Origin of the sequence: Actinomadura flavalba DSM 45200, from assembly GCF_000374305.1 — a bacterium.
In the GTDB taxonomy this organism is placed as follows: domain Bacteria; phylum Actinomycetota; class Actinomycetes; order Streptosporangiales; family Streptosporangiaceae; genus Spirillospora; species Spirillospora flavalba.
The window spans coordinates 1,142,680-1,200,350 of the sequence record NZ_KB894093.1 but is presented as its reverse complement, the minus strand read 5'-3'; the positions used below and the strand labels follow the sequence as shown (position 1 = coordinate 1,200,350).

The following is a 57,671-nucleotide window of genomic DNA, read 5'->3' as shown; positions in this document are numbered from 1 at the left end:
TCGCGGTGGCCGGGCTCGGCGCGCTGGCGTTCACGCTGCTCCAGACCGTGCACGGGATGGGCCCGCTGGAGGCGGCGCTGTGGGCGCTGCCGACGATCGCCGGGACGTTCGCGGGCGCCGGGCTGGCGAGCGCCGTCGGGGAGCGGGTGCGGCCGGCGGTGCCGCTGGCCGGCGGGCTGCTGGTGAGCGCGGCGGGGTTCGTGGTCGTCGCGACGCAGACGGCCGAGCCGTGGATGTTCATCGCGGGCTACACGGTCGTGACGTTCGGCGTCGGCGTGACCGGGACGGCCGCGAACGCCCTCGTCCTCACGGCGGCGCCGCCGGAGCGGGCCGGGACGGCGGCGGGGCTGTCGGAGACGTCCACCGAACTCGGCGCCGCGCTCGGCATCGCCGTCCTCGGCACCCTCGCCACGGAGGTGTACCGGCGGGCCATGGACGCCGTCGCGCCCGGCACTCCGGCGGCCGAGACGGTCGCCGCCGCGCCGCACCTGCCCGAGGCGCGCGCCGCGTTCGTCGACGGCCTGACCGTCGCGGCGTCCACCGCCGCCGTCGCGCTCACGCTGATCGCGCTGCTCCTCGCCCTGTGGGTGGGACGCGGCGCCGTCAGGAAGGCGTGAGGTCGTGGACGGTACCGGCGGCGACGGCCCGAAGCTTGTCCGGGTTGGCGATGTTGTGCAGGGCGACGATGCGGCCTTCGGCGTCCAGGTCGAGGCCGAGGGTGGCGATGACGCGGTCCGGGGCGCGGAAGACGACGCCCGGCGCGCCGTTGATCTCGGTGAGCTCGACGGACATGTCGGACGGCGCGACGCCCTCGTAGCTGCGGGCGGCGATGCCCGCGAACCAGCGCGCCACCTTGCGCGCGCCCGTGATCGGGTGCAGCACCTGGCGGACCTTGCCGCCGCCGTCCGTCCACAGCGTGACGTCGGGGGAGAGCAGGTCCATGAGGGCGTTCACGTCGCCGCCCTGAGCGGCGGCGAGGAACCGTTCGGTGACGGCGCGCTGCCGGGCGCGGTCGGCGGGGAAGCGGGGCCGCCGCGCCCGGACGTGCTCCCGGGCGCGGTGCGCCGCCTGCCGGACGGCGGGCTCGGACCGGTCCACGGCCTGCGCGATCTCGGCGTGCCCGAACCCGAAGACGTCCTTGAGGACGAACACCGCCCGCTCCAGCGGGCTCAGCGTCTCCAGGACGACGAGCAGCGCCGTGGACACCGTGTCGGCGTCGGGGACGTCCTCGCCGGTCAGGACGGGTTCGGGCAGCCACGGCCCGACGTAGGTCTCGCGCTGCCGCCGCGCCGACCGGAGCTGTTCCAGCGCCAGGTTCGCCACGGTCCGGGCGAGATACGCCCGGGGGTCGGTGACCTGCGTCCGTGACGCCGCCGACCAGCGGAGCCACGCGTCCTGCACCGCGTCCTCGGCGTCGGCGGCGCTGCCGAGGATGCGGTAGGCGACGGAGAACAGCAGGGCGCGATGGTGCTCGAACACCTCGCGCCCGGCGTCGGCGCTCATCGGGTGAACCGGCCGCCGTGCGGCCAGAACGCCCCGGACGCGGGCATGACGGTCATGCGGCGGAACGTACCCCACGGCGACGCCGTCACGATCTCCTTGTACCGGACGGCCCGCCGCCCGGTGAGGCAGAGGCGGCGCGGACGCCCGTCCGGCCGGGTGAACTGCACGACGGCGTCGCCGCGCCCGAGGCTCACCGGCAGGTGGTAGTACCCGAACCGGAACGGCCTGGCCCGCCTGCCGCGCAGCGTCCGGACGATCGACACGGCGGCGTGCACACCGGTCGGCATCCCGCTGCCGCAGGTGCCGTGCAGGACGCCGTACGTCTGGCGGATCGCGGCGGCGTCCCCGACGGCGTAGATCTCCGGGTGCGACACCGAGCGCAGCGTTGCGTCCGTGACGATCCGTCCGGAGTCGTCCACGGTGAGCCCGGCCGCCGCCGGGAGCGGCGGGACGCGCGTGCCGCCCGTCCACAGCACGGCCCGCGCGGGCACCGTCTCGCCGCCCGCCAGCGCGACGGCGTCCGGGAGAACCTTCACCACCTCGGCCCCGGCGCGCACCGCGACGCCGAGCCGGTCGAGCGCCGCGCGGACGTGCGCCGCCGCGCGCGGCGCCAGGTCCGCGCCGGGCTCGGTCCGGCCGAGCAGGACGACGTCCAGCCCCGGGTGCCGTTCGGCGATCTCGGTGGCGGCCTCGACGCCGGTCAGCCCGGTGCCGCCGACGACGACGGTGCCGCCGTCCAGGCGGGCGAGCCGGGCGGCGAGCCGCCCGGCCTCCCGGAGGCCGTCGAGCCTGTAGGCGTGCTCGGCCACGCCCGGGACGCCGGTGTCCGCGACGCCGCCGAGCGCGTAGACGAGGGTGTCGTAGGGCAGCGCCCGTTCGTCGTCGATCCGGACGGTCCGCGCCCCGGCGTCGATCCCGGTCACCCACCCGGCGACGAACCGGGCGCCGACCCGGTCGAGCATCTCGGGCACCGCGAACTCGGCCAGCTCCCCGCCCGCCGCGGCCGTGTGCAGCCGCAGCCGCTCGGTGAACCGCTCGGTCGCGTTGACCACCGTCACCTCGACGTCACGCTTACGGGTCCGCGCCGTGAGCTGCACCGCCGCCGACATTCCGGCGTATCCGGCTCCCAGCACCACGATCCGATGGGTCATCTCTCCGCCTTTCCTCGCTCGCCCACCAGATGCGGCGGACCCGCGCGAACGTGACATGCGGCGGAGTGGCGTGCGTCACGCGCGTGCGGCGGCGATGAGGTCGCGGTACCAGGCGTACGACCGCTTCGGGGTGCGCTGCTGCGTCGCGTAGTCGACGTGGACGAGCCCGAACCTTGGGTGGTACCCCTCGGACCACTCGAAGTTGTCCAGCAGCGACCAGGCGAAATAGCCCCGGACGTCCACTCCGTCGGCCATCGCGGCGCGCATCGCGGCGATGTGCGCCTCCAGGAACGCGACGCGCGGCCCGTCGTCGGGCGCGTCCGGGAACGAGCAGCCGTTCTCGGTGACGACGAGCGGCGGCAGCGCGTCCCCGTAGGTGGCGCGGAGGTCGCGCAGCAGGTCACCGAAGGCGTCCGGGACGATCGGCCAGCCGAGGTCGGTGACGGGGAAGTCCGGCATGTCGACCAGGTCGAACGGCAGCGGGGAGTCCGCCGGGGCCGGGCCGATCCGCGTCGGCCGGTAGTAGTTGACGCCGAGGAAGTCCAGCGGCGCGGCGATGACGGGCAGGTCCCCGTCCCGCACGACGCCGTCCGGGAACCCGCCGAGCGGCGTCAGGTCGGGGTAGGCGCCGGTCAGCAGCGGCTCGGTGAACAGCCGGTTCAGCATCAGGTCGAACGTCGCGGTCGCCGCGCGGGCGTCGTCGGACGCGGGCCACGCGGGCGAGTAGTGGTTCGCGATCCCGACCCTGCGGGCGCCCCGGGCGCGCAGCGCGGCCGCGCCGAGGCCGTGCGCGAGGAGCTGGTGGTGCGCGGTCGGCAGTGCGTCCAGCAGCAGCGCGTGCCCGGGGGCGTAGAGGCCGTAGCCGTAGCCGTAGGCCATGACGACGACGGGTTCGTTCAGCGTCATCCACGCGTCCACGCGGTCGGCGAGCCGGTCCGCGACGATGGCGGCGTACTCCGCGAAACGGTGGGCGGTGTCGCGGTTCATCCAGCCGCCCGCGTCCTCCAGCGGCTGCGGCAGGTCCCAGTGGTACAGCGTCGCGGCGGGCGCGATCCCGGCCGCGAGCAGCGCGTCCACGAGCCGGTCGTAGAAGTCGAGCCCCGCCGCGTTCACCGCGCCCGACCCGGACGGCTGCACGCGCGGCCACGCCACCGAGAACCGGTAGGCGTCCACGCCCAGCCCGGCCATCAGCGCGACGTCCTCCGGCCAGCGGTGGTAATGGTCACACGCGACGTCGCCGGTGTGGCCGTCGCGGACGCGGCCGGGGGTGTGCGCGAAGACGTCCCAGGTGGACGGGCCGCGCCCGTCCTCGGTGACGGCGCCCTCGATCTGGTAGGCGGCGGTGGCGACGCCCCACTGGAATCGGTCCATTCCGGCCTCCCGGGAAACGTGAGAAGTATTCGGATGCTACGGGTGGGGCGAACCCGGACGAAAGGGGTTCGCGACGCACCCGCGTCATCGCACGCCGTGACTGGGCGACAATGGACGGGTGACGGACAACCGGACCCCCCTGCGCCGCCGCCCCGCCCAGCGCCGCAGCGCCGAACGCGTCCAGCGGATGCTCGACGCCTGCGCCGGCATCCTCGACGAGGACGGCTTCGACGGCCTGACCACCACCCGCATCGCGCAGCGCGCCGAAGTCGCCATCGGCTCGGTCTACCAGTTCTTCCCCGACAAACGCGCCGTCGCCCAGGCCCTCGCCCTGCGCAACTTCGAGCAGTTCGGCGACCGGGTCGCCGCCCGCCTCGCCGGAGGCGGCTTCGACGACTGGTCCGACTCCGTCGGCGCCATCATCGCCGTCTTCGTCGACATGCACCGCACCGTCCCCGGTTTCCGCGTCCTGCGCTTCGGTGACATCGCGGACGTCAACCTGCTCGACGCCGGGCACGAGAACAACTCCGTCGTCGCCCGCGAACTGCGCGACATGCTCGTCCGCACCTTCGACCTGCGCGACACCCCCGAACTGGCCCGCGCGCTCGGCATCGCCGTCGAGGCGGGCGACGCCGTCCTGAAGATGGCGTTCCGGCGCAGCGCCGACGGCGACCCCGACATCATCGCCGAGGCCGAACGGCTCATCCACGGCTACCTCGCCGGGCACATCGCGGACGGCTGAGCGGTTACCCCCCGTACGCGGGGGTATCCCGCCGATCCCCCCGAGACCGAAGGTGTCACCGTGGACGCTCAGCACCAGTCGCACAGCCGCCTGCTCATCCGGCAGCGCATCCGCCCCATGGTCAACCAGTACGAGGTGCACGCCGAGTCGCCCGGCGGCGGCGAGGGCGAGCTGGTCGCGTTCGCGCAGCAGAAGCGCGTCGCGTTCAAGGAGAAGGTCACCCTCTACGCCGACAAGAAGAAGAAGGAGCCGATCTTCTCCTTCCGAGCGCGTCGCAAGATCGACCTCGGCGCCCGGTACGACGTCACCGCCGAGTCCGGCGAGCCCATCGGGGAGTTCCGCAAGGACTTCCGGCGGTCGCTGCTGTCGTCCACCTGGCACCTCGACCAGCCCGGCCTCGGCGGGCTCACCGGGTCCGAGCGCAGCCGGTTCGTCGCCGGGCTGCGGCGCGTCTGGAACTTCATCCCGTGGGTCGAGGCGCTGCCGTTCGCGTGGCCGTACCACTTCGACTTCCGCTCCGGCGACCAGGTCGTGTTCTCGGTCGTGAAGAAGTTCGGGCTGCGGGACCGCTACGTCGTCGACATCCACGACCCGCGCATCGACCGGCGGCTCGTCATCGCGCAGGCCGTCGCGCTGGACGCGCTCCAGTCGCGCTGACGCGCGGTCAGGCGAACGCGTCCAGGAGCGCGCGGGTGGCGTCGAGGCGGCGGGTGTGGACGCCGCGGTCGATCGGGAACGAGCCCGGCCACGCGTGGCCCGCGCCTTCGACGGTGTGCAGGGTGACGTCGGCGCCGTCGCGGCAGCCGTCGTACCGGGTGGTGACGACCTCGGCGTCGCGCTCCCGGCGCGGCGCGGCGCAGCCCTGGGCGCGCGCCCACGCGCGCGTCGCCGCCGGGACGGACGGCAGTGCGTAGCGTCCGTCGGCGGGCCGCATCCACGCCGGGACGGCGCTCAGCCGCCCGCCGAACGGCGGCCCGCCGCCGTAGGGGATGATCGCGTCGGCCGTGCCGTGCACGACGAGCATCGTGACCGGCGGCGGGTCGGCGCAGGCCCGCGTCATGGTGACGCCGCCGACGGCCGCCACGCCCGCGACGCGTCCGCGCAGCCCGCAGACGAGCGCCGCCGCGAGCCCCGCGCCGTTGGAGAACCCGGCGGCGTAGACGCGGCGGCGGTCGAGGCACAGCCGCTGCTCCAGGTGCGTGAGCAGCCGCCCGACATAGCCGACGTCGGCGCCGCCCTGCCGCATTCCGGGCATCTTCCAGCCCTTCCGCCCGGCCGCCGTCTCCGGTTCCACCACCGCGAACCCCGCGCGCGGCCCCTCCCGCGCCAGCCTGCTGAACAACGACTGCGCCACGGCCGACGAGTTGAGCCCGTGGAAGTCGAAGATCAACGGCACCGGCCGATCGGCCTCGTCCGGCAACGTCAGCAGATACGACCGTCCCTCGAACGCGTGCCGCCCGCTGGTCAGCCCGGCGGGCTCGCACCGCGCCGCGGGCCGCACCGCCGCCCGCTCTCCGCCCTCGCACCCCGCCACGGCCACCAGCACGGCCGCGACCAGCGCCACCCACCCCCGAACCCTCACACGCCGGACATTACCCGCGCGGCCGCCACGGGATGTCCGACGTCGTCGCTAGCGTGGGCGATGCTGGTCAACGACGATCGGGGGAACGAAATGACGGCACCGTCCTTCTCGGGTGGCGTGAACATCGCGATGAAGATCCCCAAGGCGGAGTTCGAGGCGACCGTGGCGTTCTACCGGGACGTGCTCCGCTTCGACGTCGTCCCGGACGAGACGGGCACCCGCGACGTCTCCCGCACCTACCGCGTCCAGTACGGCCCCACGACGCTGTGGCTCGACTGCGTCGACCACTACGCCCGGCCCGACCTGTGGCTCGACCTGCGCACCGACGACCTGGCCCGCGCGACCGCGCACCTGGCGGCGGCGGGCGTCGCCACCTGCGACGAGATCGAGGACCTCGGCGACGCCCCCGCCCACTGGATCAAGAACCCGGCGGGCCTCGTCCACCTCCTCGCCGAACACCCCGCCGAACAGGCCGTCCCCCTCGAACCCCCGGAGGACGCCGCCGCGGCCCCCGCGTGAGCTTCGCGTCCGCCGGGAGGCGGCGCTGCTCACCGGTCGTGTCCGAGCACCTGAACGCCGTCCGCAAGTACGTCGTGTCCCGCACGCTCACCGACCCCGGCTGGGCCAACAGCGAGATCCTGCCGCTGCGCCTCGTCCGCGAACGACGCTTCGCCAACGGCGCGGTCCTCACCGTCTACCGCCCGGCCTGACCCGGCGCGCCGACGTCAGTGATCGCTTGTGGGGGCCCTGGTGCCCGAGCCGCTTTACATGTTACGAAGAGATGTAAAGCGGAGTCTTCCGCGGCGAGGAGGCATGTGCGTGAGTTCCTTCGACCTCTACACCACCCCCGTGCCGGACGAGACCTGGAACGTCCCGATGAGCGGCGCTGCCCGCTTCACCTGGGAGTACGACGGCGGGCGCGACCGGCTGCTGAACCTGTACCAGAAGGGCAAGGACAAGCAGTGGGACGCGCAGAAGCGCATCGACTGGGATCAGGAGGTCGATCCCGTCAACGTCGCCGGGCTGCCCGAGGAGTTCAACCCGCTGCACGGGTCCGACATCTGGGACCGGATGACCCAGAAGGAGCGGGACGAGTTCGGCCGCCACCAGGGATCGTGGCTGTTCAGCCAGTTCCTGCACGGTGAGCAGGGCGCGCTCAACGTCTCGGCCCGGATCGTCCAGTCCGTCCCCGACCTGGACTCCAAGTTCTACGCCGCCACGCAGACGATGGACGAGGCGCGGCACGTCGAGCTGTACACCAAGTTCCTGCACGAGAAGATCGGGATGTACTACCCGATCAACCAGGACCTGGCGAAACTGCTCGCCGAGTCGCTGGAGGACAGCCGCTGGGACCTGCCCTACCTCGGGATGCAGGTGCTCATCGAGGGCCTGGCGCTCGCCGCGTTCGGCGTCTACCGCGACCTGTCCACGAACCCGCTGGTCAAGCAGCTTCTCGCGTACGTCATGCAGGACGAGGCGCGGCACGTGGCGTTCGGCCGGCTGGCGCTCAAGGACTACTACGCCGAGCTGACCGAGAAGGAGCGGGCCGAGCGGGAGGAGTTCGTCGTCGAGGGCTGCTACCTCATGCGCGACCGGTTCAAGGGCCGCGAGGTCATCGAGCGGCTGGAGCTGCCGGTCGAGCGGTGCATGGAGTACGTGGAACAGTCCCCGATGTTCACGCTGTACCAGTCCATGCTGTTCAGCCGGATCGTCCCGTGCGTCCGGGACGTGGGGCTCTGGGGGCCGAAGGTGCAGGCCGCGTACGCCGACATGGGCGTGCTCGACAACGCCAAGGGCGACCTGGAGGCGCTGATGCGGCAGGACGAGGAGATCGCGGAGAAGGTCGACGCGGAGCGGTACGAGCAGGAGGTCACGGTGCGCCGGGGCGAGGTCGAGGAGGCCATCGCGCTCGGCGCCGAGTAGCCCGGCGAAAGGGGCCGTTCCGGACCGGAACGGCCCCTTTTCCGCGCCCGTGATCGGCGCGTGATCAACGATCATGGATTTCCCATCGCGATCTTGAATTCCGTTGACGCACCGGTACTGATCCACTGCACAGCGCCAAAAAACGGGTGACAAACCCCACAAAGAGTGGCCGTTCGGTTGCGTCATCGGCATTCGTCCGTACGGTCAGGTAGCTGTGTGCGGCTCCGTCCAGGCGCCGCGCGCGCCGGACGCCGAGCCGCGACGACGCGGGCGAGCGCCCTTCGGGGGCTTGGAAGAGGCGGACGCCGGCCGGGGTCGTGTCCCCCGGCGGAAGGTCCGCGCGGTGAGCGGGCGAGAAACGCCGCACCGCACATGACAACAACGGTCGCAGAACGACGCGCGCGGTCCTTTCGCGTGCGCCGGGTTCCGCTGCCGGGCGTCCGGGGTCCTGTCCCCGATCAAAGGACTTCCCTGTGGGCAAGCACCGCCCCGCGTCCCGTTCCCGTCTGCTGGTCCTCGCCTCCGGGCTGGCCGTCGCCGTCCTCGCGGCCGGCGCCTGGGCCGTCCTGAACCGGGCGAACAGCACGAACCCCACCCCCGTCGCCGACGTGACGACGACGAACCCGGCCCCGCTCGCCGCCGACCCGCCCCGCGCCACGCCCACCCGGGCGAGCCGCGACGGGCGCCGCACCGATCCGTCGTCCAGCCCGTCGCCCGAGCCGACGCCGACGGAGACGGAGACGGCGAAGCCGTCGCCCAAGCCCACGAAGACCAAGGCGAAGCCCGCCGCGAAGGTCGTGAGCAGCGGGTCCTGCGAGGCGTCCTACTACTGGCAGGGCCAGATGACCGCGAGCGGCGAGCGCTTCGACCCGAGTGACCTGACGGCCGCGCACAAGACGCTGAAGTTCGGCACCAAGGTCCGCGTGACCAACAAGAACAACGGCAAGCGGGTCACCGTCCGCATCAACGACCGCGGCCCGTTCGTCGCCGGACGCTGCCTGGACCTCTCCCGCGCCGCGATGCAGCAGGTCGGCGGCACCGGCTCCGGCGTCATCCCGGTGAGCTACCAGGTGCTCGCGCGCTAACCGCGCTGCGGCGCGACCTCGCGCAACGCCCCGTCCGCCGGGACGGCCCGTGCGGGCGGGGCGGCGGTCGCGGGGCGCGTCACCTCGGCGACACGTTCCCGGAACCAGTCGGTGAGGACGCCGTCCACCCGGACGGCCTCGGTGATCGGCGGACGCGGCTCGGTGCCGGGCTCGGCCGCCAGCGCGTGCCCCATCCGGAACGTGGCGGCCTCGACGGCCGGGGCCCCGGCGCGGGCCAGCGCCTCGCGCAGCTCGGTGATCTCGCCCGGCGGCACGACGCGGTCGCGGGCGCCGCCGATGAGCAGCAGCGGGACGCCGCGCGCCGCGATGTCGTGGGCGCGGGCGCCGAGGTCGAGCCGGTCCGCGAGCGCGCCCGCCCCCTCCGACCAGGCGCGTTCGCGGCCCGACCGGGCCTCCAGCGCCCGCGCCGCGCGGTGCGGCGCGACGACCGGCGCGACCACCGCCGCCGTGCTCACCGGCACCGCGTCCTGCGCGAGCGCGAGCAGCGCCGCCGCCGCGCCCGCCGAGAAGCCCGTCAGCGCGACCGGCCCGTCCGGGAGGCCGAGGTCGCCGCGCAGCGCCGCCAGCGCGGCGGGCAGCCGCTCGACGGCCCCCTCGACGGCGGCGCCGTAGTACTCCATCGCCCCCGACTCCAGGAATGTGCCGCTGCCGAGCCCGTCCGGCGGCAGCCCGTCGGCGGTGGGCAGCTCCAGGTAGACGCGCCAGGTGGGCACGCCCGTCATCGGCGCGGCCATCGCCAGCGCCGCCGCCGACCGGGGCGGATCGAACCCCGGCCACGCGAGCACGAGCCGCGTCGCGCCGGACGCGCGGGCGTCCACGGCGGTCGGCGGCACCGCGACGTAGGCCGTCCCGGCGGCGATACCCCGCACGGGCGCACCGGAGTCCGGACGATCTGCGCTCATGGCCTGGTCAGCTCCTGTCGCGGGGGACGGACGCCCCGGCTCCATCGTGGCAGTGGACGCCGGGCGCGGCGCCCGGAACCGCCGCACCCTGGCAGGCCGGGTGAGGGAGGCATCACTCTTGGTAACACAAGAATCGCGTCGTGGGCAGCCGTACGGCCGGGAAGGTGCGGAAATCACACCGGCCCCGGATGGAACAAAGCGGGCGCGCGCCGCGTCTGAGAAGGCGTGGGCGGTGCGGGGGCACGCCCGCGTGGCCCCTGGGAAGGAGCGCCGGATGAACGGTAAGCGTGGTGCCGCCGCCGCAGGGCAGGCGTGGCAGGTCTACAACGAGACGCTCGAAGAGGGACAGCCCCGGCTCGGTGAGCGGGCGCGGGCCGTGCCCCGGATGGTCAAGTCCGTCCTGAAGGGCGAGTACAAGGGCATGTCGGTCGGGACGCTCGGCCTGCTGCTGCTCGGCATGATCTACATCGTGTGGCCGCTGGACGCGATCCCCGAGGTGATCCCCGTCGCGGGCATCGCCGACGACGCGGGCGTCGCGCTCTGGCTCGTCACGCTGCTCGTCCGCAACGCGGGCGACTTCGTCCGCTGGGAGCGCGGCGGGAGGCCGACGGCCGTCCCCGGCGAGGTCGTCGACTAACCGCGCGGTGACAGTTCCCTGGAGAAACTCGCCGCGATCTCGCGCATGAGCGGGACGGCGGCGCCGACCGCCTCGGCCGTCATCCGCGCGGACGGGCCGGACACCGATAGCGCCGTCAGTGCGGGCGCGTCCGGCAGCGAGACGGCGACGCAGCGGACGCCGACCTCCTGCTCCTCGTCGTCCACCGCGTAGCCGACGTCGCGGATGCGGCCGAGTTCGGCCAGCAGCGCGTCGGCGTCGGTGAACGTGTGCGGCGTGCTCGGCGCCATCCCGGTACGTTCCAGGATCTCCCGGACGCGCGGCTCGGGGAGCTGCGCGAGCAGAGCCTTGCCGACGCCCGTGCAGTGCGGCTTCACCCGGCGGCCGACCTCGGTGAACATCCGCATCGAGTGCCGCGACGGGACCTGCGCGACGTACACCACCTCGTCGCCCTCCAGCACGGCCATGTTCGCCGTCTCGCCCAGCTCGTCCACGAGCCGCGTCAGCGCCGGGCGCGCCCACGAGCCGAGCCGCCGCCCGGCGCCCTCGCCGAGCCGGATCAGCCGGGGCCCGAGCGCGTACCGCTTGGACGGCTCCTGCCGGACGTACCCGAGCGTCACCAGCGTGCGCATCAGCCGGTAGATCGTGGGCATCGGCAGGCCGGACGCCGCCGTCAGCTCCGACAGCGCCATCTCGCCGCCCGCGTCCGCCAGGTGTTCCAGCAGCTCGAACGCGCGTTCCAGCGACCGTACGGCCTCCGCCACCGGTGCCTCCCCTTCGTCTTCGGACGGCCCGATTGTACGGAGATTCGATTTCACTGTGCGAAATGATCGCGCAGGGTTATCACATGCTCGCATCCGGTTATAACGACATGGGCCGGGGATCGCGGAGATCGGGGATGAACGTGACGGGCACGGGCGAAACGACACGACGGCGGCGGTGGGGCGCCGTGCTGCTCGCCGGGGGACTGGCGGTGCCGTCGCTGCTGGCGGGCGACCGGTCGGCGGTCGCCGTCGCGCCGGGCCTGGCCGCCACGATCACGCCCGGCGTCCGCACCGGCGAACTCGTCGAGCACGCCGTCCGCGTCCGCGCCACGGAAGGCGTCGTGCGGGACGCCGCGCTGCGCCTCGCCGTCGCGGACGCCGCCTTCGCCGGGCCCGCCGCAGGCTGCGCGCCGTCCGGCGCGGAACTCCACTGCCCCCTCGGCACCCTCGCGGGCGCGCGCACCGTTCACGTGACCCTGCGCCCGGCGTCCCCCGAGGCCGTCCCGCACCTGACCGCCACCGCGACCGCCCGCGACACCGGCCCCGTCACGGTCGACACCCGCCCGGCCCCGCCCAAGACGGCCCCCACCGTGCCCTCCCTCCCCACCGACGCGACGCCCGTACCGCGTCCGCAGGCCACGATCGCGGCCCCGAAGCCGGACACGACCCCGCACGCGTCCACACCGCGCGACAACGCGTCCCGCCCCCGCGCCGCCGCGACGCAACCGGCCCCGACCCCCCGCCCCAGCGGCCCGAGACCCACCCCGACCAGCACGACGCCCGCACCGACCCCCCGCCCCAGCGGAACGACATCCGCACCGAACCCCCACCCCGGCCGCACGACACCCGCACCGGCCGTCCGCCCCGGCGGAACGAAGCCTGCGCCGAAAACCCGGCCCAGCGGCACGACGCAGCCACCGGCCGCCGGTCCCGGTGGGACGACGCCCGCGCCGAAACCCCGTCCCGGCGGGACGACGCAGCCACCGGCCGCCGGTCCCGGTGGCACGACATCCGCGCCGGTCGTCCGTCCCGGCGGGACGCCCGTGTCGCATCCCCGTGCGGACGAGGCGGCGCCCGCGCCGCAGGAGGGCGTTTCGCGGCCGCGCGCGGCCGGGACGGCGCCCGCGCCGACCCCTCGCCCCAGCGGACCGGCCCCCGCGCCGAGCCCCCGTCCCGGCCGGACGACGCCCGCGCCGCAGCCGGGTGTCGTGCCCGGTACGGGGACGCCGGTGCCCGGCGGGACGGCGCGGCCCGGCACGCGTCCGGCCGCGCGGCCGACCCCGTCGCGCAGGCCCGTGGCGGCGCCCGCCGTGCCGCCGCAGGCGCCGCCGCCTCCGCGCACGCCGGCGCGGCCGCGTCCGGGTGAGCGTCCGCAGCCGCCCGAGCGTCCGCACGGCCCGGCGCCGCTCCCGCGTCCCGAGCCGCCCACGACCCTGTGGGACCGCCCCCCGGCCGAGGCGCTGGCCCCGGCCTACGACCCCCCGGCGAACGACGCCCTCTCCACGGCGCTGCCCGCCCTCCCGTCGGTCACCCCGGCCGACGCGGCGGGCGACGACGAACTCACGCTCATCGCCCCCACCGGCGGGGAGACGGGCGGCGGACGCGACTGGGCCGTCGTCTTCGCCGTCGCCATCGCCGCCGAGGTCGCGCTGCTGTGGCTCGCCGCGTCCCTGAACCTGTGGCGCCGCCGCATCGCCCTGTGGCGCCGCCGCTGACCGGCTGTAGAAGGACGACTAGGATCGGGGTCGCACGCCGGGCGCGGACCGTCGACTTGTCACAACCGTGACAAAGGCCGACCCGGCGAATGTGGTCGATGAGTAATATCGCCCTGCGCTTACCATCGGGTAGCTTCACGCTGCACGATGCCGCCGTTGGCCGGGCGAGCACCCCCTCCGGCGCCCCCGCCGCACATCCCGCCGGCGCTTCGCGACCCCCGCTTGCGTCCGCCGGCCCATCCCCCGGGAGTTACCACACATGGCACTGGGCTCGCTGCTTCCCGAACTCCGGCCCGGCGGTGACGGCCGTATGCCGCTCATCGAGCGCGTCGCCCGCTGGGCGGCGGAGAAGCCGGACGCTCCCGCCTTCACCTACGTCGACTACTCCCTCGACACCAAGGGCGCGCACCTCACGCTCACCTGGGCGCAGGCCGACCGCCGCGCCCGCGCGATGGCCGTCCGGCTCCGCCAGGCGGCCGAGCCCGGCGACCGCGCCGCGCTGCTGCTCCCGCAGACGCTCGAATACATGATGACGATGCTCGGCGCGATGTACTCGCACGTCATCGCGGTGCCGCTGTTCTCGCCCGACCTCCCCGGCCACGCCGATCGGCTCATCGGCGCCTACACCGACGCCGAGCCCGCCGTCGTCGTCACGACGCGCAACGCGCTCTCGCACGTCGAGAAGTTCCTCGCCGACCACGACGTCCCGCAGCCCCGCGAGATCGTCTTCGCCGAGGAGGTGGACGAGTCCCTCGCGGACCAGTGGCGCGACGAGCCCATCGGCTTCGACGACCTCGCCTACCTCCAGTACACGTCGGGGTCCACCCGCCGCCCGGCCGGTGTGGAGATCACGCACGGGAACGTGACGGCGAACGGCGTGCAGCTCTGGTCCGGCTGGGCGCCCGAGCGGCCCAACCCCGAGCTGGTGAGCTGGCTCCCGCTCTTCCACGACATGGGCCTCATCTCGGTGCTGGCGCTGCCGACCGTCAACGGCGACCACGCGATCTACACCGACCCGCTGTCGTTCATCATGAACCCGATGCGCTGGATGCGGCTCATCGCGGAACGCCCCGGCAAGAACGTCTACACGGCCGGGCCGAACTTCGCCTACGAGTACGTCGCGTCGTCCGCCACCCCGGAGAAGATCGCCGACCTCGACCTCAGCGGCCTCACCACCTGCCTGAACGGCGCCGAGCCGATCCGGCCGTCCACGCTGACGTCCTTCGCGGACGCGCTCGCCCCGGCGGGCCTGAACCCCGGCGCGCAGGCTCCCGGCTACGGCCTCGCGGAGGCGACCGTGTTCGTCGCCGCCGCCGCCGAGGACGCCCCGCCGCGCGTCCTGCACGTCGAGCGCGACGCCCTCACCGCCGGTGAGCTGCGCGTCTGCGCCGCCGACGCGGACCGTGCCACCGCGCTCGTCTCGTGCGGCAAGCCGTGCGGCCAGTACGTCGCGATCGTCGACCCGGAGACGCGGCTGGAGCGCCCCGACGGGCGCGTCGGCGAGATCTGGGTGCACGGCCCCAACACGGCCCCCGGCTACTGGCGCAACTCCGAGCGCAGCCAGGACACGTTCGGCGGCGTCCTGGCCGAACCCGGCGACCTGCCCGCCGAGCGCTGGATGAAGACCGGCGACTACGGCGTCGTCCACGACGGCGAGCTTTACGTCACGGGCCGCATCAAGGACCTGATCATCGTGGACGGACGCAACCACTACCCGCAGGACATCGAGGGCACGACGCAGGAGGCGCACGAGGCCGTCCGCCCCGACTTCGTCGCCGCGTTCGCGGTGGACGGCGGCGAGACCGAACGGCTCGTCGTCGTCGCCGAACGGAACCGGCGCGTCCCGCTCGGCCGCCTGGACCTGGACGAGGTCGAGGCCGCCGTGCGCGGCGCCGTCAACGTCGAGCACGAGATGGCCGTGCACGACTTCGTGCTGATCGAGCCGGGCGGGATCTCCCGCACCTCCAGTGGCAAGATCGCTCGTGCGGCGACGCGGCAGCGGTACCTTGACGGCGGGCTCCCGACGACGGCGGCGCGGCTGGCGTCGCGCGGCTAGCGTCGCACCCAACGGCGGCCGGGACACAGGAGGAACATGCTTGCGGGGCTGGGACGGCTCATCCACCGGCGACGGTGGTGGAGCCTGCTGCTGATCCTCCTCCTCACGGCCGGGGCGGGGGCCTGGGGCGTCGGCGTCCTCGCGAAGTTCAAGAACGGCGGCTTCGAGGACCCGAAGGCGTCCTCGACGCTCGTCGCCAAGCTCGGCAACGAGTACTTCGGCAGCACCAACCCCGACCTGCTCGTCCTGTACCGCAGCGACACCCGCACCGTCGACGACCCCACCTACATGCGCGACGTCGTCACGACGGTGGCGCGGCTGCCCAAGGACCGGGTGGCCGAGGTCGCGTCGTACTGGTCGTTCGACGCCAAGACGGCGCCCAAGTTCGCCTCCAAGGACCAGCACGCCACGATCGTCTCGATCAAGGTCGCGGGCGACGACGACAAGGCCAAGGGCGAGAACTATCTCTGGATCAAGGAACGGCTGGCCGCCCCGGACCTGACGACCCAGCTCGGCGGCGCGTTCCCGCTCGGCACCGAGTTCGGTGAACGGGTCGTCACCGACATCGTCCGCGCCGAGCTGATCACGGCGCTGCCGCTGCTCATCCTGCTTCTGCTGCTGTTCGGGGCGCTCGGCGCGTCGCTGCTGCCGCCGTTCATCGCCATCTTCGCGATCGTCGGCGGCTTCGCGCTGCTGCACGCCATCACCTACGTCGCCGACGTCAACTCGATGGCGCTCGAAGTCGTGACGATGATGGGCGTCGGTCTCACGATCGACTATTCGCTCTTCATCATCAGCCGGTTCCGCGAGGAACTGAAACGCGGGCTCGACGAACGCGGGCTGCCACCGGGCAAACCGTGGAAGATCGACCCCACCCGCAAGGGCCGCCGCGAGAAACGCAAGGCGTACCGGCGGATGGCCGACCCGGTGCGGCAGGCCGCGCTGGCCCGCACGATGGTGACCGCCGGGCGGACGATCATCGTCTCGGGCATCACCGTCTCCGCCGCGCTCGCGGGACTGCTCGTCTTCCCGCAGATGTTCCTGCGCACGATCGGCCTCGCCGGAATCGCGACCGTCCTCGTCGCCGTGTTCGGCGCCGTCGTCCTGCTGCCGACGCTCATCGCGTGCCTCGGCCGGGGCATCGAGTTCGGGCAGATGCCGTGGCGGCGCCGCGCCCGCGAGAAGGACGACGACCGGCGCTTCTGGTACCGGCTCGGCCTCAACGTCATGCGGTTCCCGCTGCCGTACTTCGCGCTGGTGCTGGCCGTCCTCGCCGTGCTGTCCGGCCCGTTCCTGAACGTGCAGTTCGGCCAGGTCGACGTCCGCATCCTGCCCAAGGACAGCCCGACCCGGCAGGTCGTGGAGACGATCGAACGCGAGTTCCCCAGCCGCTCCACCGAGCCCATCGACGTCGTCATCTCCGGCGACCTGTTCCCGCGCGACTTCCGGCCCGTCCGCGAGGACGAGGTCGTCCCCAAGTACATCGAGGACTTCCGCGCCCGCCTCGCCGGGCTGCCGGGCGTCACCGAGGCCGCGCTGAGCGGCTGGAACGGCGACTACGGCGGTGTCCGCATCTCGGTGTTCCACGAGCACAAGCCGATGGAGCCCGAGGCCGTCACGCTGGTCCGCGAGATCAAGAAGATGGAGCTGACCAAGGACGGCTTCCCGATGCACCTCGACGTCGGCGGCTCCACGGCGGCGCAGCTCGACCAGAACGACAGCCTCGTCAAGGCGCTGCCCAAGATGGCGATCCTGGTGTGCGTCTCGACGTTCCTGCTGCTGTTCATGGCGTTCGGGTCGATCCTGCTGCCGATCAAGGCGATCCTGATGAACGTCCTGTCGATCGGGGCGTCGTTCGGCGTGATCGTCTGGGGCTTCCAGTACGGGCACCTGGCGGGGGTGCTCGGCTTCACGCCGACGGGCGCCGTCGAGGCGACGTCGATGATCCTCATCCTCGCCGTCGTGTTCGGCCTCTCCATGGACTACGAGGTCTTCCTGCTCAGCCGCATCCGCGAGGAGTGGGACCGCACGCACGACAACCGCGAGGCGGTCGCGCGCGGCATGCAGTACACCGGCGGCATCATCACCAGCGCGGCACTGCTGTTCCTCATCGTCATCGCGGCGTTCGCGGGGGCGAGCCTGACGGTCGTGAAGCTGATCGGCGTCGGCATGTTCGTCGCGATCGTCATCGACGCGGCGCTGGTGCGGTCGCTGCTCGTCCCGGCGACGATGCGGTTCCTCGGCGCGGCGAACTGGTGGCTGCCCAAACCGCTGGCGGGGCTGCACAAGGTGCTCGACCTGGGCGAGGTCAGCGACGCGTCCGGCCCGGCGGTCAAGCCGCCGCCGCTCCCGGAGGAGCAGCCGTACTCGATCGCCGTCCGCTGGACGGACGAGTCGGGCCGCCCGGTCAGACCCGACCCGGCTCCCGACCCCCGGCCCGCCTACGCCTCCTCGGTGCCCCCGGAGGCTCCGCACATCCCGATCACGTTCAGCCCCGGCACGTCCACGACCGTGACCCCGGCCCCGGTCCCGCTGCCCGCTCCGCCGAGCCCCCCGCCGTCCCCGGACGACGGCCGCTGGGAGCCCTGGGCCGAGGGCGAACCCCAGCGACCGGCGCCGCGCAAGGTCACCCGCACGCGTCGCGAGATCCACCCCAACCCCGACGGCGCGGGCTGGTCCTGGCGCGAGGTCGAGGAGACCGTCGACGAGGACTGACCCGTCCGCCGCGACCGGTCAGGACGACGCGATGGCGGTGCGGTAGGTGGTGTAGGCGGGTTTCGGGGTGTGGTCGTCGGTCATGAGGCCGAAGCGGTGGAAGAGGCCCGGGTCGGAGGAGTCGGCGTCGCGGAGGGAGAAGTGCAGGTAGGCCGCGATGTTGAGGGTGGCGGCCGCGCCGTCGAGCGTCGTCAGGACGTCGTGCAGCACTCGCGCCTGGCGGGCCGGGTCGCGGTCCGGGCCGGTGGGCCAGCCGTGCTCGGTGATGTGGATCGGGACGTCCGGGCCGATGCCCGCCCGCGTCATCAGGTCGCGGTGCAGGGCGAGCAGGCCCGCCGTCGCGGCGGGGACGTCGGGCTGCGGGAAGAACACGTCCGGGAAGAAGTCGAGGCCGACGTAGTCGAGCGCGGCGAGGAGGTCCGGGCCGCCGAGCGTCGTGATGTCGTCCAGGAAACCGGCGGACGGGCCGAGCAGCGGCGTCGTGTTGAATCCGACGCGCAGGTCGGGCAGGCCGAGCCGGTCCGCCTCGGCGCGGGCCGCGACGACGCCCTCCACCAGCGCCCGGCGCACGTTCGGGTAGGCGCCGTCGAGCGTGGCGACGTCCGTCATGTTCGGCTCCTCGGTGACCTGGAGCGTCGCGATCGACGGCCCGTGCCGCCGGAGCAGGCCCCGCAGGAACGCCAGGTAGCCCGGTACGTCGCCCGAGTCCGACTGGTACTGCGCGACGAGGTCGAGCCGCCGTCCCTCCCCGGCGTACCGGGCGACGTCCCGGGGCGTCTCGGTGGCGTCCCGGCCCGGATCGGTGAACGCGGTGTAGCCGCGCACGAGGAAGGGCCGGCCGCCCGCGAGGTCCCGCAGGGCCGCGAGGATCGCGTCCGGGTCGTCGGGCGGGCCGGACGCGAGGCCGCCCCGGTCGTCCCCGGTGATCGACCCGGGGTAGATGCCGTACTCCATCACGCCTCCGTGTCCGGCCAGGTCAGGGTGCCCGCGTCGATCTCGGCGACGGTCCGCTCGACCCACTCCAGCTCCGCCCGCCGCACCGCCGCCGCGTACTCCGCCTCGATCACGTGCAACCGCGGCATCCCGGCCCGCGCCGTCGCCGCCTCCAGCTCGCCGAGCGCCGCCCGCACCCGTCCGGCCCGCGCGGCGAGCGCCGCCCGCGCCCCGTCCGGTCCGAGCGCGCCGAGGTAGGCCACGGCCGTGAGGAACACCGGGTACTCCTCGCGCGGCTCCCGGATCAGCTCGTCCAGCCACCGCGTGAACGCGTCGCGTCCCTCGTCGGTGAGCCCGTAGACGGTCCGCGCGGGCCGCTTCCCCTCCCGCGACGTCTCGCGTACGACGACCCACCCGGCGTCCTCCAGTGCGTCGACGACGTCGTACAGCGAGCCCCGGTTCGTCTTCACGCCGGTGCCCCGCTCCCGTAGCACCGCCCCCATCTCGTACGGGTGCATCGGTCTCTCCACCAGCAATCCCAGCACCGCGAGCGCCAGCGGATTCTTGATCTTCCGGGTCATTGGTCGCCTCCTGTTATCAGAAACCGACTATAGCCCAAGGCGCGCTTTCAGGGAGAACCAGGACGGTCGGCCGTGCTCTCAGCGGTGTCCGTGCGGGCCGTGCCAGTCGAGGCAGAGGACGGTGGCGTCGTCGGCCAGGCGGCCCCGGCCGGTCTGGTTCACCGCGGCCGTCAGGGTGCGGACCACCTCGCGGGGGTGGTCCTCGGCGGTGGCCTTCAGCAGGGCGGGCAGGTCGACGATCCTGGCCTGACGTTCCTGCATGCCGTCGGTGTAGAGGACGATACGGTCGCCGGGACGCAGGTCCAGGCGCTGGACGCGGTAGGAATCGGGGACCGGGACGCCGAACGGGACGTTCGCGTCGAGCGGGATCTCGGCGGCCTCGCCGTCGCGGAGGCGCAGCGGCTGCGGGTGGCCCGCGTTGACGACCTCGGCGCCGCTGCCGTCCAGCGCGATGCGCAGGAGCTGGCCGGTGGCCATGCTGTCGGGACGGTGGTCGACGATCGCCCGGTGCGTCCGGCGGGCCTGCTCGGCCAGGGTCGTGCCCGCGCGGCGGGCGCCGCGGGACGCGTTGACGAGCAGGGTCGCGAGCAGGGCCGCCTCGGTGTCGTGGCCCATCGCGTCCGTGACGGACAGGTGCAGCGTGTCGTGGTCGAGGGCGAAGTCGTAGGTGTCTCCGGCGGTCTCGGCGGCGGGCACCAGCGCCGCCGCGAGCGTGAACTCCGGCGCCTGGCAGCACGACGCCGACGGGAGGAGCTGCCGCTGGATCTCGGCGGCGAGCGTCACCGGGACGGTGCGCTGCCCCCACAGGTACAGGTCGGTGAAGCGGCCGTCGGTGACGAGGATGTAGGCGAGCGCGTGCGCGGCCTCCCGGACGCGGTCCAGGATCTCCTCGGTGACCTCGGGCAGGAACAGTTCGAGCACGCCGATGATGTCGCCCCGGTTGGTGACCGGCGCCAGGACGCGCTGCGTCGTCTCGCCGCCCGCGGCCAGGACCAGCCGCTGGCCGCGCAGCACCTGTTCGTAGACGCTGCCGGGCAGGTGGACCTTGTCGTCCTCGCGTCCGGCGCGGGACTGCGACTCCTCGGTGACCCGCACCATCTGGAGTTCGACGACGTCGACGAACAGGAACGACACGGACCGCGCGCCGAACCGGTCGCGCAGGTGGCGGGCGACCACGTCCAGGGACTCGACCGGCGAGGCCGCCTCCGCCTCGGCCAGCACCTCGGCCAACGCCAACCGCTTACGCACCCGCCGACACCTCCACGTTCAGCTTCGCGTCCTTCCTTCCCCGCGAAGATCGTTCGCACCGTCGCTCTCCGCGACCGCTCGCGGAGCAACCTTCCCACGCCACCGACACCCCCAGCAGAACGCCACCACACGACCAGCCGAGAAGAACACCCCACGAACGACGCCACCCTCCACCCACGGACGCGCACCAAGGCACACGCCACAGACGGCCGAGCAAGAGCGCCGAGAAGAAACCCGCCCCACCCGCACGTGCGCGGGCACCAAGAACCACAGCGCGTGCGGCCAAGCGCGGACGCCAAGAACCGATGCGACGTGGGCACCACCGTTCTCCGCACGCAGACGGGCACCGAGGGAGGCGGCGCAGGCGGCCAATGAGGACGCCGCGGAGGGGCGCGGCGCCGTTCTCGGTGCGCAGACGGGTGCCGAGGGTCGTGGTGCGGGCGGTCACGCGTGGCGCCGCAGAGGGGCGCGGCGCCGTTCCCCGTGCGCGGACGGAGCGCCGACGAACGCGGCGCAGGCGGTCAAATGAGCGTCGAGGAGGGCGCGGCTCGGCGCCGTTCTCGGTGCGCGGACGGGTGCCGAGGGTCGTGGTACGGGCGGTCACGCGTGGGTGTTGAGGAGGCACGCGGCGCCGTTCTCGCGCTTGGGCGGGCGCCGAGGGTCGTGGTGCGGGCGGCCAGGGGTGGGTGCCGAGGAGCGATGCGACGTGGGCGGCGCGGTTCTCCGTGCGTGGGCGGGTGCCGAGGGTCGTGGTGCGGGTGGTCACGCGTGGGTGTCGAGGGGGCGCGGCGCGGTGCCGTCTCGGTGCGTGGGCGGGTGCCGGGGGAGGCGGTGCGGGCGGTCACGCGTGGTGTCGCGGAGGGGCGCGGCGTGGGTGGTGCTGTTCTTCGTGCGTGGGTGCCGGAGGGCGTGTGGGGTCAGGTGAGGGTGTCCAGGAGAGCGGCGGCTTGGGCTGTGCCGTTCTCGGTGCGTAGGCGGGTGCCGAGGGTGGCGGCGCGGGTGGTGAGGGCCGGGTCGGTGGTGGCGGTGCGGAGGCGGGCGGCCAGGGCCGGGACCGTCAGGGACCGGAACGGGAGCGGCGCGGTGCCCGCGCCCAGGGCGTTGACGCGTTCGGCCCAGTAGGGCTGGTCGCCGAAGAACGGCACGACCACGGACGGGACGCCGGCGCGGAGCCCGGCTGCCGTCGTGCCCGCGCCGCCGTGGTGGACGACGGCGGCCGTGCGGGGGAAGAGCCATGTGTGGGGGACGTCGTTGACGGCGAGGATGTCGTCGTCGGACGTGGCCGGGTCGCCTTGGACGATGCCGCGCAGGCCCGCGACGCGCAGGGCGGCGCGGACGGTGAGGTCGGTCAGCCCGGGGTCCTTCGGGATCATGCTGCCGAAGCCGACGTAGACCGGCGGCGGACCGGCCTCCAGAAAGGCCGCGAGGTCGGGCGAGGGCGTGTAGCCGGGTTCGTCCAGCGTCCAGTAGCCGGTCAGGTGGACGTTCGGCGGCCAGTCCGGGGGCCGGGGGACGACCGTCTCGCTGAAGCACGCCAGGACCGGCACGCCGTCCGCGCGGACGGCCCGCATCGGCCCGCGCAGCGGCAGCGGCGCGAGGTTCAGGACGTCGCGGCGCCACGGGTTGATGAACGGGCGCGCGAGCTGCCAGGCGATCTGGTCGACGGCGGCGAACGACGCGCGGTTCGCGCGCGCGCCGAGCATCCGCGCCTGCGGCGTGAACGGGTGCGGGAACGCGCCGGTCGGCTGGGACGGCTGGAAGTGGATCAGTGCCCACGGGACGTTCAGGTGCTCGGCCAGGTGGCCGGGGAGCAGCGCGAGCGTCGGGCCGAGGACGAGGTCGGCGCCCTTGCACGCGTCGAGGCACTCGCCCAGGAGCCGTTCGGCGAGCGGGCCGAGGATGCGCCGGAAGCCGCCGAGGAACGTCACCGGGTTGCGGCCGCCGGCCAGCAGTTCCTGCCCGGCGTCCGAGTTGAGGATCTCGGTGGGGTCGGCCGTCAGCGGCGCCAGTTCCAGCCCCGCCGCCTCGGCGAGCCCCGCGTACCGGGCACTCGCGACGAGCCGCACGGTGTCGCCCCGCTCGCGCAGCGCCTTCCCCAGCGCCACGCACGGCTGGATGTCGCCGCGCGACCCGGCGGCCAGGATCACGACGGTGCGGCTCACGGCGCCTCCTGAATCTCACGCCCGGTGGAAAGGCGGGCGGTCACGGGGTCTCCTCGGTGTTCCACCAGACGTCGGGGCGGTCGTCGTCGCGGGAGCGGGAGGAGCGGGGGGCGTCCTCGGGGACGTAGGGGTCGTAGAACCCCTCGGGCGGCGGCGGGGGCCAGCGCCGCTCGCCGTTCTCCCACCAGTGGGCGCGGTGCGGCGCTCCGGTGGGGATGCCGTCGAGCGGGGTCGCGCGGGGGGACGCGGCCGGCTCGTAGTGGGGGGCGGCGAGGACACGACGCCGCACGGCGGACTGGTGCTCGGCGGCGGCGCGTTCGGCGGCCAGGGGGTCGTCGGCGTCCGGCTCGGGCCACGGCTCGGGGGCCGGACGCCGCGCGGCGACCGGCGCGGGCTCGGCCCCGGGGCGCGGGGCGGCCGGGTCGGGAATCGGGCGCGGGGCGGCGGGCTCGATCCCGGGGTGCGGGGCGGCGGGCTCGATTCCGGGGTGCGGGGCGGCGGGCGCGGCCGAGGGGCGCGGGGCGGTGGGTCCGATGCCGGGGTGCGGGGCGGCGGGCTCGATTCCGGGGTGCGGGGCGGCGGGCTCGGCCGAGGGGCGCGGGGTGTCGGGTCCGGTGCCGGGGCGGTGGCCGCCGGCGATGGCGGAGTCGGGTTCGGGACGGGCGGCGGGCACCGGCTGGAGCGTCGGCACCGGCTCGATCGCCGCCCCGGCCGCGCCCGGAATCGGGATGGGAACGCGTCGTTTGGTGTGCTTGGGCCCCATCCAGCCGCGCCGGGACGGCAGCGTCAGCCCCGCGATGACGCCGCCGACGAGGACGAGCGCCGCGCCGAGGATGAGGCCGGACGCCGTGCCGTGCCGGAACTCCTCCAGCTCGGGGGCGGGGGCCCCGACCTTGGGGATGTCGTGGATGAGCAGGCCGAGGATGGCGATGCCGAAGGCGCCGGACGCCTCGCGGATGACGTTGAGGATGCCGCTGGCGACGCCCGCCTTGTCCTCGGGGACGGACTTGAGCACGTACATGACGAGCGGCATGCACATGGCCGAGCCGAGGCCGACGATGAGGACGCCGGGCATGAGGTCGGCGAAGTCGTCGTCGCGCTGGATCGTGGAGAACAGGACCATGCCGGCGGCCATCATCGTCATGCCGCCGCCGATGGCGAGGCGCGGGCCGAGCTTCATCGCGATCCAGAACGCGACGGGCGTCATGGCCATGACGACGATCGCGGACGGCAGCATGACGAGCCCGGATTTGGGCGGCGAGAAGCCGAGGAATCGCTGGAGGAACGTCGCCGCGTAAAAGATCATGCCGTTGAAGCCGATGCCCCACAGCATCTGCGACAGCAGCCCGCCGACGAACACGCGGTTGCGGAAGAACGCCAGGTTGACCATCGGGTCGGGCGCCCAGCGCTCGACGACGATGAAGCACAGCAGCGCGATTCCGGCGAGCGCGAAGACGCCGAGGACGGCGGGGTCGGTCCAGCCGTGGTGGCGGCCGGTCTCCAGGCCGTAGATGAGGGCGAACAGCATCGTCGCGGAGATCATCACGCCGGGCAGGTCGATCCGGGCGTGCTTGTTCTCGCCCTTGCTGGTCAGCACGACCGAGCCCAGCATGATGACGAGGATGCCGGGGATGATGTTGATCAGGAAGATCCAGCCCCAGTGCCAGTGCTGGGCGATGAACCCGCCGATCGCGGGGCCGAGGGCGGTCGCGCCGCCTGCGGCGCTGACCCAGGCGATGGTGCCGACCGAGCGTTGCTTGTCGGTGCGTCCGACGGTGATGACGACCTGCGTGGCGGGCAGGGCGAGGGCCGCGCCCGCGCCCTGGACGATGCGCCCGGTGATGAGGACGGCGGCGTCGTCGGCGAGGCCGCAGACGGCCGAGGAGACCGTGAAGATCGCCATGCCGGTCATGAAGATGACGCGGCAGCCGTAGATGTCGGTGAGCCGCCCACCGGCGATCATCAGGCACGAGAACATCAGGATGTAGCCGGTGGCGACCCAGTCGAGCGCGGACTTGGACATGTCCAGGTCGCGGGCGATCGTGGGCAGGGCGGTCACGACCACCGTGTTGTCCATGGTGATCATGAAGGCGGACACGGCGACGACGGCCAGTGCCCAGCGGTATCGGCCCCGGGTCACGGTTGCTGCGCGGCGGGCCCCACGAGAGCGGGAGGCTCCTGCCGCTTCCCCCTAGATTCGTCGGTGGAGTTTGTTACGATTCGTTCGCGTCTCGTCACGCTACCCGGGCTTTGCTCCGGGGGGTCTCAACTATCCCATCAGGCCACATTGGTTACCAGTGAGTCTTGTCATCGTCGTGACAAGTCATCTGGGAGAAAAGTGGTCCAGGTGCGCATCGAGATGCGGCCGTAGTGGGACATCGTGGACGCTCCGCTTCGTCGAACGATCCCGGCTTCATTGGGGGACCCCCGCGCATGCAGAGCAGCACTGATCGTTCCGGAGCCGCGCAGGACGAGACGCGGATCAGCGAGGATTCGATACGTCGGTATCTGGTCGAACAGATCGCGCGTCGCTCCCGGATCAACGCCACGGACGTCGATCCCGACCGTCCCCTTGAGGAGTTCGGCCTGGCGTCCCGTGACGCCGTGGCCATCGCCGGCGACCTGGAGCAGATGCTCGGCCGCTCGCTGCCCGCGACGCTCGTCTGGGAGCACCCCACGATCAACCGGCTGTCGGTCGCGCTGGCCACCGGCGCCGACCTGCGCACCGCCGCCCCGGCCAACGCCGAGACGGTGACGTCCCCCGTCCGCCCGGTGGACGACGAGCCGATCGCCGTCGTCGGCGTCGGCTGCCGCTTCCCCGGCGGGGACCGCGACCTGTCCGGCCCGGAGGAGTACTGGCGGTTCCTGACCGGGCGCGGCGACGCGATCCGCGAGGTGCCCGACGGGCGCTGGGACCCCTTCGACGACGGCTCGCCCGAGGTCGGTGACCTGCTCGACCGGACGACCCGCAAGGGCGGCTTCCTGGACGACATCGCCGGCTTCGACGCCCAGTTCTTCGGCATCACGCCGCGCGAGGCCGCCGTGATGGACCCGCAGCAGCGGCTGGTGCTGGAGGTGGCCTGGGAGGCGTTCGAGCACGCCGGGATCGGCCCGGCGTCGCTGCGCGGCAGCCGCACCGGCGTGTTCGTGGGCGTCTCGGCGCCGGAGTACGCGGCGTTCACCGCGAGCGACCTGGCCGGGCTGGAGCCGTTCACGGCGACGGGCGCGGCGCTGAGCATCATCGCGAACCGCCTGTCGTACCTGCTCGACCTGCGCGGCCCCAGCATGATCGTGGACACGGCGTGCTCGTCGTCGCTGGTCAGCACGCACCTGGCGGTGCGGGCGCTGCGCAACGGCGAGGCGGACGTGGCGCTGGCGGGCGGGGTGAACCTGCTGCTGTCGCCCACGGTCACGATGACGTTCGACATGGCGGGCGGCACCTCGCCGGACGGGCACTGCAAGGCGTTCGACGCCTCCGCCGACGGCATGGTGCGCGCCGAGGGCTGCGGCGCCGTCGTCCTGAAGCGGCTGTCGGACGCGGTGCGCGACGGCGACCGGGTGCTGGCGCTGGTGCGCGGCTCGGGCGTGAACTCCGACGGACGCTCCAACGGGCTGGTCGCCCCGAACTCCGACGCGCAGCGGGCGCTGCTGCGCGACGTCTACGCGGGCGCCGGGATCGACACCCGCGAGGTCGACTACGTCGAGGCGCACGGCACCGGGACGTTCCTCGGCGACCCGATCGAGGCCAAGGCGATCGGCGAGGTGCTGGGCGCCGGACGCGCCGTGAGCGAGCCCCTGCTGCTCGGCTCGGCCAAGTCGAACCTCGGGCACATGGAGTCGGCGGCGGGCATCGCGGGCCTGATCAAGGCCGTGCTGGCGCTCTACCACCGGACGATCCCGCCGAGCGTGCACTACAAGGAGCCCAACCCGCACATCCCGTTCGAGGACCTGCGGCTGTCGGTCGTGGCCGACGAGACGCCGTGGCCGGACCGGAACCACCCGCCGCGCGCGGGCGTCTCCGGGTTCGGGTTCGGCGGGACGAACGCGCACGTGCTGCTGGAGGCGGCCCCGGCCGTCGAGGTCGCCCGCGAGCCGGCCGAGGTGCGGACGTTCGCCCTCTCGGACACCGCCGCCGACCGCGTCCGCGACCACGCGAGCGTGCTCGCCGCGTGGCTGTCGGACGACGTGGACCTGGGCGACCTGGCCCGCACGCTGCACGGCCGCACCGGACGCGGCCGGGCCCGCGCCGCCGTCGCCGCCCGCGACCACGCGGGCCTGCGCGACGGCCTGACGGCGCTGGCCGAGGGCCGCCCGCACCCGGGCGTCGTCACCGGCACCGCGCTCGGTGCGCCGGGACGGCCCGTCTGGGTGTTCTCCGGCTACGGCTCGCAGCGCCCCGGCATGGCCAAGGCCCTGCTGGAGGAGGAACCGGCGTTCGCCGAGGCGATCGACGACCTGGACGGCCTGTTCGCCGAGGAGGGCGGCCCCGAGCTGTGGTCGCTGCTGGAGTCGGGCGAGAAGCTGGAGGGCGGCCCGGCGCAGATCATGCCGGTGCTGTTCGCCGTGCAGATCGGCCTGGCCCGCATGTGGCAGACGTACGGGGTGGTGCCCGCCGCCGTGGTGGGGCACTCGATGGGCGAGGTCGCGGCGGCGGTCGTCGCCGGGAAGATCTCGCTCGGTGACGGCGTGCGGATCATCTGCCGCCGCTCGAAACTGCTGACCTCGCTGGTCGGCGGCGGCGCGATGGCCGTGCTCGGCGCGTCCGCCCGCGACGTGGCGCGGCTCGCCGCGGACCTGCCGGACGTGCACGCGGCCGTGCACTCCTCGCCGCGCCAGACCGTGGTCACCGGCGACGCCGACCAGATCGCGACGATCCTGGAGCGGGCCGAGGCCGAGGGCCGCCTCGCCCGCCGGGTGCAGGCCGAGGGCGCCGGGCACTCGCCGCAGGTGGACCCGCTGCTGGACGACCTGCGCGCCGAGCTGGCCGAGATCGGCGCCGACCCGGGAACCCCCCTGGCCGAGGGCATCCGCCTCTACACGACCGCGCTGGACGACCCGCGCGCGCTCGGTGACGACGCCCGCCTCAACGCCGCCTACTGGGCCGCGAACCTGCGCAACCCCGTCCGGCTGACGGACGCGATCGCCGCCGCCGCCGAGGACGGCCACCGCACGTTCGTCGAGGTCAACGCGCACCCGATCCTCGCGCACGCGGTGGGCGAGACGCTGGACGGGGCCGGCGCGCTGGTCACCCATACGCTCAAGCGGGCCCCCAAGGGCCAGGAGACCGACGACGCGCTCACCTTCCACGCCCAGCTCGCGGCGCTCGCCGCGCACGGGCTCGTGACCGCCGGGCCCTCCGGCGGGGCCGTGATCGACGTGCCGTCCGCGCCGTGGCGGCACGAGCGGCACTGGGTGGACCACTCCGCGCGGGCGCGGCGCGGCGGACGCGACGAGCACCCGCTGCTCGGCGCGCACGTCGAGCTGCCCGGCGAGGACCGGCACGCCTGGCGCGCCGACGTCGGCACCGCCGCGCTGCCGTGGACCGCCGGGGCGGCCGTGCACGGCCTGCCGGTGCTGCCCGCCGCCGCGTTCGCCGAGATGGCGCTGGCCGCCGGGGCCGAGGTGCTCGGCACCGACGCGCTGCGCGTCAACAGCCTGTGGATCGAGCGGCCGCTCGCGCTGGAGGAGTCGACGGTCGTCACGACGACGTTCGACGAGGCCGAGCACCGCGTCGAGATCCACACCCGCACCCCCGCCGGGACGTGGAGCCGCCTGGTCAGCGCGGACGTCGGCCCCGACGCGGGCGAGCCCGCGCAGGTCTCCGGCCCGGTCACCGAGGTGGCGGGCGCCGATCGGGGCAGCCGCCACTACCGCGTGCACCCCGAGGTGCTGGACCGCGCGCTCGCCGTGCTGGCGGGCGAGGCCGCCTCCGTCGCGGGGGACGGCGCGGGGAACGGGGTCTGGCAGGCCGAGACGATCGGGCGCCTGCGCGCCTTCGGCCCGACGCACCGGGGCGGGCACGTCCGCGTGGCCGTCACCCGGGAGGACGGCGACGTCGTCGGCGCCCTGCGCATCGACGGCCCGGACGGCGAGGCCCTGGCCGAGGCCACCGGGATCGTGCTCCGACGCGTCGAACGCGCCGACGTCCCGGTGCCGCTGACGGACAAACTGGTCGAACTGGTCTGGGACGCGACCGACCTCCCCGACACCTCCGACGCGCCGGGCACCTGGCTCGTGCTCGCAGAGGACGACGACGCCCTCGCCCGCGAGACGGCCGCGCTGCTCGAATCCGCTGGCCATACCGTCCTCCTTCGCTCCCTGCCGACGACCACAGCCTCACCCGCCCCGTCCACCCCCGGCGAACCCGATCCGAACCTGTGGATAACTCCCGCGACCGTCGCGGCCGCCGCCAACCCCGGCGCGCAGGGCGCTGACGACCTCTCGGCAGCGCTCTCCGGAGCCGCCGAGACCGTCGGAGTACTCGTCGTCCCGCCCGCGTCGCTCGTCGACGAGGAACTGCTGCTCACCGTCGCGACCGTCTCGGTGGCGCTGCCGGACGGCCCGCGCCTGTGGGTCGCGACGCGCTCCGCGCTGCCCGTCCTGCCGGGCGAGGCGGGCCTGCACCAGCAGGCGTCCGTCCGCGCGCTGACCCGCGTCCTGTCGTTCGAGCGGACGGTCCAGCGCGCCACCCTGGTCGACGTGGACCGCCCCGCCGACCTGGCCGCCGAGCTGCGCGCCGGCGACGACGCCCGCGAGGTCGCCTGGCGCGGCGGCGTCCGCCGCGTCGCCCGCCTCGCGCAGGCCGCGCTGGGCGACGGCAAGCCGCGCAAGCTCGTGCGACGCGGCGCTTCCTACATCGTCACCGGCGGCTACGGCGGCATCGGCCTCGTCACCGCCCGGCTGCTCGCCGCGCGCGGCGCCGGACGGATCGTGCTGTCCGGCCGGTCCGGGCCGAGCCAACAGGCCGAGAAGATCCTGACCCGGCTGCGCGAGGACGGCGTGGACGTCGCCGTCGTCCTCGGAGACCTCGCCGAGCCCGGCACCGCCGAACGGCTCGTCGCCGCCGCGAACGCCGACGGCGCCGTGCTGCGCGGCGTCCTGCACGGCGCGGGCGCCATCGACGACCGGCTCGTCGCCGAACTCGGCGCCGCCGACGTGACCCGCGTCTGGGCCGCCAAGGTCCACGGCGGGCGCGCGCTGTCGGAGGCGACCCGGGACGCCGACCTCGACTGGTTCGTCACCCAGTCGTCGGCCGCCGCGCTGCTCGGCTCGCCCGGCCAGGCCGCCTACGCCGCCGCCAACGCCGCGCTCGACGCCCTCATGGCCGACCGCCGCGCGCACGGCCGCCCCGGCACCACGATCAACTGGGGCACCTGGTCGCAGGTCGGCGGCGCCGCCGACCTCAAGGTCACCGTCATCGAACCGCTCAGCCCCGCCGAGGGCGTCGAGGCGCTCGAAGCGCTGCTGGCGACCGGCCGCGCCGAGACCGGCGTGCTGCGGTTCGACCCGGCCGCCGCCGTCGCGCTGTTCCCCGAGATCCGCGCGATGCCGTACTTCGCGGCGCTCACCGCGGCCGCCGACGCCGCCGGACCGGACGGCGCCGCCCCCGACTGGCCCGGCGTGGACGCCCTGCGCGCCCTCGACCCGGCCACCGCCCGCGCCGCCGTCGCCGCGCAGATCCGGTACCGGATCGCGTCCGTGCTGGGCTTCGAGCCCGAACGGCTCGACCCGGCGATCCCGCTCACCGACCTCGGGCTCGACTCCCTCGTCGCCGTCCGCATCAAGTCGGGCGTCGAACACGACCTCGGGCTCACCGTGCCGCCCGCCGTCTTGCTCCAGGGCGCGTCGGTCAACGTGTTCGAGGAGTGGGCGTCGGGCGAACTCGGCTTCGGCGCGGCCCCCGCGCCGAGCGCCGCGTCCAACGCCGAGGCCGGATACGTCATGCCGCGCGACGACGCCGAACGCCTCGCCGCCCGGTTCTTCGAGGACGTCCTCGGGCTCGACCGCGTCAGCGTCACCGCCGACTTCTTCGGTGACCTCGGCGGGCAGGAGCACCAGGCCGCCCGCGTCGTCGCCCTCGTCAACGCCGAGATGGGCACCGCCGCGACCGCCGAGGAGCTGTTCGCGGTCCCGACCGCCGAGGGCGTCGCCGAGACGATCCGCGCCGCCGACGAGGAAGCCGCGCGGCAGACCGTCCGGCCGCTGCACCCGCACGGCTCGGCCCGCCCGATCTTCATCGCGCACCCGGCGGGCGGCACCACGGCCTGCTACCGGCAGCTCGTCGACCTGCTCGGCCCCGACCAGCCGGTGTACGGGCTGGAGCGGTTCGAGGACGCCCCGTCCGTCGAGGAACGCGCCGCCCGGTACGTCGCGGCGCTGCTCGACGCGCAGCCGCACGGCGCGTTCCGGCTCGGCGGCTGGTCGTTCGGCGGCGTGCTGGCCTACGAGACGGCCCGGCAGCTCACCGCCGCCGGACGCGAGGTCGAGTTCGTCGCGCTGTTCGACGCGGGCCTGCCGCTCGCCGTCGACGACGAGTCCGCCACGCTCGCCGTCCGGTTCGCCGCGTTCGCCGACTACATCAACGAGACGTACGGCCTGTCCGTCGACCTGGACGCCGCCGAACTGTCCGGTCTGGACGAGGAGGCGCAGTTCGCGATCGTCATGGAACGCGCCGCGCCGCTCGTCGACCACATCCCCCCGGCGGCTCTGACCCACCAGCTCACGTCCCACCAGGACACCCGGTCCCTGGAGGCGTACGAGCCGGGCGGCTACGACGGCCGGGTGATCCTCTACTACGCGCCCGAAGAGACACCGTGGTCGGTCAAGGACGCCCGCTACGTGCTCGACGGCACCAACGGCTTCGGCGAGATCTGTTCCGACCTGGAGATCGTCACGATCCCCGGGGTGCACCACCTGAACCTGCTCGACCCGCCCGGCGTGGACGTGCTCGCCACGGACCTGCGGCGGCGGCTCGAAGCCGGGGCAGCGCACGAGGCCGGCGGACGTCCCGCGGTCACCTCGGCCCGCTGAACGGGCCTTCCCACCCAACCCGCTCTCCACGGAGGAGACCCAATGGCCCAGTCCCACGACCTGCTCGACGCCGCGCGGGCCGGTGCGAGCGAGCAGGAACTGCTGGACATCGACCTGCCCAGCCGGTTCCGCGCCGCGTTCACGCGCAAGGACGAGGTCGGCATCTTCGAGGGGCAGACCGACAAGGACGTGCGCCGCTCCCTGCACGTCGGCGAGGTCGACATGCCGGAGCTGGCGCCGGACGAGTGCGTCGTCGCCGTCATGTCCGCGGCGATCAACTTCAACACGGTCTGGTCGGCGATCTTCGAGCCGGTGCCGACGTTCGCGTTCCTGGAGAAGTTCGGCCGCCAGGGCTGGTACGGCGCCCGGCACGACCTGCCGTACCACATCCTCGGCTCGGACGGCTCGGGCGTCGTCGTGCGCACCGGCGCGGGCGTGAAGTCGTGGAAGGTCGGTGACCGCGTCGTCATCTCCCCGTCGTACGTGGACGAGGAGGACCACGGCTCCTACGACGACGGCATGATGAGCGAGACGCAGCTCGCCTGGGGCTTCGAGACGAACTTCGGGTCGCTCGGCGAGTACTGCATCGTCAAGGCGAACCAGCTCATCCGCAAGCCCGCCCACCTGACGTGGGAGGAGGCCGGGGCGAACACGCTGTGCGCGGCGACCGCGTACCGGATGCTCGTCGGGCAGCACGGGGCGCGGATGAAGCAGGGCGACATCGTCCTGATCTGGGGCGCGACGGGCGGTCTGGGGTCGTACGCGACGCAGCTCGTGAAGAACGGCGGCGGCATCCCGGTCGCGGTGGTGTCGTCGGAGGAGAAGGCCGAGCTGGTCCGCGCGCAGGGCTGCGACCACGTCATCAACCGCTCCGAACTGGACCTCGGCGAGCAGGGGCTGCGGCACCCGAAGGCGGGCCGGATGCTGGGCGAGGCGATCCGCCGCCTGACCGGCGAGGACCCCGGCATCGTGTTCGAGTACCTGGGCCAGGAGACGTTCGGCGCCTCGGTGTACGTCGCCAAGCGCGGCGGCAAGATCGTCACCTGCGGGTCCTCGACCGGGTACAAGCACCAGTACGACAACCGGTTCCTCTGGATGCGCCTCAAGTCGATCATCGGTTCGCACGGCTTCAACTACCACGAGGCCGTCCAGCTCAACCGGCTGATCTCCCTCGGCATGATCCACCCGACGCTGTCGAAGGTGTTCCCGCTGGAGCAGGCGGGCGAGGCGACCCGCGCCGTCCAGACGAACCAGCACATCGGCAAGGTCGCCGTCCTGTGCGGCACGCCGAAGGAGGGCGAGGGCGTCGACAACCCCGAGCTCCGCGCCAAGATCGGCGAAGAGAAGCTGAACCTCTTCCGCCGCTGAGAGATCCGCACCGAACGTCCCGGCCCGCCGAGCGCGCGCCGGGACGTCGGCATTTGACCCGGAAAGGGGAGCCCGGCAGGTGAACGTCATGTCAGTGGACCAGGTGCTCGACGAGCGGGAACGCCTCAACGCGGCGTGGGACGAGGCCGAGGAGGACTACCTCGGCACGCTCCGGGACGACACCCGCCTCACGCAGTGGTGCGAGCACCTGCACGGCGAGCTGGCGGCGATCGAGGACGTCCAGGCGGCCATCGCCGCCGCCGGGGCCGGGACCGAGGGCGACCGGCGGCAGGCGCGGACCGGCGCCGCCGTGGTGACGCTGCGGGTGCGCGCCGTCTACGAACGCCGGATCGTCACGACGACGCACCTCGTCCGCAAGATCACCGGCCTTCAGCACCTCGCGGGCCTGCACCGCGCCCTGCTGCCGGAGCTGCACCGTCAGCTCGTCCGCAGGCACCCGGACATGCTCCAGGAGTTCCAGGCCATCGACGCCGAGATCACCGAGTTCCTCCACCGGCACGTCCCCGACGCCGACCAGCGCCGCCGCGACGCCTGGCGCGGCGCCATCGAGACGCAACGCCTCGCGGTGGAACGCCTGGACGAGATCGCCCCCGGCTCCGCCGCCACCTGGCGCTTCAACCCCCCACCGACCTGGCCCGACCCCCAGCCCGGCTGGACCCCGCAACCCGACTGGACCCCCGACCCGTCCTGGGAAATCCCGCCCGACGAAACCTGGCACTTCTGGCACAGAACCTGAACAGAGCCAAGAAACGGACGACCCGGTCCGTTTCTCGTTCCCGAAACCGCACCCGCTTGACGCTCTCCCAGCCTCTCCCCAAGCATGGTGCTCGTCAGCCCGACGCTTGCGAGGGAGCGGAAATTGCGAGCTGTCAAGATCGGCGGCACGTGCGAAGGCGGCACATGCCCCACCCTGTGGCGTCTGGAGGACGGGCGCGTGGCCGTGCAGGGCTTCGCCGCGACGGACCCGGAGCTTCTGGCGCAGCTTGATCTGCCCGCAGGTGAAAGCGTCGTCATCGTTCCACCGGCGCTCCTGGAGGCGTTCGCACGGTGAACGTGTCAACGGAAAAGTTCGAAGAGCTGTTCTCCAGTTTCCAACGTTCGGCCTTCCGCCTGGAGACGCTCGACGCGTACTCGATCCCCGGGGAGCAGGCGACACTCCAGGCGTTCCTGGCCGGTGAACCACAACCGGAATCGCATCGCAACGCACCGTGGGCGGCATCCGTTCGCGAGATCACCCGAGCGGGAAAGCGCATGTTCCGGGTTCACATCGTGCAGCGGCCGCTTTCGGACTACCTGCGCTACGAGCTGTCCTGGGGTTATCGCCGCAACCAGCAGGCGGGCGAGGAGTTCTTCATCCTCGATGTCACCAACCGCCCGAATCCTCTCGCGGGCGTAAGTGACTTCTGGCTCTTCGACGACGAGACGGCCATCGTCATGGAGTACACAGAGGCAGGCGAATTTCTAGGCGCCGAGATCGCGGAGAACGTCGGCCTCTATCGCACCCACCGAGACCGCGCGGTCGCCGAAGCCGAGCCCTTCGACGCATGGTGGGAGCGATACGGCTGAACTCGCTAGACTTGGGTCCGGCGCTTCGGGAGCTGAGGTTGGCGTCTGCCAGGCAGGCCAACTCGGTCGCCCGCGGCGCCTCCATGTCCAAAAGTAAACTCAGCAAGATTGAGAACGGCCGCGTCCAGCCGAGCGTCGTAGACGTCGACCTCATCCTCAAGGTACTCGACGTCCCGGACGAGATCCGAATGGAGTTCCTGAACGCCGCCCGCGCTGCGGTCACCGAGGCGACGGCCTGGCGGTTGTACCGCCGGCTGGGATTCCACAAGCACCAGCAGGAAATCCGAGCCGTCGAAGCAGGGACACGACTGCTGCGCCTCTTTCAGCCATCCGTCGTACCGGGCCTCCTCCAGACGCGCGCCTACATCCGCAGGATGCTGGAGCGTTTCGCTCTCTCGCCGGACGTGCTAGCCGGTTCCATCGCCGCGCGCCTCGAACGCCAGGCCACCCTCTGCGCCCAGGACAGGGAGTTTCGCTTTCTGATCACCGAGTCGGTACTTCGATGGGAGATGCTGCCTCCCGTCATGATGGCCGAACAGCTGGATCGCCTGATCTCGGTCTCGCGCCTGTCGAATGTTTCGCTCTCCGTGCTCCCTATGGGCGGGCCGAAACCGGACGCTCCCACGTCGGCGTTCGTGATCTTCGATCGGCGGTTGGTGACCATCGAGATACCCCATGCCGAGATCACGACACGCGATCCCCAGGACATACAGTTGTATCTTCAGAAGTTCGCCGGATTTGAGCAGATCGCCGTCACCGGTGAGGCGATGCGGAACCTGGTCCAGGATATTCGCGACGAAACGTTGAGGGAACGGGAAACTTCGTAGCCGCCAATCCGATCTCCCCATACTCTCGTGCCGATGGCGGTGCTGTCTCGTGCGTGGACGGCTCATCGACGCGGGGGGTGTTGTGGGTAAGCACAAGAAAGAAGTGGAGTGCGGTTCTTGCAGCGGTAAGGGCGGTGCTTGGAAATCCGACGACGGAAACCGCGTGTGGAGGCGGTGCGCGCTGTGCAACGGGACGGGGAAGCAGTGAGCGCGCGGCGCGTGATCGACACTGTTGCGAGGGAGATATTCATTCCGGACGAGATTTTCGTGCGGAATGCGGCCGGATGGCTGGAGCCGTTGCGGCGGGTGGACGATCCGGCGGGTTGGCGGGAACGGGTGGCGGCGGACGCGCCGATCGTGACGCGGGTGGCGCCCGATCCAGCGCTTCCGGAAGGGGTGGCCGATCCCGCGACGGGTAGGGGGATCGAGTCGACGAGTTCCAGTAGCGCTCCCTTCGTCATGGCGCGGATGATCGACGCGCTGGAGTTGCGGGCGGGGATGCGGGTGCTGGAGATCGGTACCGGAACCGGGTTCAACGCCGCCGTGCTGGCGCGGATCGCCGGGGCCGGGCGCGTCGTCAGCGTCGAGCGGGACGCGGTGGCCGCCGGGTGGGCGCGGACGGCCCTTGAGGCGTCGGGGTCTGATGTGCGCGTGGTGATCGGGGACGGCGCGGGCGGGTACGCGCCCGGCTCGCCGTACGAGCGGGTGATCGCCACCGCGTCGGTGCACGACATCCCTTACGCCTGGATCGAGCAGACACGTCCGGGCGGCCTGCTCGTCATCCCGCTCGCCCCCACGATCCATCCGGAGTGGCCGCTGGCCGTCCTCACCGTCCACCCGGACGGTACGGCGTCCGGCCGCTGTGTCGGGACGGCGCCTTTCATGCCGCTCGACACCGCATCTGGCCCGTCCTTGTGCGTGGACAAGGCCGAGGAACGATGGGAAAGGGCGGGACGTCCTGATCCGGACCGCTACGGGATCACGGTCACGCCGGAGGGCCAGGCGATCTGGCTCGACGCACCCGAACACCCGGTCGCCCCCTGAGCCGGACCGAACGCTGGGTGGCCGCTTTCCGATACGCCGGCGGACCCCCGATTCCCCGCCGACGGCGCCAGTGAGCAGGACCGACGCGTGAACGGGATTCATTCGTTGTCTTGAATCGTTCAGGTTAAGGGTGGTAGGTTGCTCGTTATGACGACATCCCGGACTCCTGGCGTTGCCGCTGAGTTGCGTGCGGTCGGGTTGCGGGTCACGGCGGCGCGGGTCGCGCTGCTGGAGACCGTCCGGGTGGGTGATCACCTCGACGTGGAGTCGATCGCGTCGGGCGTGCGGGAACGCGTCGGTCACGTGTCCGTGCAGGCCGTCTACGAGGGACTGCACGCGCTGACCGCCGCCGGGCTCGTGCGCCGCATCGAACCGGCCGGGAGCCCCGCCCGGTTCGAGGGACGCGTCGGGGACAACCATCACCACGTCGTGTGCCGGTCGTGCGGCGCCGTCGCCGACGTCGACTGCGCCGTCGGCCATACGCCCTGCCTGACCGCGTCCACCGACCACGGCTTCGCGATCGACGAGGCCGAGGTCACCTACTGGGGCCTGTGCCCCGCCTGCACCGCCACCGACGATTCGACGACGAACCGTTGAACCCCCTGGCCCGGGAGGAATCCCCTTGACCGAGAACCACGACGCCATCGTCACCGACGCCAAGGACCAGGACGCGGGCGGCTGCCCCGTCGCCCACGACCGCGCCCCGCACCCCACCCAGGGCGGCGGCAACCGCGAGTGGTGGCCCACGCGCCTCAACCTGAAGATCCTCGCCAAGAACCCGGCGGTCGCGAACCCGCTCGGCGCGGACTTCGACTACGCGGCGGCGTTCCAGGGCCTCGACCTGGCGGCGGTGAAGCGCGACATCGCCGAGGTGCTGACGACGTCGCAGCCCTGGTGGCCCGCCGATTTCGGCCACTACGGCCCGTTCATCATCCGGATGGCGTGGCACAGCGCCGGCACCTACCGGATCAGCGACGGACGCGGCGGCGCGGGCGCGGGCCAGCAGCGGTTCGCACCGCTCAATAGCTGGCCCGACAACGCCAACCTGGACAAGGCCCGCCGCCTGCTGTGGCCGGTCAAGAAGAAGTACGGGCAGAGCCTGTCCTGGGCCGACCTGCTGATCCTGTCCGGCAACGTCGCGCTGGAGTCGATGGGCTTCGCGACGTTCGGCTTCGCCGGCGGACGCGAGGACGTGTGGGAGCCGGACGAGGACGTCTACTGGGGCCCCGAGCAGACCTGGCTGGACGACCAGCGCTACACCGGCGACCGCGAGCTGGAGACCCCGCTCGCCGCCGTCCAGATGGGCCTCATCTACGTGAACCCCGAGGGCCCGAACGGCAACCCGGACCCGATCGCGGCGGCCCGTGACATCCGCGAGACGTTCCGCCGGATGGCGATGAACGACGAGGAGACCGTCGCGCTGATCGCGGGCGGCCACACGTTCGGCAAGACGCACGGCGCGGGCCCGTCGGAGTCCGTCGGCGCCGACCCGGAGGCCGCGTCGATCGAGGAGCAGGGCCTGGGCTGGAACAACACGTTCGGCACCGGCAAGGGCAACGACACGATCACCAGCGGTCTTGAGGGCATCTGGACGCCGACCCCGGTCACCTGGGACAACAGCTTCTTCGAGACGCTGTTCGGGTACGAGTGGGAGCTGTTCAAGAGCCCGGCGGGCGCGCACCAGTGGCGGCCCAAGGACGGCGCGGGAGCGGGCACCGTCCCCGACGCGCACGACGCGGCCCGGTCGCACGCCCCGACGATGCTCACGACCGACCTGTCGCTGCGCTTCGACCCGGTCTACGAGCCGATCTCGCGCCGCTTCCTGGAGAACCCGGCCGAGTTCGCCGACGCGTTCGCGCGCGCCTGGTTCAAGCTGACGCACCGCGACATGGGCCCGGTCGTGCGCTATCTCGGCCCGGAGGTGCCGGCGGAGACGCTGCTCTGGCAGGACCCGCTGCCCGAGGCGACGCACGACCTGGTGGACGAGGCGGACGTCGCGGCGCTGAAGGACAAGGTGCTCGCGTCCGGCCTGCCGGTCGCGGACCTGGTGTTCACCGCGTGGGCGTCGGCGTCGACGTTCCGGGGCGGCGACAAGCGCGGCGGCGCCAACGGCGGGCGCGTCCGGCTCGACCCGCAGCGCGGCTGGGAGGTCAACGACCCGGACCGTCTCGCGGCGGTGCTGAGTGGCCTGGAGCAGATCCGGCAGGAGTTCAACGGCGCGCAGTCCGGCGGCAAGCGGATCTCGCTGGCCGACCTGATCGTGCTGGCGGGCGGCGCGGCCGTCGAGAAGGCGGCCCGCGACGGCGGCACCCCGGCCGAGGTGCCGTTCACGCCGGGCCGGGTGGACGCCTCGCTGGAGGAGACCGACGTCGAGTCGTTCGCGGCGCTAGAACCGTCTGCCGACGGGTTCCGGAACTATGTCGGCAAGGGTCGCCGGCTCCCCGCCGAGTACCTGCTGATCGACCGCGCGAACCTGCTGACGCTGTCCGCGCCGGAGATGACCGTGCTGGTCGGCGGCCTGCGCGTGCTGGGCGCCAACTCCGCCCGGTCGCCGCTCGGCGTCCTGACCGACGCCCCGGAGACGCTGACGAACGACTTCTTCGTCAACCTCCTCGACCTCGGCACGACGTGGAAGGCGACTTCGGCGGACGAGACCGTCTTCGAGGCCCGTGACGACGCGTCCGGCCAGGTCCGCTGGACGGCGACCCGCGCCGACCTGGTGTTCGGCTCGAATTCCGAGCTGCGCGCCCTCGCGGAGGTTTATGCCAGTGACGACGCCCGTGCCCGTTTCGTGGCGGATTTTGCCTCCGCTTGGACGAAGGTCATGAACCTCGACCGGTTCGACCTGGGCTGATTTCCCCACCGACGTCCCGGTCCGCTACGGCGGCCCGGGACGTCGTGCTTTGTGATGCGTCGGCGGAGAACATGGGTACAACTGCCGTAATCACGGGAGGTCGTTGCCCATGAACATTCCGTTCCAGCCCAAAGGCGGAGATCCGGTCCCGGGAGCGTTGCGGGGATTCGCGCGGTTGTACAGCGATCTCGTCGCACTACGGGAGGACCCGGACTACCTGGTCGCGCGGCAGCGGGCCGAAGGACGCGTCGTCGGGCTCGTGTCCGGCGGCGGATCGGGGCACGAGCCGCTGCACGCCGGATTCCTCGGCCGGGGCATGCTCGACGCCGTGGCCCCGGGCAAGATCTTCTCCTCGCCGCACAACCGGCAGATCCTCGAAGCGAGCCGGGAGGCCGCCGGGGAGCAGGGCGTCGTGCACATCGTGAAGAACTACACCGGCGACCGGATCAACTTCGGCATCGCCGCCGAGCGGCTGCGGCACGACGGCGTCGAGGTGCGGCGCGTCCTGGTGGACGACGACCTGGCCACCGAGTCCGACGACACCGCGACCGGGCGGCGCGGCACCGGCGCGACCGTCGTCGTCGAGAAGCTGCTGGGCGCCGCCGCCGACGAGGGGCGCGGCATCGACGAGCTGGCCGAGCTGGGCGCGCGGTTCGCCGCCGCGTCGCGGAGCCTGGCCGTCGCGTCCCGCGCGCACACGACGTGGGCGTCGGGGGAGCCGGGGTTCGCGCTGGCCGGGGGCGAGCTGGAGTACGGCGTCGGCATCCACGGCGAGCGGGCCGCGACGACGATCGAGCGCCCGCCCACCGAGGACCTCGTCACCCGCATGCTGGACGAGATCGTCGCCGGGCTCCCGGCCGGGCCGGACGACGTGCTCGTCGTCGTCAACGGCATGGGCGGGACGACCCTGCTGGAGCTGTACGCCCTGTACGACCGGGTCGCCGGGGAGCTGGACGGGCGCGGGCTGCGCGTCGTCGGTTCGCTGGCGGGCACGCTCGTCCCGGCCCTGGACATGGCCGGGTTCTCGCTCACCCTGACCCGCGTCGAGCCCGGCTGGCGTGCCTGGTGGGACGCGCCGGTCGTCACTCCCGCCTACCCGAACGGAGCCACGCGATGACGTCCGTCCCGGACCAGGAGGCCCTGCTGCGCGGCTTCGCCGCCGCCGCCGAGGCCGCGTACGGCGAACTGACCGCCCTCGACCGGCACAGTGGCGACGGCGACTACGGCGACAATCTCCGGCACGGCACCCGCCAGGCGCTGGCCGTCTACGACGCGCGCGGCGGCGCGCCCGTGGCCGTGCTCGGCGAGGCGTTCCTCGACGAGGTCGGCGGCACGAGCGGCCCGCTGCTCGGCCTGCTGTTCACCGAGATCGCGCACGCGCTGGAGGACGGCCCGGACGGCTGGGCGTCCGGCGCCGAGGCGGGGCTGGCGGCGATCCAGCGCGTCGGGGAGGCGCGGATCGGTGACCGGACCATGATCGACGCGCTCACTCCGGCCGTCGAGGCGCTGCGCGCGGGCGGCCCCGCGCCGTTCGCCGCCGCGGCGGCCGCCGCCCGCGACGGCGCGGCGGGCACGGCCGCGCTGCGCGCCCGCATGGGCCGCGCGAGCTACGTCGGTGACCGCGTCAAGGGCGAGCCCGACCCGGGCGCGGTGGGGGTGGCGCTGCTGTTCTGGTCGCTGGCCAGGGCGGCGGACGAGGACGCCGAACCGCCCCTGGACTCGGTGAAGTGAGCGCGGGCGTCCAGAATGTCCAGCGTGCACCCGTCCGGGTGCACGCTGGACCCTGACGCACCAGGAGGAGCCGTCATGCATCCCTTCCGTGCCGCCGTGGAGGCCCGCGACGCCGCCGCGATCGAAGCCCTGCTCGCGGACGACGTCGTGTTCACCAGTCCCGTCGCCCACCGGCCCTACGCCGGGAAGCCGATCACGGCGGCGATCCTGCGCGGCGTCATGCGCGTCTTCGAGGACTTCCGCTACGTCGGGGAGATCGGCGCCCCGGACGCGGCCGACCACGCGCTCGTCTTCCGCGCCCGGGTGGGCGACCGGGAGATCCACGGCTGCGACTTCCTGCACGTCGACGCCGACGGGCGCATCGACGCGCTCACGGTCATGGTGCGTCCGCTGTCGGCCGCGCAGGCCCTCGCCGAGGCCATGGGCGCCCAGTTCGCCCGGATCGAGCGGGAGGCCGCGGAAGCCCTCGCTCCCTGACGGACCCGTGTTCCGGCCCGTCCCTAATCCGGCGCCATCTGGACCGGGAAACGGGAGGTCCGCCGGTTTCGGACGTCGATTCGCCCCAATCCGGTCGTGACGCCGCTTACACTTTGCCCCTGGATGGCAACACCGGTGCTGACTCGTGCCACACCGGCCCCGGGCGAGACGTGGGAGGGCGCATGGCGGACCGAAGTGTGGAGCGCCCGTGGGCGGACCTGCCCCGGGACCTGGCCGAGCACATGCGGCCCCACCTGGACGAGGTCGCGGACGCGATGATCCTGGAGATCCAGTCCCGCGTCCGCGAGTACGACCGGCCCGGCGACGGCTCGTACTCGGGCACGCTGCGCACCGCCGTGGAACGCGTCCTGCACCACTTCGTCGACCGCGTCGCGGACCCGGCGGGCGAGCCCGCGTCGGTGTCGGACTTCTTCCGCGCCATCGGGCGCGGCGAGGCGGGCGAGGGCCGCAGCCTCGACGCCATGCAGACCGCCATGCGCGTCGGCGGCATGGTCGCCTGGCGGCGGATCACCGAGGGCGCCGACCACCTCGGCGTCGCGCCGCGCACGCTCGGCGCCGTCGGTGAGGCGCTGATGATGTTCCAGGACGACCTGGCCGCCGCCGCGGCCGAGGGGTTCGCGCAGGCCAAGGCCGCCGTCGCCGGGGAGATGCAGCGCCGCCGCAAGCGCCTGCTCGACCTGCTGTTCAGCGACCCGCCCGCCACCCCCGAGGCCATCGCGGACCTCGCCGCCGCCGCGCACTGGCCGGTGCCGCGCACCGTCGCCGCCGTCGCGCTCCCGCCCGGCGCGGGCGACGGCCGCCAGCCCGCCTACCCGCAGGACATCCTGGCCGACCTCGGCCGCCGCGCCCCCAGCCTGGTCTTCCCCGACCCCGACGGGCCCGGCCGCGCCAAGCTGCTCGACCGCGCGCTGCGCGGCACCCGCGCCGTCGTCGGCCCGACCGTGCCGATCGCCGAGGCGGGCCGGTCGATCCAGTGGGCGCGCAAGACGCTCGGGCTCGTGGAGCGCGGCGTCGTCGAACCGGCCTCCGGCGTGATCCGCAGTGTCGAGCACCTGTCCACGCTGATCCTGTTCCAGAACGAGGACCTGGTCACCGGCCTGGCCGAGCTGCGTCTCGCGCCGCTGGCGCACCTGCGCGCCGGGCAGCAGGACCGGCTCGCCGAGACGCTGCTGGCCTGGCTCCAGTCCGGCCGCAACGCCAACGAGGTCGCGCTGCGCCTGCACGTGCACCCGCAGACCGTCCGGTACCGTCTGCGGCAGCTCGAAGAGCTGTTCGGCGACCAGCTCATGGACCCCGACCTGCGCTTCGACCTGGAGATCGTGCTGCGCGCGCGGGCGCTGCTGGCCGACGGTCCCGGCGAGCACATGATCCCGTCGGCGAAGGCGGCCGTGGGCGAGCAGGGCGAGGTCGTCACGTTCCGCCGCTCCTGACCGGAAGGGGACGTGATGGACGGGTTCCGCAGGCTCAGCGGCCGCACCGTGTACGCCAACGCGTGGATGACGGTCCGCGAGGACGAGATCGAACGCCCGGACGGCTCGCGCGGCATCTACGGCGTGGTGGACAAGCCCGACTTCGTGCTGGTCATCCCGGCGGAGAACGACGGCTTCCACCTCGTCGAGGAGTTCCGCTACCCGCTCGGCCGCCGCTGCTGGGGCTTCCCGCAGGGCTCGCAGCCGGGCCTGGTCGCCGGTGATCCGCTGGCCGTCGCCCGGCGGGAACTGGCCGAGGAGACCGGCCTGACCGCCGATACGTTCACGCATCTCGGCCGGCTCGACGCCGCGCACGGCACGTCCAGCCAGCGCTACGACGTCTTCCTCGCCACCGGCCTCACCCCCGGCGACCCGGCCCGCGAGGCGTCCGAGCAGGACATGCGCCAGGCGTGGTTCTCCCACGCCGACCTGCGCGCCATGATCCGCGACGGCCGGATCACCGACGACTCCAGCCTCGCCGCCTACACCCTCCTGAACCTGCACGAGGGCTGAAACCACCCCGGAAGGACTCCCCATGACCACCGCGAACGGCCCCGCCAGCTACTTCCCGTCGATCGAGAAGAAGTACGGCCGTCCCGTCCAGGAGTGGATCGACCTCATCCGCGCCTCCCCGCTCACCAAGCACGGTGAACTCGTCACCTGGCTCAAGACCGAGCACGGCCTCGGGCACGGCCACGCCAACGCCCTCGTCGCCCACACGCTGCGCGAGGGCTGACGCGTCCGGTCAGGCCCGGCGCAGGTAGGCCCCGATGCGGTCGAAGGCGCCGGGCCACGACTCGTTCGCGAAGAAGTCGCGGACCTCCGGCTCGGGGAACCCCGTCTGCACGACGTCGATCCGCGTCCCGTCGCCCTCGGCGGTGAACGTGAGGTCGATGGTCGTGGTGAGCGTCATGCCGTCCGGCGTGCTGCCGGTCGACTCGGTGACGAGCCGGTGCGGGCGGTCGATCGTCTGAAACGTCTGCTCCTCGCGGAACAGCGACGCCTCGTCCGGCCCCCACACGGCCGTCTGCACGCCGCCGACCCGCAGATCCGTCTCGATCCGCACGACCCCGGGCTCCTCGTCGAGGATCGCGTACCAGACCTCCTGCTTCCCGGCATCGGTGTAGGCGTCGAACACCTCCTCCGGCGTCCCCGGAACCACCCGGCTGACCCGTACGTCGTGCGCTTCGGCGTCGGTCATCGCTCGTCCCCTTCTCCAGCAGTGGGCTCCGGCCCATCCGGCCCCGTGACGGTCCTACCCACGCGTCAGCGTTCCAGGGGGAGGCGGAGGACGAGGCGGGCGCCCTGGCGGGGGGCGGTCTCGATGGTGAGGTCGCCGTCGTGGGCGCGGGCGATCTCGCGGGCGATGGCCAGGCCGAGGCCGGTGCCGCCGGCGCCCCGGCTGCGGGCGGAGTCCAGGCGGGTGAAGCGCTCGAAGACGCGCTCGCGGTCGGCGGGCGGGATGCCGGGGCCGTCGTCGGTGACGGTCAGCAGCGCGTCCGGGCCCGTCCGCCGCACCTGCACCTCCACGCCGCCGCCCGCGTAGCGCTCGGCGTTGTCCAGCAGGTTCGTCAGCAGCCGGGCGAGCTGCATCCGCACCCCGCGCACCCGCACGTTCTCCGCCAGCACCGCGGTCGGCGGGACGGCCCGCCGGGTGATCTCCGCGCACGTCAGCGCGCCGAGGTCGACGGTCTCGTGCGCGGCGCTGCCGCCCGTCCCGATCCGGGCGAGCAGCAGCAGGTCCGTGATGATCGACTCGACGCGGTCGGTGTCGCGCAGCGCCGACCGGACGACCTCCCCGAGATCGGTGTCGTCGGGATGCATCGCCGCGTCCTCCAGGTTGGCGCGCAGCCCCGCGATCGGCGTCCGCAGCTCGTGCGAGGCGTCGGAGGAGAACTGCCGCTGCCGCGCCACCGCGCGTTCCAGCCGGTCGAGCGTCTGGTTGGCGGTGCGGGCGAGCTGGGCGATCTCGTCCTCGCCGGGCGGCTGCACCACCCGTCCGGACAGGTCGCTGCCGCTGATCTCGGCGAGCTGCGAGCGGATCAGCGCGACGGGACGCAGCGTGTGCCCGACGACCCGCCACGTCACCCACGCCGCGACCGCCGACAGCAGCAGCACCAGCGCCGCCAGCGCGGCCTCCAGCGTCCCGTTGGACAGGTAGGCGGGCATCGCGCGCGCCGCGTAGACGACGGGGGACGCCTCGTCGGTCGACACGCGGATCGCCTCGATCACCCGGCAGCGGTCGCCGGGGCCGGGGGTGTCGCGGCACTCGGTGTAGTCCTGGACGCGGTGGTCGGGCGGCGGCCACCGGTGGCTCAGCCGCGCCTCGCGCTGCGCGGACGGCGTTCCGCCGAGCACCCGCCCGTCCGGCGCGACCACCTGGACGAGCGTCCGCCCGCCGGTGTCGTCCCACAGCGGGAACGCCAGGCTGCCGTCGCGGGCCGCGCCGCTCGCCTTGCGCGCCTGGTGCTGCGTCTCGGCGAGCACGGACGCCCGCACGCCGGTGCGCACGGCGACGTCCACGGCCACCGCGAGGCAGCCGAAAACGAGCGCAGCGAGAACGGCGGAGATGACGGTGTCCCGCGTCCGGATCGACCGGGGTCGTACGCGCATCAGCCTCCTCCTGATCGGTCGTCGCGGGGTCTCACCAGCGTGACCATGCCGGGTGGGCCTTCCCAAGGTACCCATGGGTAACAAAACGGGCACCCGAAATGCCCCCATGGGTTTCACGCCCGTACACGGGGGACATCCCGCACGTGACACTTCATCCGGACGCAGGGACGGTCACATGGGCAGGGACGTCACGGCGGTCACCATCAGCGGAGAAGACCGGCGCAACTACCGGGAGAAGGTCCGGCAGTGCCTGGACGTCCTCGCACGCATGCTCGGTGAGTCGCAGTTCGAGTTCGAGCGCCCGCACATCGGCCTGGAGATCGAGCTGAACCTGATCGACTCCGCCGGCGACCCCCTGATGCGGAACGCCGACGTCCTGAAGGCCATCGCAGACCCCGCCTGGGACACCGAGCTGGGCCAGTTCAACCTGGAGATCAACATCCCGCCCCGCGAGCTGGGCGGCCAGGGCACCGGCGAGCTGGAGTCCGAGGTGACCGAGCACCTCGACCACGCCGAGGAGCGCGCGCAGGAGGTCGGCGGCCACCTCGTCATGATCGGCATCCTGCCCACGCTGCGCCGGTCGGACATCGGTGAGGAGGCCATCTCCACCAGCGGCCGGTACAAGATGCTCAACGACCAGATCTTCGCCGCGCGCGGCGAGGAGATGCACATCGCCATCGACGGCCCCGAGCCGCTGCGCATGCACACCGACACGATCACGCCCGAGGCCGCGTGCACGAGCGTCCAGTTCCACCTCCAGGTCAGCCCGGACGAGTTCGGCGCGTACTGGAACGCCGCGCAGGCGCTGGCCGGGCCGCAGGTGGCGCTGGCGGCGAACTCGCCGTACCTGTTCGGCCACCTGCTGCACCAGGAGACGCGCATCGCGCTGTTCCAGCAGTCGACCGACACCCGGCCCGAGGAGCTGAAGGCCCAGGGCGTGCGCCCGCGCGTGTGGTTCGGCGAACGGTGGATCACGTCGGTGTTCGACCTGTTCGAGGAGAACACCCGGTACTTCCCGGCGCTGCTGCCGCTCTGCGACGAGGAGGACCCGCTCGCCGTCCTGGACACCGGCGGCATTCCCGAACTCGGGGAACTCTCGCTGCACAACGGCACGATCTACCGGTGGAATCGGCCGATCTACGCGGTCGTGAAGGGCCGTCCGCACCTGCGCGTGGAGAACCGCGTGCTCCCGGCGGGGCCGACGGCCGCCGACGTCATCGCCAACGGCGCCTTCTACTACGGCCTGGTGCGGATGCTCGCGGAGGAGGAACGTCCCGTCTGGTCGCGGATGTCGTTCGCGACGGCCGAGGACAACCTGCACCGCGCCGCCCGCGACGGCCTGGACGCGCAGCTCACCTGGCCCGGCCACGGCGAGGTCCCGGCGGGACGGCTCGTCCTGGACACCCTGCTGCCGCTCGCCCACGAGGGACTGGAGCTGTGGGGCGTGGACGCCGCGCGCCGCGAACGCCTGCTCGGCATCATCGAGGACCGCGCCCGCACCGGCCAGACCGGCGCCGCCTGGCAGATCGCCACCGTGCGGAAGATCCAGGACGAGACCGGCGCGGACCGGCACGAGGCGCTGCGGGCGATGACGCGCGCGTACGTCGCCCACATGCAGCGCAACGACCCGGTCCACACCTGGCCCGTGGGCGCGCTGGACTGACGCGCGAAGGCGGCGCCCCCGCGCGATCGCGGGGGCGCCGCCTTCGGCCGGGACGTCAGGCGCGGACGGCCTGGATCTCCAGGTTGATCGTGACCTTGTCGCTCAGCAGGGCGCGGTCGCCCTGGAGCGGAATGTTGAACTCGACGCCGAAGTCCTTGCGGCTGATCTCGGTCGTCGCGGAGAAGCCGGCGCGGACGCCGCCCCACGGGTCGTCCCCGATGCCGTTGAACTCGACCTCCAGCGCGACCGGGCGGGTCACACCGCGGACCGTCAGCTCGCCGTCCACGTAGTGCGCGCCGTGCTCGCTGCGGACGCCCGTCGTGGCGAACGTGAACGCCGGGTGGTTCTCGACGTCGAGGATCTCGGCGGTGCGGATGTGGCCGTCGCGGTCCTTGTTGCGGGTGTCGATCGAGGCGACCTGGATCTGCGCGTGCGCGGTGGACTTCTCCAGGTCCTCGGCGACCTCGACGGCACCGGAGAAGTCGGTGAACACGCCGCGCACCTTGGTCATCAGGTGGCGGATCGTGAAGGTGACCTCGGAGTGGTTCGGGTCGATCGTCCAGGTACCGGCGGTCAGGCCGGGGGCGACGGTGGCGGTGGCGGTGCTCATGGTGCGCTCCTCATCTGTTTTAACCTTCAACGACTCCTGCGAGAGTAGTTGATGCTTCAACAACTCGTCAATCCCGGAGATTGTTCCGAGGGCTCGCGCGGGCTCTCACATACAGCGCGTACTGTTTGTTCGTCGCTAGGCTGGCGGCATGGCGACACCGACCCGTTCCCGGCGCACGCAGGGCGAACGCACCGCCGCGACCCGCGCGGCGCTGCTCGACGCCACCATCGCGTGCCTCGTCGAGCACGGCTACCACGGCACCACCACGACGCGCGTCGTCGAGCGCGCCGGGGTGTCACGCGGCGCGCAGGTGCACCACTTCCCGACGAAGCAGGCCCTCGTGCTGGCCGCCGTCGAACACCTGGCCCGCAAGCGCGCCGCCCGCTTCCGCGACCACGACCTGGACCGGCTGCGCGACTCCGACGACCGCCTCGGTGACGCCCTCGACCTCGTCTGGGAGGTCTACCAGGGCCCCCTCTTCGAGGCGTCGATGGAGCTGTGGGTCGCCTCCCGCACCGACCCCGACCTGCGCGAGCACGTCGCCCGCCTCGAACGCGAGGTCACCGCCGGCATCCTGGAGATCGGCCGCCACCTCGTCGGCGACCGCGTGGACGACCCCGCCGTCCGCGGCGACCTCTACCTCGTCCTGGAGACCGTCCGCGGCCTGCGCATGCTCCAGTTCGTCCACCCGGCCCCCGAGGCCCACCTCACCGAACGCTGGACCCGCAGCAAACAACGCCTCCTCCAAATAACCCAACACTGGTCCACCGACACCTGAACGGCGTCCCGCCGAGCCCGGAAGGGCCCGGCGGGACGCCGTGGGTGGGGTGGAAGCGGGTCAGCGGGCGGGCTTGTAGAGGGTGACGACGGCGGCGCCGCCCAGGCCGATGTTGTGCTGGAGGGCGCCGGTGACGGTGCCGGCCTGGCGGGCGTCGGCGGTGCCGCGGATCTGCCAGGTCAGCTCGGCGCACTGGGCGAGGCCCGTCGCGCCGAGGGGGTGCCCCTTGGAGATGAGGCCGCCGGACGGGTTCACGACCCAGCGTCCGCCGTAGGTGTTGTCGCCGCCGTCGACCAGCTTGCCGCCCTCGCCCTCGGCGGCCAGGCCCAGCGCCTCGTAGGTGAGGAGTTCGTTGGTGGAGAAGCAGTCGTGCAGCTCGACCACCTGGACGTCGTCGGCGCCCATCCCGGCCTCGTCGTAGGCGCCGCGGGCGGCGAGCGCGCTCATCTTCGCGCCGACGACCGTGATGGCGCTCTTGTCCTCGAAGGTGGCGCGGGTGTCGGTGACCATCGACTGCCCGGCGATCTCCACGGCGCGGTCCCACAGGTTGTGCTCGTCGACGAACCGCTCACTGGCGATGACGGCCGCGCCCGACCCGTCGGACGTGGGGGAGCACTGGAGCTTGGTCAGCGGGTCGTACACCGTGCGGGCGGCGAGGATGTCCTCCAGGGAGTACTCGTCCTGGAACTGGGCGTACGGGTTGTTCACCGAGTGCTTGTGGTTCTTCCAGCCGATCTTGGCGAACTGTTCGGGCGTCGTGCCGTACTTCGCCATGTGCTCGCGTCCCGCCGCGCCGAACATGTACGGCGCGAGCGGCTCGCCCGTCCACTCGTAGAGCGGGAACAGCTCCTTGACGTGGTTGAGCATCGGCTGCTCGCGGTCCTCGAAGGTGGTGCCGAGCGACCCCTTCTGCATCTTCTCGAAGCCGAGCGCCAGCGCGCAGTCCACGGCCCCGGACCGCACCGCCTGCCGCGCGAGGAACAGCGCGGTCGAGCCGGTGGAGCAGTTGTTGTTGACGTTCACGACCGGGATGCCGGTGATGCCCAGCTCGTAGACGGCCCGCTGCCCCGACGTGGACTCCCCGTAGACGTATCCGACGTACGCCTGCTGGATCGCGTCGTAGCCGACCCCGGCGTCCTGGAGGGCCTTGGTCCCGGACTCGCGGGCCATGTCGGGGTAGTCCCACTCGCGGCTGCCGGGCTTCTCGAACTTGGTCATGCCGACCCCGACGACGAACGTCCGGTTGCTCATCTGCGCGCCTTCCCCTCGGTGTGCCCGCGACGCTAGGCCCTCTCTAAGAAACAGTCAAGATTGTATGTTTCTGCCTCGCGCGGCCGCCGGGCGGGCTCCCCGGTCCGGCTGGTTGGAGAAACAGTCACGCATGTATGTTTCCGTGCGGAGGTGGCCATGACCGAGCCGAAGATGAACACCGAAAGCCTCGGGGTCTGGAGCGACCCGTTCACGTTCGACGTCGAACGGGACCGCACGATCGCCTACGCCGAGGCGACCAACGACCCCAACCCCGTCTACCTGGACGGCACGCTGGCGCCGCCGGTCTTCGCGATCGTGCCGGTGTTCGAGGGGATGATCCCGCCGCTGTTCAAGGTCGTCCCGGACAGCCTGATCCCGTTCGTCGTCCACGGCGAGCAGGACATGGTCTTCCACCGGCCGATCGTGCCCGGCATGAAGCTCGTCTCGCGCGCGCAGGTGACGGGCTTCGCGTCGAAGTCGTCCGGCACGACGGTGTCGCTGAAGCTGGAGACGCGCGCCGACGACGGCGACCTCGTCAACGAGCAGTGGATGGTCTCGTTCTTCCGCGGCTTCCAGGCCGGGGAGACCGTCGGCGAGCTGGCGCCCGCGCACGGCTTCCCCGACGCGCTGCGCGACGACACCCCGTTCGCGGAGGTGACCCAGCACGTCGACGACGACCAGACGTACCGGTACGCGGAGGCGTCCGGCGACCCGATGCCGATCCACACCGACGACGCGTTCGCCCGCTCGGCCGGGCTGCCCGGCATCATCGCGCACGGCCTGTGCACGATGGCGTTCACGTCCCGCGCGGTGATCGAGTCGGCGGCGGCCGGCGACCCGTCCCGGCTCCGGCGCCTCGCCGTGCGCTTCTCGCGCCCGGTACTGCCCGGCCAGGACGTGACCACCCGCATCTGGCGGGAGAGCGCGGGCGCCTACGCGTTCGAGTGCACCTCGTCGGCGGGCGACGTCGTCATCAAGGACGGCCGCGCCGAGATCGGCGACTAGCGTCCCCGTCCCCCTGCGCTAGGCGTCGCGCAGGGGGTGGTCGCTGCCTTCAAGGAGGAGCTGGGTGACCTTGTCGGGATCGTCGCCCATGGGGACGTGCCCGCAGCCGTGCAGCCAGACGAAGCGGGCGTCCGGCAGGCGCTGCTGGGCGCGGACGGCCTGGCCGGGCCGGAGCAGGCGGTCGCGGGTGCCCCAGCCGATCGTGACGGGGACGTCGGCGCAGCGGCCCGCGAACCGGACCCTGCGGCCCGCCTTGAGCGTCGGCAGGAAACCGGCGGCGTCGCGGAGGGCCTTGGCGTCGCCGGCGAGGACGGTGGTGTCCATCAGGTCGGGACGGCCGTAGATCATGCCGAACATGGCGGCGCGGCGGCGCGGGGAGGCGGCCAGCCGGTTCAGGACGGGGTCGGGGACGTTCGCCGCCACCCGCGACGCCCGCAGCACCCCGGCCGCGAACCGCAGCTCGGCGGCGTTGAAGAACCCGGCGGGCGACAGCGCCGTCGCGGAGCTGACGAGCCCCCGGTCGGCGGCCTCCAGCGCGAACAGGCCGCCGAGCGAGTTGCCCGCGATGTGCGGGTGCTTGAGGCCGAGGTCGTCGAAGGACGTCCGGAGCCGTTCGACGGCCGTGTCCAGCGTGTACGGCGTGCCCTTGGGCAGCGGCGCGGACTGCCCGAACCCGGGCAGATCGACGGCGATGACGTCGCGGTGCGCGGCGAGCCGGTCCAGGACGGGCGCCCACGCCTGCCAGCGGTGCCCGATCCCGTGCAGCAGCACCAGCGGCGGCCCGGAGCCGCGCCGCTCGAAGACGATGTCCACGCCGCGAGCGTAAATCACCCGGACGAATCGGGCTGTGAGCCCGGTCACGCAGGGGTTCAGGCGGTGGGGACCGGGGTGGGACGGCGGTGCTCCAGCGCGGCGCGGAGCTGCGAGCGGCCCCGGTGGATGCGCGAGCGGACGGTGCCGAGCTTGACGCCGAGCGAGGCGGCGACCTCTTCGTAGGAGAGCCCCTCGATGTCGCAGAGGACGACGGCGGCGCGGTACTCGGGGGCCAGCGCGTTGAGGGCGCGCTGGATGTCGGCGTCCAGGTGGCGGTCGTCGTACGCCTGCGCGGGGGACGGCTCGCGGCCCGGGAGGCGTTCGGCGGCGTCGTCGGCGAGGGGGTCGAAGCGGATGCGCTGCTTGCGGCGGGCCTTGTCGAGGAAGAGGTTCGTGGTGATGCGGTGCAGCCAGCCCTCGAACGTGCCGGGGCTGTAGGAGGACAGCGAGCGGAACACCCGCACGAACACGTCCTGGGTCAGGTCTTCGGCGTCGTGCTTGTCGCCGGTCAGCCGGTACGCCAGCCGGAACACCCGCGTGGAGTGCTCGGTGACGATCTCCTCCCACGTCGGAGGCGTCCACGCCATCGTGCCTGCGCTCACCACAACCCCTGTCTGATATTGAATCGTTACGGCACAGCTTGCCGGTTCGCGGATAAGACCGGTGTAAGAACGGCCCGGCCCGGCCGCATCCGGGCGTGTTCCCCGTCACCGCCCGGCTAGAGGTCGCTCCGCTGTGATCCATCTCATGAGAGCACTGATAGACGAGCAATTGAATACTTACCGCAGGGTGTGGATGAATCGGGGCACTCGTACCCACCCCACCAGCGAGGACCTGGCATGGCGCGCAGCTACAACCTGGCCGACCTTCTGGAGATCCTGGCCGCGGCGGGCCCCGACCGCCCGGCGCTCGTCGCGGGCGACGAACGACGGACCCTCAAGGAACTCAACGAGCGGGCGAACCGCGTCGGGCACCACCTCGCGCAGGCGGGCGTGCGAGCCGGACAGCACGTCGCGATCCTGTCCTACAACCGCGCCGAGTGGATCGAGGCGATGCTCGGCATCTTCAAGATCCGCGCGGTGCCGATCCCGGTGAACTTCCGGTACGTGGCGGCCGAACTGCACCACGTCCTGTCCGACTCCGACTCGGTGGCGCTCATCGGGGAGCGGTCGCTGCTGGAGCGCGTGCAGGCGGTCCGGGCCGACCTGCCCGAGCTGGCGCACGTCCTGGTGCTGGAGGACGGCGGCACCAACGACGTCCCCGGCGCGGTCGAGTACGAGAAGGCGCTGGCCGCCGCCGACGCGACCGACGACTTCCCCGAGCGCTCCAGCGACGACCGCTACATCATGTACACCGGCGGCACGACGGGCTATCCCAAGGGCGTCGAGTGGCGCTGCGAGGACATCTTCTTCGGCGCGCTCGGCGGCGGGAACGTCCTCGGTGACCCCATCACCAGCCCGGACGCCATCGCCGCGAACGCCGAGCAGCCGCCGATGTCGGTGCTCGACTGCGCCCCCGTCATGCACGGCGCGGGGCAGTGGGTGGCGTGCATGGGGCTGTTCAGCGGCGCGAAGGTCGTCCTCTACACCGACCACGCGTTCGACGCGAAGCGGGCGCTGGACCTGCTGGCGGCGGAGCAGGCGAACGTGATCATGATCGTCGGTGACGTGATGGGGCGCCCGATCGCCAAGGAACTCGCCCGGGGCGGGTACGACACCTCCTCGCTGTTCGCCGTCGCGTCCGGCGGCGCGCCGCTCACCGAGGGCGCCAAGGACGAGCTGAAGGCCCACCTGCCGAACGTGATGTTCCTCGACAACTACGGCGCCTCGGAGACCGGCGCGACCGGCCCGTCGGTGGGCGGCAAGGAGGGCACGGCCCGCTTCGCGATGAAGCCGGACACGACCGTCCTGGACGACGACCTCGACGTCGTCCGGCCGGGCGAGATCGGACGGCTGGCCCGCAGCGGCCACATTCCGCTCGGCTACTACAACGACCCGGCCAAGACGGCCAAGACCTTCTTCACCGACCGGAACGGGACGCGCTGGTCGATCCCCGGCGACTTCGCGTCGCTGGAGGAGGACGGCACGATCACGCTCCTCGGCCGCGGCTCCCTCATGATCAACACCGGTGGCGAGAAGGTCTACCCCGAAGAGGTCGAGGTCGCGCTGAAGGACCACCCGGACGTCTACGACGTCGTCGTGGTCGGCCTGCCCGACGAGCGGTTCGGGCAGCGCGTCGCCGCCGTCATCGCGCCGCGCCCCGGCACAGCCCCGACGCTGGAGGAGCTGACCGAGCACTGCCGGGACCTCATCGCCGGCTACAAGCTGCCCCGGCAGATCACGCTGGTGGACGAGGTGCAGCGCACCGCCGTCGGCAAGTCCGACTACAAGTGGGCCAAGGGCGTCTTCGCGGACGCCAGCGCGTAGCAGTCGTCGAACGCCGCGAGCACCGCGTCCCACGTGCAGCGCACGGGCTCGGTGCCGCGGTTGTGGGCGCTGATGCGGTAGCGGAGGGCGTGGTCGGCGGCGAGGCGCAGCAGCGCCGCCGACAGCTCCGGGAACGTCCGGCCGAGCAGCCCCTCCCGGCCGGACTCCACGAAGTCCGCGACGCCGCTGCCCGCCTGCGCCACCACGGGCACCCCGGCCAGCCGCGCCTCCAGCGCGGCGAGGCCGAACGACTCGCGCGCGGCCGGGGCGACGAACACGTCGGCGTCGGCCAGGACGGCGCGGACGCCGGGCCGGTCCAGGCGCCCGGTGAGCCGCACCCAGTCCATGCGGTGCCGGGTCAGGTACCGCTCCATGCGGGGCCGGGCCGGGCCGTCCCCGACGACGGTCGCGCGGATCGGCGCGCGCTCCCCGACGTGCCGCAGCAGCCGCAGCAGGTTCAGCGGCTCCTTGCGCGGCGCGAGACGGCCGACGGCGACGACATGCAGCAGGTCGGGCGCGTCCTGCGGCGGGGCGGTGCCGTCCGCGTGCCAGGCGGCGAGGTCGATGCCGTTCGACACGATCCGCACCGGCGCGCGCCCGGCGACGACCCGCTCGATCGGCGCCGCGGCGGCGCGGCTGACCGCCGTGACGACGAGCCCGCGCCGCGTCCAGCCGCCGACGAGCCGTCCGTACACGGTGCGGCTGAACGGCCCCCACAGGCTGTGGACGGTGAGCACGACCGGCACGCCCTCCAGCCCGGCGCGGCGCACCGCCCGCCACGCGAACGGCGACACGGCCCCGGCGTGCACGTGGACGACGTCGGGTTTGCGCAGGTCGAGCACGGGCGTGAGCGACCGCCCGACGGGAAGCTCCCACGGCATCGGCGCGACCAGCCGGTCCACCGGGAACGGCCCGGCGCCGCCCGGCCCCGGCGTGGCGGTGGCCACGGCGACGTCGTGCCCGGCGGCGTGCTGCGCCCGCGCCAGCCCGTCGACCTGCACCTCGATCCCGCCGAGCCGCGGCGGAAAACAGTCGCTGACATGGAGAATCCTCATCCCTCCGCAGTCTCGGCACTGCGCTCGCCCGTGAGCCCCGCACGACGCGCGGGTAACGCACCCTTGACCCGCGACCACCGGGATCATGACCGAAACCGCCCACCCGACACGCTCGCCTTTCTCGGTGACGACCTGCCGGGCGCTATCCCGGCGGGCGCCTCGGCTTGCGCCCGCCTATGACTTCGTCGCGGTATCGGCCTATCCGGATTTTCGCCGCGACGAATTGGCGTTCGCGCTGAACGGCGGGCGGATCGCGCGTGCGGGTGGTCGTGCGCGAGACCGTCCGGGCACTGGCCGCAGGTCAAGGGGGACGTGCCGGTGCCCGGATTCGTCGCCGAGCACATTGACGAACGTCTCCGGACATTGCCACTGGTGCAGGACGTTCGATAGGCGGGCAATGGCGGAGGCTTGACCTGGACGCTGGCTGATCTTCAGGATTCGGCGGGCATCTAGGCAGGGTGCGGCGGACCTGTGTGTTCTTTCATGCTCATCCCGATGACGAGGCGTTGCTGACGGCCGGGACGATGGCGTTGCTGGCGGCCGAAGGTCACCGGGTGGTGCTCGTCGTGGCGACGGCCGGGGAGCGGGGGCTGGCCGACGACGTCGCGGGGCTCGGCGCCGTCCGGACGGCCGAACTGCACGCGTCGGCGGCGGTGCTCGGGTGCGCGCGGGTCGTGTTCCTCGGCTACGGCGACTCCGGCGTCGACGGCGACATGCCGGGCGGGTTCGCGGGGGCGTCCGTCGCGGTGGCGGCCGGGGAGCTGGCGGAGATCCTGCGGCAGGAGGACGCCGACCTGCTCACCGTCTACGACCCGGCGGGCGGGTACGGGCACCCCGACCACGTGCAGGTGCACCGCGTCGGGACGATGGCGGCGCGGCTCGCGGGAACGCCCGTGGTGCTGGAGGCCACCGTCGACCGCGACCTGCTGCTGCGGGTGCTGCGGCCGCTGCGCCGCTGGGGCCTGCTGCCGCGCGCGGTGGACGTCGGCGCCCTCGCCCGCGCCTACGCCGGACGGGACGAGATCACGCACCGGGTCCGCGTCCGTCGCCACGCCGGGGCCAAGCGGGCGGCGCTCGCGGCGCATGCCAGCCAGGCCACCGGCGGCGACACGGTCCGCACGCTGCGCGCGCTGCTGGGCCTGCCCGCTCCGCTGTTCCGCTACGCGCTCGGCACCGAGTACTTCGTCCGCCGCGACGTCGCGCCCGGCTCGCATCTGGCGCATCCGCTGGACGCCTGGCCGGACCGGGTCCGCGTGGCGGCGGACGGGTGAGCGGCGCCGCCCGCACCGGCCTGTCGGTCCTGTCGCTGGCCGCCGCGCTCGGGTTGCTCGTCGCGCTGCCGTACCTGGTCGGCGCCGACTGGGGGCGGATCGGGCGGGAGCTGGGACGGCTCGGGCGGGCCGAGGTGGCGTGGCTGACGGTGCTGTGGCTGGCCGGGCTGTGGGCGTACACGTTCGTGTTCACGGCGTCGCTCCCGGGGCTCACGCACATCCGGGCGTTCATGCTCAACGCGGTCGGCAGCGCGGTGAGCAACCTGCTGCCGTTCGGCGGCGCGGCTGGCGTCGCGGTGACGTTCGCGATGGCGCGCGGCTGGGGGTACCGGGCGGCGGCGATCGCCGTGTCGACGCTCGTCACCGGTGTGTGGAACGTGCTGTCGCGGTTGCTGCTGCCCGCCGTCGGCATCATCGCGCTGCTGGTCGCGGGCGAGCTTCCGGGCCGGGGGCTGGCGAGCGCGGCGGGGCTCGGCGCGGGGCTGCTGCTCGCGGCGGTCGCGCTGCTCGTCCTGGCGCTGCGGTCGCCGGGCGCGGCCCGGCGGCTGGACGACGGCGTCCGCGCGTTCGCGCAGCGCCTGCCGTCCCGTCCGCGGGCGCTGCTGGGGCGCGCGGACGGCGCGATGGCCGACGTCCGCGCCAAGACGATCGGCGTGCTGCGCACCGGCTGGAAGGGCCTGACGTTCGGCATGGCCGCCTACCTGGCGT

The 57,671-nt window shown here is 73.1% G+C and carries 50 protein-coding genes (2 of these 50 only partly in view); 32 read left to right on the top strand and 18 right to left on the bottom strand.

Features of this window, described 5'->3' with window-relative positions:
• On the top strand, positions 1 to 617 hold the 3' portion of the coding sequence (locus C229_RS0105385) for an MFS transporter (protein WP_018654056.1). The gene continues 814 nt to the left of window position 1, outside the view; only the last 617 of its 1,431 coding nucleotides appear in the window; its start codon lies off the left edge, out of view; its stop codon occupies positions 615 to 617.
• Here the strand turns inward: C229_RS0105385 and sigJ are convergent.
• The 3 genes from sigJ to C229_RS0105370 all read right to left on the bottom strand — a co-directional run bounded on the left by sigJ (position 604) and on the right by C229_RS0105370 (position 4,025).
• Positions 604 to 1,503, bottom strand: coding sequence for an RNA polymerase sigma factor SigJ (sigJ, locus tag C229_RS0105380; RefSeq protein ID WP_018654055.1), 900 nt, complete (start codon positions 1,501 to 1,503; stop codon positions 604 to 606). The two genes, C229_RS0105385 and sigJ, sit on opposite strands and share 14 nt — an antisense overlap.
• Positions 1,500 to 2,654 (bottom strand): NAD(P)/FAD-dependent oxidoreductase, encoded by a 1,155-nt coding sequence (locus C229_RS0105375; protein WP_018654054.1) that lies wholly within the window; start codon positions 2,652 to 2,654, stop codon positions 1,500 to 1,502. Before C229_RS0105375 ends, sigJ begins: the two co-directional genes overlap by 4 nt.
• Positions 2,655 to 2,729: 75 nt before the next feature.
• Entirely contained in the window at positions 2,730 to 4,025 is a 1,296-nt protein-coding gene (locus tag C229_RS0105370; protein WP_018654053.1) for a GH1 family beta-glucosidase, read from the bottom strand.
• A 118-nt stretch (positions 4,026 to 4,143) separates the two neighbouring features.
• Between C229_RS0105370 and C229_RS0105365 the strand changes: the two genes are divergently transcribed.
• On the top strand, positions 4,144 to 4,767 hold the full coding sequence (locus C229_RS0105365; protein WP_018654052.1) for a TetR/AcrR family transcriptional regulator: 624 nt from the start codon (positions 4,144 to 4,146) through the stop codon (positions 4,765 to 4,767).
• Positions 4,768 to 4,827: 60 nt separating this feature from the next.
• Positions 4,828 to 5,424: an LURP-one-related family protein gene (locus C229_RS0105360; RefSeq protein ID WP_018654051.1), complete on the top strand. Its 597-nt coding sequence runs from the start codon at positions 4,828 to 4,830 to the stop codon at positions 5,422 to 5,424.
• A 7-nt stretch (positions 5,425 to 5,431) separates the two neighbouring features.
• On the opposite strand, the gene C229_RS29500 is transcribed toward C229_RS0105360, so the two are convergent.
• Positions 5,432 to 6,349, bottom strand: coding sequence for a CE1 family esterase (locus tag C229_RS29500; RefSeq protein ID WP_155884606.1), 918 nt, complete (start codon positions 6,347 to 6,349; stop codon positions 5,432 to 5,434).
• A 90-nt stretch (positions 6,350 to 6,439) separates the two neighbouring features.
• Here C229_RS29500 and C229_RS0105350 point away from each other — a divergent pair, with 90 nt between their 5' ends.
• The 4 genes from C229_RS0105350 (at position 6,440) to C229_RS0105335 (ending at position 9,357) form a co-directional block, all read left to right on the top strand.
• On the top strand, positions 6,440 to 6,868 hold the full coding sequence (locus C229_RS0105350; protein WP_033423926.1) for a VOC family protein: 429 nt from the start codon (positions 6,440 to 6,442) through the stop codon (positions 6,866 to 6,868).
• Between the two features lie 38 nt (positions 6,869 to 6,906).
• Entirely contained in the window at positions 6,907 to 7,059 is a 153-nt protein-coding gene (locus C229_RS29495) for a hypothetical protein (RefSeq protein WP_155884605.1), read from the top strand.
• Positions 7,060 to 7,168: 109 nt separating this feature from the next.
• Entirely contained in the window at positions 7,169 to 8,272 is a 1,104-nt protein-coding gene (locus C229_RS0105340; protein ID WP_018654048.1) for a ferritin-like domain-containing protein, read from the top strand.
• A 473-nt stretch (positions 8,273 to 8,745) separates the two neighbouring features.
• Entirely contained in the window at positions 8,746 to 9,357 is a 612-nt protein-coding gene (locus C229_RS0105335; protein WP_018654047.1) for a septal ring lytic transglycosylase RlpA family protein, read from the top strand.
• On the opposite strand, the gene C229_RS29490 is transcribed toward C229_RS0105335, so the two are convergent.
• Positions 9,354 to 10,247, bottom strand: a complete 894-nt coding sequence (locus C229_RS29490; RefSeq protein ID WP_018654046.1) for an alpha/beta hydrolase — start codon at positions 10,245 to 10,247, stop codon at positions 9,354 to 9,356. The two genes, C229_RS0105335 and C229_RS29490, sit on opposite strands and share 4 nt — an antisense overlap.
• Before the next feature lie 307 nt (positions 10,248 to 10,554).
• On the opposite strand from C229_RS29490, the gene C229_RS0105325 reads away from it, so the two are divergent.
• Complete coding sequence (locus C229_RS0105325) at positions 10,555 to 10,917, top strand: YkvA family protein (protein ID WP_018654045.1); 363 nt, start codon at positions 10,555 to 10,557, stop codon at positions 10,915 to 10,917.
• Here C229_RS0105325 and C229_RS0105320 read toward each other — a convergent pair.
• Positions 10,914 to 11,660, bottom strand: a complete 747-nt coding sequence (locus C229_RS0105320; protein WP_018654044.1) for an IclR family transcriptional regulator — start codon at positions 11,658 to 11,660, stop codon at positions 10,914 to 10,916. The genes C229_RS0105325 and C229_RS0105320 overlap by 4 nt on opposite strands.
• A 134-nt stretch (positions 11,661 to 11,794) precedes the next feature.
• Here C229_RS0105320 and C229_RS0105315 point away from each other — a divergent pair, with 134 nt between their 5' ends.
• From C229_RS0105315 to C229_RS0105305, 3 genes are all read left to right on the top strand, one after another.
• Entirely contained in the window at positions 11,795 to 13,375 is a 1,581-nt protein-coding gene (locus C229_RS0105315; RefSeq protein WP_026313463.1) for a hypothetical protein, read from the top strand.
• Between the two features lie 259 nt (positions 13,376 to 13,634).
• Complete coding sequence (locus tag C229_RS0105310) at positions 13,635 to 15,431, top strand: fatty acyl-AMP ligase (protein ID WP_018654043.1); 1,797 nt, start codon at positions 13,635 to 13,637, stop codon at positions 15,429 to 15,431.
• Between the two features lie 36 nt (positions 15,432 to 15,467).
• A complete protein-coding gene (locus C229_RS0105305; protein ID WP_018654042.1) occupies positions 15,468 to 18,146 on the top strand; it encodes an MMPL family transporter in 2,679 nt (892 codons plus the stop codon).
• An 18-nt stretch (positions 18,147 to 18,164) separates the two neighbouring features.
• Here C229_RS0105305 and C229_RS0105300 read toward each other — a convergent pair whose 3' ends face one another.
• From C229_RS0105300 to C229_RS29485, 5 genes are all read right to left on the bottom strand, one after another.
• The gene (locus C229_RS0105300) at positions 18,165 to 19,100 is read right to left on the bottom strand and encodes a hypothetical protein (protein ID WP_018654041.1); all 936 of its coding nucleotides are present in this window, start codon (positions 19,098 to 19,100) and stop codon (positions 18,165 to 18,167) included.
• Positions 19,100 to 19,660, bottom strand: a complete 561-nt coding sequence (locus tag C229_RS0105295) for a PadR family transcriptional regulator (protein WP_018654040.1) — start codon at positions 19,658 to 19,660, stop codon at positions 19,100 to 19,102. The genes C229_RS0105300 and C229_RS0105295 overlap by 1 nt, the downstream gene beginning before the upstream one ends.
• A gap of 78 nt (positions 19,661 to 19,738) precedes the next feature.
• Positions 19,739 to 20,908 (bottom strand): PP2C family protein-serine/threonine phosphatase, encoded by a 1,170-nt coding sequence (locus tag C229_RS0105290; RefSeq protein WP_205624420.1) that lies wholly within the window; start codon positions 20,906 to 20,908, stop codon positions 19,739 to 19,741.
• A gap of 917 nt (positions 20,909 to 21,825) precedes the next feature.
• Entirely contained in the window at positions 21,826 to 23,070 is a 1,245-nt protein-coding gene (locus C229_RS0105285) for a glycosyltransferase (protein ID WP_018654038.1), read from the bottom strand.
• A 40-nt stretch (positions 23,071 to 23,110) separates the two neighbouring features.
• Positions 23,111 to 25,210, bottom strand: a complete 2,100-nt coding sequence (locus C229_RS29485; protein ID WP_018654037.1) for an MDR family MFS transporter — start codon at positions 25,208 to 25,210, stop codon at positions 23,111 to 23,113.
• A gap of 293 nt (positions 25,211 to 25,503) precedes the next feature.
• Here C229_RS29485 and C229_RS0105275 point away from each other — a divergent pair, with 293 nt between their 5' ends.
• The 15 genes from C229_RS0105275 (at position 25,504) to C229_RS0105205 (ending at position 44,214) form a co-directional block, all read left to right on the top strand.
• Entirely contained in the window at positions 25,504 to 32,100 is a 6,597-nt protein-coding gene (locus C229_RS0105275) for a type I polyketide synthase (RefSeq protein WP_018654036.1), read from the top strand.
• Positions 32,101 to 32,142: 42 nt separating this feature from the next.
• Positions 32,143 to 33,468, top strand: coding sequence for a crotonyl-CoA carboxylase/reductase (gene ccrA / locus C229_RS0105270; protein WP_018654035.1), 1,326 nt, complete (start codon positions 32,143 to 32,145; stop codon positions 33,466 to 33,468).
• Positions 33,469 to 33,556: 88 nt separating this feature from the next.
• Positions 33,557 to 34,225, top strand: a complete 669-nt coding sequence (locus tag C229_RS0105265) for a hypothetical protein (RefSeq protein WP_155884604.1) — start codon at positions 33,557 to 33,559, stop codon at positions 34,223 to 34,225.
• An 84-nt stretch (positions 34,226 to 34,309) separates the two neighbouring features.
• On the top strand, positions 34,310 to 34,540 hold the full coding sequence (locus C229_RS0105260; protein WP_018654033.1) for a hypothetical protein: 231 nt from the start codon (positions 34,310 to 34,312) through the stop codon (positions 34,538 to 34,540).
• Complete coding sequence (locus C229_RS0105255) at positions 34,537 to 35,055, top strand: DUF6879 family protein (RefSeq protein WP_018654032.1); 519 nt, start codon at positions 34,537 to 34,539, stop codon at positions 35,053 to 35,055. Before C229_RS0105260 ends, C229_RS0105255 begins: the two co-directional genes overlap by 4 nt.
• Positions 35,034 to 35,882, top strand: a complete 849-nt coding sequence (locus C229_RS0105250) for a helix-turn-helix domain-containing protein (RefSeq protein WP_018654031.1) — start codon at positions 35,034 to 35,036, stop codon at positions 35,880 to 35,882. Before C229_RS0105255 ends, C229_RS0105250 begins: the two co-directional genes overlap by 22 nt.
• A gap of 165 nt (positions 35,883 to 36,047) precedes the next feature.
• Positions 36,048 to 36,926 (top strand): methyltransferase domain-containing protein, encoded by an 879-nt coding sequence (locus tag C229_RS0105245; protein WP_018654030.1) that lies wholly within the window; start codon positions 36,048 to 36,050, stop codon positions 36,924 to 36,926.
• 147 nt (positions 36,927 to 37,073) lie between these two features.
• Entirely contained in the window at positions 37,074 to 37,523 is a 450-nt protein-coding gene (locus C229_RS0105240; protein WP_026313459.1) for a Fur family transcriptional regulator, read from the top strand.
• Between the two features lie 25 nt (positions 37,524 to 37,548).
• Positions 37,549 to 39,780 carry a catalase/peroxidase HPI gene (katG, locus tag C229_RS0105235; protein WP_018654028.1) on the top strand — a complete coding sequence of 744 codons (2,232 nt, stop codon included), beginning with the start codon at positions 37,549 to 37,551 and terminating at the stop codon, positions 39,778 to 39,780.
• A 109-nt stretch (positions 39,781 to 39,889) separates the two neighbouring features.
• Positions 39,890 to 40,897, top strand: a complete 1,008-nt coding sequence (locus tag C229_RS0105230; protein WP_026313458.1) for a dihydroxyacetone kinase subunit DhaK — start codon at positions 39,890 to 39,892, stop codon at positions 40,895 to 40,897.
• Positions 40,894 to 41,511 (top strand): DAK2 domain-containing protein, encoded by a 618-nt coding sequence (locus C229_RS0105225; RefSeq protein ID WP_018654026.1) that lies wholly within the window; start codon positions 40,894 to 40,896, stop codon positions 41,509 to 41,511. Before C229_RS0105230 ends, C229_RS0105225 begins: the two co-directional genes overlap by 4 nt.
• 75 nt (positions 41,512 to 41,586) lie before the next feature.
• Positions 41,587 to 41,988 (top strand): nuclear transport factor 2 family protein, encoded by a 402-nt coding sequence (locus tag C229_RS0105220; RefSeq protein WP_018654025.1) that lies wholly within the window; start codon positions 41,587 to 41,589, stop codon positions 41,986 to 41,988.
• A 182-nt stretch (positions 41,989 to 42,170) separates the two neighbouring features.
• Positions 42,171 to 43,439 (top strand): PucR family transcriptional regulator, encoded by a 1,269-nt coding sequence (locus tag C229_RS0105215; protein ID WP_033423925.1) that lies wholly within the window; start codon positions 42,171 to 42,173, stop codon positions 43,437 to 43,439.
• A gap of 15 nt (positions 43,440 to 43,454) precedes the next feature.
• Positions 43,455 to 43,991: an NUDIX domain-containing protein gene (locus C229_RS0105210; protein ID WP_018654023.1), complete on the top strand. Its 537-nt coding sequence runs from the start codon at positions 43,455 to 43,457 to the stop codon at positions 43,989 to 43,991.
• 22 nt (positions 43,992 to 44,013) lie between these two features.
• On the top strand, positions 44,014 to 44,214 hold the full coding sequence (locus tag C229_RS0105205; protein WP_018654022.1) for a DUF4287 domain-containing protein: 201 nt from the start codon (positions 44,014 to 44,016) through the stop codon (positions 44,212 to 44,214).
• A 9-nt stretch (positions 44,215 to 44,223) separates the two neighbouring features.
• Here C229_RS0105205 and C229_RS0105200 read toward each other — a convergent pair whose 3' ends face one another.
• Both C229_RS0105200 and C229_RS0105195 read right to left on the bottom strand, forming a co-directional pair.
• The gene (locus tag C229_RS0105200; protein ID WP_018654021.1) at positions 44,224 to 44,679 is read right to left on the bottom strand and encodes an SRPBCC family protein; all 456 of its coding nucleotides are present in this window, start codon (positions 44,677 to 44,679) and stop codon (positions 44,224 to 44,226) included.
• A 65-nt stretch (positions 44,680 to 44,744) separates the two neighbouring features.
• Positions 44,745 to 46,091: a sensor histidine kinase gene (locus tag C229_RS0105195; protein WP_018654020.1), complete on the bottom strand. Its 1,347-nt coding sequence runs from the start codon at positions 46,089 to 46,091 to the stop codon at positions 44,745 to 44,747.
• Between the two features lie 175 nt (positions 46,092 to 46,266).
• Between C229_RS0105195 and C229_RS0105190 the strand changes: the two genes are divergently transcribed.
• Positions 46,267 to 47,754: a glutamate-cysteine ligase family protein gene (locus C229_RS0105190; RefSeq protein WP_018654019.1), complete on the top strand. Its 1,488-nt coding sequence runs from the start codon at positions 46,267 to 46,269 to the stop codon at positions 47,752 to 47,754.
• Between the two features lie 55 nt (positions 47,755 to 47,809).
• On the opposite strand, the gene C229_RS0105185 is transcribed toward C229_RS0105190, so the two are convergent.
• Entirely contained in the window at positions 47,810 to 48,364 is a 555-nt protein-coding gene (locus C229_RS0105185; protein ID WP_018654018.1) for a YceI family protein, read from the bottom strand.
• Between the two features lie 148 nt (positions 48,365 to 48,512).
• Here C229_RS0105185 and C229_RS0105180 point away from each other — a divergent pair, with 148 nt between their 5' ends.
• Positions 48,513 to 49,142 carry a TetR/AcrR family transcriptional regulator gene (locus C229_RS0105180; RefSeq protein WP_018654017.1) on the top strand — a complete coding sequence of 210 codons (630 nt, stop codon included), beginning with the start codon at positions 48,513 to 48,515 and terminating at the stop codon, positions 49,140 to 49,142.
• A 60-nt stretch (positions 49,143 to 49,202) separates the two neighbouring features.
• Here the strand turns inward: C229_RS0105180 and C229_RS0105175 are convergent, their stop codons facing one another.
• Positions 49,203 to 50,393 (bottom strand): lipid-transfer protein, encoded by a 1,191-nt coding sequence (locus tag C229_RS0105175; RefSeq protein WP_018654016.1) that lies wholly within the window; start codon positions 50,391 to 50,393, stop codon positions 49,203 to 49,205.
• A gap of 156 nt (positions 50,394 to 50,549) precedes the next feature.
• Here C229_RS0105175 and C229_RS0105170 point away from each other — a divergent pair, with 156 nt between their 5' ends.
• The gene (locus tag C229_RS0105170) at positions 50,550 to 51,398 is read left to right on the top strand and encodes a MaoC/PaaZ C-terminal domain-containing protein (RefSeq protein WP_018654015.1); all 849 of its coding nucleotides are present in this window, start codon (positions 50,550 to 50,552) and stop codon (positions 51,396 to 51,398) included.
• 18 nt (positions 51,399 to 51,416) lie between these two features.
• On the opposite strand, the gene C229_RS0105165 is transcribed toward C229_RS0105170, so the two are convergent.
• Together C229_RS0105165 and sigE are read right to left on the bottom strand one after the other, a co-directional pair.
• Positions 51,417 to 52,211 (bottom strand): alpha/beta fold hydrolase, encoded by a 795-nt coding sequence (locus C229_RS0105165; protein WP_018654014.1) that lies wholly within the window; start codon positions 52,209 to 52,211, stop codon positions 51,417 to 51,419.
• Positions 52,212 to 52,267: 56 nt separating this feature from the next.
• The gene (sigE, locus tag C229_RS0105160) at positions 52,268 to 52,837 is read right to left on the bottom strand and encodes an RNA polymerase sigma factor SigE (protein WP_026313456.1); all 570 of its coding nucleotides are present in this window, start codon (positions 52,835 to 52,837) and stop codon (positions 52,268 to 52,270) included.
• A gap of 213 nt (positions 52,838 to 53,050) precedes the next feature.
• On the opposite strand from sigE, the gene C229_RS0105155 reads away from it, so the two are divergent.
• Positions 53,051 to 54,637: an acyl-CoA synthetase gene (locus tag C229_RS0105155; protein ID WP_018654012.1), complete on the top strand. Its 1,587-nt coding sequence runs from the start codon at positions 53,051 to 53,053 to the stop codon at positions 54,635 to 54,637.
• Here C229_RS0105155 and C229_RS29480 read toward each other — a convergent pair.
• Positions 54,595 to 55,692 carry a glycosyltransferase family 4 protein gene (locus C229_RS29480; protein WP_033423924.1) on the bottom strand — a complete coding sequence of 366 codons (1,098 nt, stop codon included), beginning with the start codon at positions 55,690 to 55,692 and terminating at the stop codon, positions 54,595 to 54,597. The genes C229_RS0105155 and C229_RS29480 overlap by 43 nt on opposite strands.
• A gap of 473 nt (positions 55,693 to 56,165) precedes the next feature.
• Between C229_RS29480 and C229_RS0105145 the strand changes: the two genes are divergently transcribed.
• Positions 56,166 to 56,963, top strand: a complete 798-nt coding sequence (locus C229_RS0105145; protein ID WP_033423923.1) for a PIG-L deacetylase family protein — start codon at positions 56,166 to 56,168, stop codon at positions 56,961 to 56,963.
• A protein-coding gene (locus C229_RS0105140; RefSeq protein WP_018654009.1) for a lysylphosphatidylglycerol synthase transmembrane domain-containing protein crosses the window boundary here: on the top strand, positions 56,960 to 57,671 show its 5' portion. It continues 296 nt past the right edge of the window; only the first 712 of its 1,008 coding nucleotides appear in the window; the start codon lies at positions 56,960 to 56,962; its stop codon lies beyond the right edge, outside the window. The genes C229_RS0105145 and C229_RS0105140 overlap by 4 nt, the downstream gene beginning before the upstream one ends.

Bases quoted from the DNA above. Each gene is read 5' to 3' on its own strand.
- sigJ (WP_018654055.1), bottom strand. From the start codon at position 1,503: ATGAGCGCCGACGCCGGGCGCGAGGTGTTCGAGCACCATCGCGCCCTG.
- C229_RS0105375 (WP_018654054.1), bottom strand. From the start codon at position 2,654: ATGACCCATCGGATCGTGGTGCTGGGAGCCGGATACGCCGGAATGTCG.
- C229_RS0105370 (WP_018654053.1), bottom strand. From the start codon at position 4,025: ATGGACCGATTCCAGTGGGGCGTCGCCACCGCCGCCTACCAGATCGAG.
- C229_RS0105350 (WP_033423926.1), top strand. From the start codon at position 6,440: ATGACGGCACCGTCCTTCTCGGGTGGCGTGAACATCGCGATGAAGATC.
- C229_RS0105325 (WP_018654045.1), top strand. From the start codon at position 10,555: ATGAACGGTAAGCGTGGTGCCGCCGCCGCAGGGCAGGCGTGGCAGGTC.
- C229_RS0105315 (WP_026313463.1), top strand. From the start codon at position 11,795: ATGAACGTGACGGGCACGGGCGAAACGACACGACGGCGGCGGTGGGGC.
- C229_RS0105310 (WP_018654043.1), top strand. From the start codon at position 13,635: ATGGCACTGGGCTCGCTGCTTCCCGAACTCCGGCCCGGCGGTGACGGC.
- C229_RS0105305 (WP_018654042.1), top strand. From the start codon at position 15,468: ATGCTTGCGGGGCTGGGACGGCTCATCCACCGGCGACGGTGGTGGAGC.
- C229_RS0105300 (WP_018654041.1), bottom strand. From the start codon at position 19,100: ATGGAGTACGGCATCTACCCCGGGTCGATCACCGGGGACGACCGGGGC.
- C229_RS0105295 (WP_018654040.1), bottom strand. From the start codon at position 19,660: ATGACCCGGAAGATCAAGAATCCGCTGGCGCTCGCGGTGCTGGGATTG.
- C229_RS0105275 (WP_018654036.1), top strand. From the start codon at position 25,504: ATGCAGAGCAGCACTGATCGTTCCGGAGCCGCGCAGGACGAGACGCGG.
- ccrA (WP_018654035.1), top strand. From the start codon at position 32,143: ATGGCCCAGTCCCACGACCTGCTCGACGCCGCGCGGGCCGGTGCGAGC.
- C229_RS0105265 (WP_155884604.1), top strand. From the start codon at position 33,557: ATGTCAGTGGACCAGGTGCTCGACGAGCGGGAACGCCTCAACGCGGCG.
- C229_RS0105260 (WP_018654033.1), top strand. From the start codon at position 34,310: ATGGTGCTCGTCAGCCCGACGCTTGCGAGGGAGCGGAAATTGCGAGCT.
- C229_RS0105250 (WP_018654031.1), top strand. From the start codon at position 35,034: ATGGTGGGAGCGATACGGCTGAACTCGCTAGACTTGGGTCCGGCGCTT.
- C229_RS0105240 (WP_026313459.1), top strand. From the start codon at position 37,074: ATGACGACATCCCGGACTCCTGGCGTTGCCGCTGAGTTGCGTGCGGTC.
- C229_RS0105230 (WP_026313458.1), top strand. From the start codon at position 39,890: ATGAACATTCCGTTCCAGCCCAAAGGCGGAGATCCGGTCCCGGGAGCG.
- C229_RS0105225 (WP_018654026.1), top strand. From the start codon at position 40,894: ATGACGTCCGTCCCGGACCAGGAGGCCCTGCTGCGCGGCTTCGCCGCC.
- C229_RS0105220 (WP_018654025.1), top strand. From the start codon at position 41,587: ATGCATCCCTTCCGTGCCGCCGTGGAGGCCCGCGACGCCGCCGCGATC.
- C229_RS0105215 (WP_033423925.1), top strand. From the start codon at position 42,171: ATGGCGGACCGAAGTGTGGAGCGCCCGTGGGCGGACCTGCCCCGGGAC.
- C229_RS0105210 (WP_018654023.1), top strand. From the start codon at position 43,455: ATGGACGGGTTCCGCAGGCTCAGCGGCCGCACCGTGTACGCCAACGCG.
- C229_RS0105205 (WP_018654022.1), top strand. From the start codon at position 44,014: ATGACCACCGCGAACGGCCCCGCCAGCTACTTCCCGTCGATCGAGAAG.
- C229_RS0105200 (WP_018654021.1), bottom strand. From the start codon at position 44,679: ATGACCGACGCCGAAGCGCACGACGTACGGGTCAGCCGGGTGGTTCCG.
- C229_RS0105195 (WP_018654020.1), bottom strand. From the start codon at position 46,091: ATGCGCGTACGACCCCGGTCGATCCGGACGCGGGACACCGTCATCTCC.
- C229_RS0105190 (WP_018654019.1), top strand. From the start codon at position 46,267: ATGGGCAGGGACGTCACGGCGGTCACCATCAGCGGAGAAGACCGGCGC.
- C229_RS0105185 (WP_018654018.1), bottom strand. From the start codon at position 48,364: ATGAGCACCGCCACCGCCACCGTCGCCCCCGGCCTGACCGCCGGTACC.
- C229_RS0105180 (WP_018654017.1), top strand. From the start codon at position 48,513: ATGGCGACACCGACCCGTTCCCGGCGCACGCAGGGCGAACGCACCGCC.
- C229_RS0105175 (WP_018654016.1), bottom strand. From the start codon at position 50,393: ATGAGCAACCGGACGTTCGTCGTCGGGGTCGGCATGACCAAGTTCGAG.
- C229_RS0105170 (WP_018654015.1), top strand. From the start codon at position 50,550: ATGACCGAGCCGAAGATGAACACCGAAAGCCTCGGGGTCTGGAGCGAC.
- C229_RS0105155 (WP_018654012.1), top strand. From the start codon at position 53,051: ATGGCGCGCAGCTACAACCTGGCCGACCTTCTGGAGATCCTGGCCGCG.
- C229_RS29480 (WP_033423924.1), bottom strand. From the start codon at position 55,692: ATGAGGATTCTCCATGTCAGCGACTGTTTTCCGCCGCGGCTCGGCGGG.